Source organism: Stappia sp. MMSF_3263 (assembly GCF_030733745.1).
In the GTDB taxonomy this organism is placed as follows: Bacteria; Pseudomonadota; Alphaproteobacteria; order Rhizobiales; family Stappiaceae; genus Stappia.
In genome coordinates, this window is record NZ_JASHIK010000005.1 from 219,014 (window position 1) to 267,441 (window position 48,428).

At 66.4% G+C, this 48,428-nt stretch carries 41 protein-coding genes (1 of these 41 cut by a window edge); 16 read left to right on the forward strand and 25 right to left on the reverse strand.

The window, feature by feature from the left end; all coding sequences use genetic code 11:
• Together RBB46_RS08390 and RBB46_RS08395 are read right to left on the reverse strand one after the other, a co-directional pair.
• Nucleotides 1-310 carry the 5' portion of an SET domain-containing protein-lysine N-methyltransferase gene (locus tag RBB46_RS08390; protein ID WP_306028497.1) on the reverse strand. 143 nt of this gene lie to the left of the window's left edge, so the window shows 310 of its 453 coding nt (coding positions 1-310); it begins with the start codon at nucleotides 308-310; its stop codon lies beyond the left edge, outside the window.
• A 141-nt stretch (nucleotides 311-451) separates the two neighbouring features.
• Nucleotides 452-1,141 (reverse strand): helix-turn-helix transcriptional regulator, encoded by a 690-nt coding sequence (locus tag RBB46_RS08395; RefSeq protein ID WP_306028499.1) that lies wholly within the window; start codon nucleotides 1,139-1,141, stop codon nucleotides 452-454.
• Nucleotides 1,142-1,220: 79 nt separating this feature from the next.
• On the opposite strand from RBB46_RS08395, the gene RBB46_RS08400 reads away from it, so the two are divergent.
• Together RBB46_RS08400 and RBB46_RS08405 are read left to right on the forward strand one after the other, a co-directional pair.
• Nucleotides 1,221-1,544, forward strand: coding sequence for an NIPSNAP family protein (locus tag RBB46_RS08400; RefSeq protein ID WP_306028500.1), 324 nt, complete (start codon nucleotides 1,221-1,223; stop codon nucleotides 1,542-1,544).
• Complete coding sequence (locus RBB46_RS08405; protein WP_306028502.1) at nucleotides 1,541-1,897, forward strand: antibiotic biosynthesis monooxygenase; 357 nt, start codon at nucleotides 1,541-1,543, stop codon at nucleotides 1,895-1,897. The genes RBB46_RS08400 and RBB46_RS08405 overlap by 4 nt, the downstream gene beginning before the upstream one ends.
• 18 nt (nucleotides 1,898-1,915) lie before the next feature.
• Here RBB46_RS08405 and uxaC read toward each other — a convergent pair whose 3' ends face one another.
• From uxaC to RBB46_RS08430, 5 genes are read right to left on the reverse strand one after another with little or no spacing between them, the layout of a single operon-like run.
• On the reverse strand, nucleotides 1,916-3,331 hold the full coding sequence (gene uxaC, locus RBB46_RS08410) for a glucuronate isomerase (protein ID WP_306028504.1): 1,416 nt from the start codon (nucleotides 3,329-3,331) through the stop codon (nucleotides 1,916-1,918).
• Nucleotides 3,328-4,818 (reverse strand): mannitol dehydrogenase family protein, encoded by a 1,491-nt coding sequence (locus tag RBB46_RS08415; protein WP_306028505.1) that lies wholly within the window; start codon nucleotides 4,816-4,818, stop codon nucleotides 3,328-3,330. Before RBB46_RS08415 ends, uxaC begins: the two co-directional genes overlap by 4 nt.
• A 14-nt stretch (nucleotides 4,819-4,832) precedes the next feature.
• The gene (locus RBB46_RS08420; RefSeq protein WP_306028506.1) at nucleotides 4,833-7,232 is read right to left on the reverse strand and encodes a glycoside hydrolase family 31 protein; all 2,400 of its coding nucleotides are present in this window, start codon (nucleotides 7,230-7,232) and stop codon (nucleotides 4,833-4,835) included.
• A 19-nt stretch (nucleotides 7,233-7,251) separates the two neighbouring features.
• Complete coding sequence (locus RBB46_RS08425; protein ID WP_306028507.1) at nucleotides 7,252-8,553, reverse strand: TRAP transporter large permease; 1,302 nt, start codon at nucleotides 8,551-8,553, stop codon at nucleotides 7,252-7,254.
• A 12-nt stretch (nucleotides 8,554-8,565) separates the two neighbouring features.
• Nucleotides 8,566-9,084, reverse strand: a complete 519-nt coding sequence (locus RBB46_RS08430) for a TRAP transporter small permease (protein WP_306028509.1) — start codon at nucleotides 9,082-9,084, stop codon at nucleotides 8,566-8,568.
• Between the two features lie 314 nt (nucleotides 9,085-9,398).
• Here RBB46_RS08430 and RBB46_RS08435 point away from each other — a divergent pair, with 314 nt between their 5' ends.
• The 5 genes from RBB46_RS08435 to RBB46_RS08455 all read left to right on the forward strand — a co-directional run bounded on the left by RBB46_RS08435 (nucleotide 9,399) and on the right by RBB46_RS08455 (nucleotide 14,947).
• On the forward strand, nucleotides 9,399-10,379 hold the full coding sequence (locus RBB46_RS08435) for a TRAP transporter substrate-binding protein (protein WP_306028511.1): 981 nt from the start codon (nucleotides 9,399-9,401) through the stop codon (nucleotides 10,377-10,379).
• Nucleotides 10,380-10,469: 90 nt separating this feature from the next.
• Nucleotides 10,470-12,299: a glycoside hydrolase family 2 protein gene (locus tag RBB46_RS08440; RefSeq protein WP_306028512.1), complete on the forward strand. Its 1,830-nt coding sequence runs from the start codon at nucleotides 10,470-10,472 to the stop codon at nucleotides 12,297-12,299.
• Nucleotides 12,296-13,045 (forward strand): FCD domain-containing protein, encoded by a 750-nt coding sequence (locus RBB46_RS08445; RefSeq protein ID WP_306028514.1) that lies wholly within the window; start codon nucleotides 12,296-12,298, stop codon nucleotides 13,043-13,045. The genes RBB46_RS08440 and RBB46_RS08445 overlap by 4 nt, the downstream gene beginning before the upstream one ends.
• A 54-nt stretch (nucleotides 13,046-13,099) precedes the next feature.
• A complete protein-coding gene (gene uxuA / locus RBB46_RS08450; RefSeq protein WP_306028515.1) occupies nucleotides 13,100-14,266 on the forward strand; it encodes a mannonate dehydratase in 1,167 nt (388 codons plus the stop codon).
• Between the two features lie 159 nt (nucleotides 14,267-14,425).
• Nucleotides 14,426-14,947 carry a DUF2478 domain-containing protein gene (locus RBB46_RS08455; protein WP_306028516.1) on the forward strand — a complete coding sequence of 174 codons (522 nt, stop codon included), beginning with the start codon at nucleotides 14,426-14,428 and terminating at the stop codon, nucleotides 14,945-14,947.
• Between the two features lie 20 nt (nucleotides 14,948-14,967).
• Here RBB46_RS08455 and RBB46_RS08460 read toward each other — a convergent pair whose 3' ends face one another.
• The 5 genes from RBB46_RS08460 to RBB46_RS08480 are packed head-to-tail and all read right to left on the reverse strand — an operon-like array spanning nucleotide 14,968 to nucleotide 17,894.
• A complete protein-coding gene (locus tag RBB46_RS08460) occupies nucleotides 14,968-15,507 on the reverse strand; it encodes a 2'-5' RNA ligase family protein (protein WP_306028517.1) in 540 nt (179 codons plus the stop codon).
• 40 nt (nucleotides 15,508-15,547) lie between these two features.
• Nucleotides 15,548-15,961 (reverse strand): MaoC/PaaZ C-terminal domain-containing protein, encoded by a 414-nt coding sequence (locus RBB46_RS08465; RefSeq protein WP_306028519.1) that lies wholly within the window; start codon nucleotides 15,959-15,961, stop codon nucleotides 15,548-15,550.
• A complete protein-coding gene (locus tag RBB46_RS08470) occupies nucleotides 15,958-16,371 on the reverse strand; it encodes a hypothetical protein (protein WP_306028521.1) in 414 nt (137 codons plus the stop codon). The genes RBB46_RS08465 and RBB46_RS08470 overlap by 4 nt, the downstream gene beginning before the upstream one ends.
• Nucleotides 16,372-16,404: 33 nt before the next feature.
• Nucleotides 16,405-17,625: a beta-ketoacyl synthase gene (locus RBB46_RS08475; RefSeq protein WP_306028523.1), complete on the reverse strand. Its 1,221-nt coding sequence runs from the start codon at nucleotides 17,623-17,625 to the stop codon at nucleotides 16,405-16,407.
• A complete protein-coding gene (locus RBB46_RS08480; protein ID WP_306028525.1) occupies nucleotides 17,622-17,894 on the reverse strand; it encodes an acyl carrier protein in 273 nt (90 codons plus the stop codon). Before RBB46_RS08480 ends, RBB46_RS08475 begins: the two co-directional genes overlap by 4 nt.
• Nucleotides 17,895-18,174: 280 nt before the next feature.
• Here RBB46_RS08480 and RBB46_RS08485 point away from each other — a divergent pair, with 280 nt between their 5' ends.
• On the forward strand, nucleotides 18,175-18,975 hold the full coding sequence (locus tag RBB46_RS08485) for a hypothetical protein (RefSeq protein WP_306028527.1): 801 nt from the start codon (nucleotides 18,175-18,177) through the stop codon (nucleotides 18,973-18,975).
• 33 nt (nucleotides 18,976-19,008) lie between these two features.
• Here the strand turns inward: RBB46_RS08485 and RBB46_RS08490 are convergent, their stop codons facing one another.
• Nucleotides 19,009-19,827 carry a 1-acyl-sn-glycerol-3-phosphate acyltransferase gene (locus RBB46_RS08490; RefSeq protein ID WP_306028530.1) on the reverse strand — a complete coding sequence of 273 codons (819 nt, stop codon included), beginning with the start codon at nucleotides 19,825-19,827 and terminating at the stop codon, nucleotides 19,009-19,011.
• A 29-nt stretch (nucleotides 19,828-19,856) separates the two neighbouring features.
• A complete protein-coding gene (locus RBB46_RS08495; protein WP_306028531.1) occupies nucleotides 19,857-20,555 on the reverse strand; it encodes a fumarylacetoacetate hydrolase family protein in 699 nt (232 codons plus the stop codon).
• Between the two features lie 210 nt (nucleotides 20,556-20,765).
• Between RBB46_RS08495 and parA the strand changes: the two genes are divergently transcribed.
• Nucleotides 20,766-21,413: a ParA family partition ATPase gene (gene parA, locus RBB46_RS08500; RefSeq protein ID WP_306028533.1), complete on the forward strand. Its 648-nt coding sequence runs from the start codon at nucleotides 20,766-20,768 to the stop codon at nucleotides 21,411-21,413.
• A gap of 99 nt (nucleotides 21,414-21,512) precedes the next feature.
• Nucleotides 21,513-23,807: a heavy metal translocating P-type ATPase gene (locus tag RBB46_RS08505; RefSeq protein ID WP_306028534.1), complete on the forward strand. Its 2,295-nt coding sequence runs from the start codon at nucleotides 21,513-21,515 to the stop codon at nucleotides 23,805-23,807.
• A 34-nt stretch (nucleotides 23,808-23,841) separates the two neighbouring features.
• On the opposite strand, the gene aat is transcribed toward RBB46_RS08505, so the two are convergent.
• The 6 genes from aat to RBB46_RS08535 form a co-directional block, all read right to left on the reverse strand.
• Nucleotides 23,842-24,522 carry a leucyl/phenylalanyl-tRNA--protein transferase gene (gene aat / locus RBB46_RS08510; protein WP_306028536.1) on the reverse strand — a complete coding sequence of 227 codons (681 nt, stop codon included), beginning with the start codon at nucleotides 24,520-24,522 and terminating at the stop codon, nucleotides 23,842-23,844.
• 50 nt (nucleotides 24,523-24,572) lie between these two features.
• The gene (gene accC, locus RBB46_RS08515; protein WP_306028538.1) at nucleotides 24,573-25,922 is read right to left on the reverse strand and encodes an acetyl-CoA carboxylase biotin carboxylase subunit; all 1,350 of its coding nucleotides are present in this window, start codon (nucleotides 25,920-25,922) and stop codon (nucleotides 24,573-24,575) included.
• A 14-nt stretch (nucleotides 25,923-25,936) separates the two neighbouring features.
• Nucleotides 25,937-26,392, reverse strand: coding sequence for an acetyl-CoA carboxylase biotin carboxyl carrier protein (accB, locus tag RBB46_RS08520; protein WP_306028539.1), 456 nt, complete (start codon nucleotides 26,390-26,392; stop codon nucleotides 25,937-25,939).
• Between the two features lie 48 nt (nucleotides 26,393-26,440).
• Nucleotides 26,441-26,881, reverse strand: a complete 441-nt coding sequence (gene aroQ / locus RBB46_RS08525) for a type II 3-dehydroquinate dehydratase (RefSeq protein WP_306028540.1) — start codon at nucleotides 26,879-26,881, stop codon at nucleotides 26,441-26,443.
• Nucleotides 26,882-27,065: 184 nt separating this feature from the next.
• Entirely contained in the window at nucleotides 27,066-27,818 is a 753-nt protein-coding gene (locus tag RBB46_RS08530) for a DsbA family protein (protein WP_306028541.1), read from the reverse strand.
• A gap of 71 nt (nucleotides 27,819-27,889) precedes the next feature.
• Nucleotides 27,890-29,296, reverse strand: coding sequence for a M48 family metalloprotease (locus tag RBB46_RS08535; RefSeq protein WP_306028543.1), 1,407 nt, complete (start codon nucleotides 29,294-29,296; stop codon nucleotides 27,890-27,892).
• A gap of 305 nt (nucleotides 29,297-29,601) precedes the next feature.
• On the opposite strand from RBB46_RS08535, the gene RBB46_RS08540 reads away from it, so the two are divergent.
• The gene (locus RBB46_RS08540) at nucleotides 29,602-30,762 is read left to right on the forward strand and encodes a pyridoxal phosphate-dependent aminotransferase (RefSeq protein WP_306028545.1); all 1,161 of its coding nucleotides are present in this window, start codon (nucleotides 29,602-29,604) and stop codon (nucleotides 30,760-30,762) included.
• A gap of 197 nt (nucleotides 30,763-30,959) precedes the next feature.
• On the opposite strand, the gene RBB46_RS08545 is transcribed toward RBB46_RS08540, so the two are convergent.
• Entirely contained in the window at nucleotides 30,960-33,545 is a 2,586-nt protein-coding gene (locus RBB46_RS08545; RefSeq protein WP_306028547.1) for a ribonuclease E/G, read from the reverse strand.
• A gap of 853 nt (nucleotides 33,546-34,398) precedes the next feature.
• Here RBB46_RS08545 and RBB46_RS08550 point away from each other — a divergent pair.
• The 3 genes from RBB46_RS08550 to prfB all read left to right on the forward strand — a co-directional run bounded on the left by RBB46_RS08550 (nucleotide 34,399) and on the right by prfB (nucleotide 39,827).
• Nucleotides 34,399-35,712, forward strand: a complete 1,314-nt coding sequence (locus tag RBB46_RS08550) for an N-acetylmuramoyl-L-alanine amidase (RefSeq protein WP_306028548.1) — start codon at nucleotides 34,399-34,401, stop codon at nucleotides 35,710-35,712.
• A gap of 331 nt (nucleotides 35,713-36,043) precedes the next feature.
• A complete protein-coding gene (locus tag RBB46_RS08555; RefSeq protein WP_306028550.1) occupies nucleotides 36,044-38,503 on the forward strand; it encodes a penicillin-binding protein 1A in 2,460 nt (819 codons plus the stop codon).
• Between the two features lie 192 nt (nucleotides 38,504-38,695).
• Nucleotides 38,696-39,827, forward strand: a protein-coding gene (gene prfB, locus RBB46_RS08560; protein WP_306028553.1) for a peptide chain release factor 2 whose coding sequence is annotated in 2 segments (ribosomal slippage) — nucleotides 38,696-38,764 and nucleotides 38,766-39,827 — 1,131 coding nt in all. Because the reading frame shifts where the segments join, the coding sequence is not laid out codon by codon here.
• Nucleotides 39,828-39,914: 87 nt separating this feature from the next.
• Here the strand turns inward: prfB and RBB46_RS08565 are convergent.
• From RBB46_RS08565 to bcp, 3 genes are all read right to left on the reverse strand, one after another.
• Nucleotides 39,915-41,300: a M23 family metallopeptidase gene (locus RBB46_RS08565; RefSeq protein WP_306028555.1), complete on the reverse strand. Its 1,386-nt coding sequence runs from the start codon at nucleotides 41,298-41,300 to the stop codon at nucleotides 39,915-39,917.
• Between the two features lie 118 nt (nucleotides 41,301-41,418).
• Entirely contained in the window at nucleotides 41,419-42,270 is an 852-nt protein-coding gene (locus RBB46_RS08570) for a ferritin-like domain-containing protein (RefSeq protein WP_306028557.1), read from the reverse strand.
• A gap of 30 nt (nucleotides 42,271-42,300) precedes the next feature.
• Nucleotides 42,301-42,771: a thioredoxin-dependent thiol peroxidase gene (gene bcp, locus RBB46_RS08575; RefSeq protein WP_306028559.1), complete on the reverse strand. Its 471-nt coding sequence runs from the start codon at nucleotides 42,769-42,771 to the stop codon at nucleotides 42,301-42,303.
• Nucleotides 42,772-42,999: 228 nt separating this feature from the next.
• On the opposite strand from bcp, the gene RBB46_RS08580 reads away from it, so the two are divergent.
• Nucleotides 43,000-46,239 (forward strand): AsmA-like C-terminal domain-containing protein, encoded by a 3,240-nt coding sequence (locus RBB46_RS08580; protein ID WP_306028561.1) that lies wholly within the window; start codon nucleotides 43,000-43,002, stop codon nucleotides 46,237-46,239.
• A 110-nt stretch (nucleotides 46,240-46,349) separates the two neighbouring features.
• Here the strand turns inward: RBB46_RS08580 and tyrS are convergent, their stop codons facing one another.
• The gene (tyrS, locus tag RBB46_RS08585; protein ID WP_306028563.1) at nucleotides 46,350-47,606 is read right to left on the reverse strand and encodes a tyrosine--tRNA ligase; all 1,257 of its coding nucleotides are present in this window, start codon (nucleotides 47,604-47,606) and stop codon (nucleotides 46,350-46,352) included.
• Nucleotides 47,607-47,899: 293 nt separating this feature from the next.
• On the opposite strand from tyrS, the gene RBB46_RS08590 reads away from it, so the two are divergent.
• Nucleotides 47,900-48,403 carry a VOC family protein gene (locus tag RBB46_RS08590; RefSeq protein ID WP_306028566.1) on the forward strand — a complete coding sequence of 168 codons (504 nt, stop codon included), beginning with the start codon at nucleotides 47,900-47,902 and terminating at the stop codon, nucleotides 48,401-48,403.
• The last annotated feature ends 25 nt before the right edge of the window (nucleotides 48,404-48,428 follow it).

Genomic DNA, 48,428 nt, shown 5'->3' on the forward strand with positions numbered 1-48,428 from the left:
TGTTGTCCGCCGCATGGTTGCAGTAGGACATGGCGCCATTGATCAGCGCGTAGGTGTTGCCCGGATTGCCGGGGGCGTAGTCGGTGGGATTGGCGAGCAGGTGGTCGAATACAGCCGTCGGCTTGAGTTCTGCACTTCTTGATGCGTCGAAGAAGATCCCCGGAGCGCGCTCCAGAAGGTCTCCTGCGGCAAGATCCTTGAGTGCATAGACGCCGCGCCCCTTGCGGCCTGCAGCCCGAACCTCGATCTTGATTTCTGAAATCGAGGACTGTTCTTCCTGGAGCTCTGAAACGTCTTTGACGGACGGCATGATTTCTTCCTTGAAGGGGTGGTGTCCCGCTGTTCAAGGAGAGATTATTGTGCATGAACTCATGCGGATATGATCCGCACGGTTCATTTTGTGCCTACCAGTGCGTGTGATTTTGATTTCTGCGCGCCGAGAAGATGCAGGTCAGTCCGGTGCGGGACAGAAGCGTTCTAGGAATCGTGTCTCGCCGTCCGGCGTGAAGGCGACAATGCGGGTCTGGCGATCGCGGCGGGCCCAGCCAAGGTCCTCGATCCGCCCGAGGATGGCGCGGCCAAGGCTGCCGGCGAGATGCGAGCGGCGTTCGCTCCAGTCGAGGCATTCGCGGCAGAGCCGGGTCTTGCCGGCGTCGAGCGCGGAAAGGTCGATGCCGAAATCCGCGACGAAGGCGCGTCCCGCCGGGGTGAGGGCGAGGTCGTCGCCGCCGCGCCCGATGAGGCCGCGTGCCATGAGGCTGTCGAACATCCGCGTGCCCAGATCTCCGGCCAGGTGATTGTAGCAGACGCGGGCCTTGCGCAGGGCCGGATCGCGCGGGCCCGGGCGGCTGCGCAGGTGGCCGTGGCCGGCGGCAAGCCCCATCAACCCCTCCAGCACCCGGGCAACCTCGTCGCTGGCGAGGCTGAAATACTTGTGCCGGCCCTGCCTGCGGGGGCTTGCCAGACCGCCTTCGCACAGCTTCGCCAGATGAGAGCTGGCGGTGGGCAGGGTGACGCCGGCCTCGGCCGCCAGTTCGCTTGCGGTCAGCGCACGCCCGCCCATCAGCGCCGACAGCATGTTGGCGCGGGCTGGATCACCGATCAGCGCGGCGAGACGGGCGATGTCCGGACCTTCTTTCATGGTTCGATGGTAGTCGAAGCATGAGCATGCCGCAATCGGTTAGCGTGGCGACCTGTCCACATGAAGGAAGGGAGCAGACATGCTGACCTGCGTCATCCGCTATCACATCGACCCGACGAAGAAGGCGCAGTTCGCGCAATATGCCCGCAACTGGGGTACCGCGATCCCGCGTTGCGGGGCCGACCTGATCGGCTATTTCACCCCGCACGAGGGGTCGAGCACGCTCGCCTACGGCATCTACAACATTGCAAGCCTTGGCGACTACGAAGCTTACCGGGCCCGGCTTGCCGCCGACCCGCTCGGCCGCGAGAACTACGAATTCGCACAGGATGAGCGCTTCCTGCTGCGCGAGGATCGAACCTTCCTGAAGCTCGTCTCGGCGCCGCATGGAGCACGGTCGTGATCGCGGTGATCTTCGAGGTCGTGCCGGCGAAGGGCGGCGGCCGGGAGCGTTACCTGGAAATTGCCGCAAGCCTGCGGCCGGTGCTGGAGAGAATCGACGGCTTCATCTCGGTGGAGCGCTTCCAGAGCCTGTCCGATCCCGACAAGGTGCTGTCGCTCTCCTTCTTCCGCGACGAGGACGCGGTTCGGGCCTGGCGCAACCGTGAGAGCCACCGCGCGGCCCAGGGGCAGGGGCGCGGCGGGGTGTTCTCCGACTACCGGCTGCGCATTGCCGAGGTGTCGCGCGACTATGGCCTGCGCGACCGGGCGCAGGCGCCCGCCGACAGCCGGTCCGTTCACGACGACAGCGCGTAGCCGCAAGGACCTGGGGGATCAGGCGGGATCAAGGAACCAGCGTTTCGCGTTGCCGTGGCAGATGTCGCGGATGAGGCCGTCGGCAAGCTCCGTGTCCGGCGGCATCAAGCCGCGCTCCATCCAGCCGCCGACCATGTTGCAAAGCAGGCGGCGGAAATATTCGTGGCGCGGGAAGGAGAGGAAGGAGCGGCTGTCGGTGAGCATGCCGACAAAGGTGGAGAGGAGGCCCATCTGCGCCAGCTGCGCCATCTGCCGCTCCATGCCGTCAAGCTGGTCGTTGAACCACCAGCCGGAGCCGGCCTGAACCTTGCCCGGAACGCTGCCGTCCTGGAAGTTGCCGGCGGTGGTGACGACGACCTCGTTCCTGGTCGGATCGAGGCAGTAGAGGATGGTGCGGGGCAATTCGCCGGTGCGGTCGAGCCGGTCAAGCAGCGCGTTGAGGGGGCCTGCAAGCGGCAGATCGGCGATGGAATCGCCGCCGACATCGGGGCCGAGGCGCGAGAAGAGCGCGCTGCGGGCGTTGCGGATCGCGCCGATATGGAACTGCATGACGAGGTCGCGGGCCGCATAGGCGCGGCCGAGGGCGACCAGCACGGCGGTCTGGAAATCGGCGATCTCGTCCTCGTCCGGTGTCGCGCCCGAAAGCCGCTTCGACAGGATCGCGTCGAGCCGGGCCGCGCCGCAGTCGCGCCCCTGGCGCAGGATCTCGATGCCGTGGTCGGTGGCGCGGCAGCCGGCGGCGACGAAATGGTCGAGCCGGGCGGTCAGCGCGCCAATCAGGTCGTCGAACGTGGCAACCGGCTGGCCGCATGTCTCGGAGAGCCGTGCGACATAGTCGGCAAAGCCGTCGAGCTCGATCTTGAATGCCTTGTCCGGGCGGAAGCTCGGCACCATGCGGAAACCGAGCGTCGCGTCACCTTTCAGGGCGATGTGGTGTTCGAGCGTGTCGCAGGGGTCGTCCGTCGTGCCGACCAGTTCGACCTTCATGCCCCGCAGCAGGCCGCGCGCCGAATGATCAGGGCCGGCGAGCTGCCGGTTGGCCTCGTCCCAGATCTCGCCGGCGCTGCCCGCATTGAGCACCACGCCTTTCATGCCGAAATAGCGGGCCAGCTCCAGATGCGACCAGTGATAGAGCGGGTTGCCGACGAAGCGCGGCATGGCACCGGCGAAGGCCTCATATTTCTCGCGGAAATCCGCGTCCCCGGTGACCAGCCGTTCGTCGATACCGGCCCAGCGCATCGCCCGCCACTTGTAGTGATCGCCCTCCAGCCAGATGCGGCCGAGCGTATCCCAGCGCTTGTCGGAGGCGATCTCCGCCGGCGGCAGATGGTTGTGGTAGTCGACGATGGGAAGCGACGCCGCGACCTGGTGGAAGAGACGGGCGGCGTGGTCGGTTTCGAGCAGGAAGTCGTCGCCGAGAAAAGGCTTGGTCATGCGGGGCTCCTGGGGGCGTCGGCAAGGCGGGCGAGGGTGGCGCGCACGCCCTCGCGTCGCAGCTCCAGATAGGCGGCCTCCACAAGCGAAACGAAGTCCGCATTGGCGGCAAGGTCGGCCGGAAAGACCGCTTCGAGGCCAAGCATGGCGCGGACATAGGCCGGGCCGTCGGTATTGCCGGCGACGATCTCCGTTATGCGTCCGGCCAGCGGGTCGTTGAGGGCGAGCGCGTTGCCTGCCTCGTCCTTGCCGCGGCAGAAGGCGAGCCAGCCGGCGACGCCGAGCGCCAGACGTGGCCAGGGCGTACCGGCGGCAAGGTGCCTGCGGATCGGCGCCAGCAAGCGCTGCGGCAGCTTCTGGCTGGTGTCGGTGGCGATCTGGGAGGTGCGGTGCTTCAGCCGGGAGTTGGAGAAGCGGGCGAGCAAAGCATCGGCATAGGCATCAAGGTCGTGCTCGTCCGGCAGCGACAGGGTCGGGGCCTGCTCTTCCAGCATCAGGCCGCGCGCGGCGGCGCGCAGCAGCGGATCGCCCACGCACTCGGCAATGGTCGAAAGGCCGGCGAGCTGTCCGAGGCAGGCGAGGAAGGTGTGGCTGCCATTCAGCATGCGCAGCTTCATCTCCTCGAAGGGGCGCACATCGGAGACGAATTGCACCCCGGCAAGGGAGAAGTCCGGCCGGCCGGCGGCAAAATAGTCCTCCACCACCCATTGCCGGAAGGGCTCGCAGACGATCCCGGCATCGGCGGCGATACCGGCGCGCGCCAGCATGTCGCGTCCGTCCGCATCAAGCGCCGGCACGATCCGGTCGACCATGGTGCAGGGGAAGGAGACATTTGCCTCGATCCAGGCAGCGAGGCCTTCGTCGCGGGCACGGGCGAAATCGAGCACGGCGGCGCGGCAGACATGGCCGTTTTCCGGCAGGTTGTCGCAGGAAAGGACGGTCAGCCCGGCAAGCCCGGCGGCGCGGCGCAGGCGCAGGCCCTCGACGATGACGCCGATGGCCGTGCCGGGAGCCTGCGGCGTTGCAAGATCGCGGACGATGCCGGCATTGCCTGGATCGAGGCGTCCGTCGCGAGTGCAATAGCCCTTTTCGGTGATGGTCAGCGAGACGATGGCCAGTTCCGGCCGGGTGAAACGGCCGAGCAGCGCGGCAAGGCCGTCGCGGAGCGGATGGCAGGTGGCGACGACGGCATCGACCCGGCGGACCTCCGTGCTCTCGTCATCGGCGGCAAGCACCCAGTGCCGGCAGTCGTCCCGCTCCAGGGCGTCGAGATCCTCGACGCCGGAGTTGAGGCGCACGGCAACCATGCCCCAGTCGCGGTTTTCGGGCTCGCCGGTGCCGTCCAGCGTCTCGTCGAGGATCGTCGTCAGGAAGGCGCGGGCGAAGGCGCCGAAACCGATGTGAAGGATGCGCTCCCGCAACGTCGCACGCTCGTAGGTAGGGAGGGTGCGATCGAAGTCGTCGCCCTTTTTTTCCAGCTTTTGCATGGAACTATCCTTGATCATTCATCCGGGATTGAAACGCTGTCGCCGGAGGAAATGTCCACGCCATTGACGAGGAGACGGCGGCTTTCGCCGGCCGGCAGCTCGACGCGCGCGCTGGCATGGGCCGGCCGATAGGCGCCCTTGCGGTGCAGTGTCAGGCGGAGCGCGTCCGCCTCGCAGGTGAGCGTCATTTCGGTGATCGCGTGGTTGCCGGCAAGCGCGTTCGCCGAGACGCCGTCGTCGGCATATTCGGTGCAGGTGGCGGAGATGCCGGCGGGGGCGGGGAAGAGCGCCAGCACCCGCGTCGCATCGCGCGCGGCGTCGGCGCGGGCAAGCCCTTCGGCGAGCGGCAGCACGGCGCCGGCACGCACGAAGAGCGGCATGGAGGCGAGCGTGACGGGCACGACGATCTCCTGTCCGCCCGCATGCCAGGCGCCGGTCCAGAAGTCCCGCCAGCCGCTGCCATTGTCCGGCAGGTAGACGCGCCGCTCGCTCTGGCCCGGCTCGATGACATTGGCGACGAGCAGGTCGCGGCCGATCATGAAATCGTCCGGTTCCTCGAAGCAGCGCGCATCATGCTCGTGGTCGAGGAAGGTCGGGCGCAGCATCGGCTCGTGCGCCACGACGGCCTGTTGCAGCGCCGTGTAGAGATAGGGCAGCAGGCGGTAGCGCAGGCGGATCGCGTCGCGGACGAGCGGTGTTGCTTCCGGATACATCCAGGGTTCGTTGACGGTGCCGTCGTCGTTCCAGGAATGGATGGTGAAACGCGGATGGAAGATGCCGTTCTGCACCCAGCGGACGAAGAGTTCCGCGTCGGGCTTGGGCCCGGCGAAACCGCCGACATCGTGGCCGATATTGTAAAGGCCTGACAGCGACATGCCGAGGCCCATGCGGATGTTGTAGCGCAGCGTCTTCCATTCGGTGCGGTTGTCGCCCGACCAGGTCTGGGCGTAGCGCTGCATGCCGGGCGCGCCGGAACGCGAGATGAGATAGGGGCGACTGTCCGGCGCATGCGCCACCTGCGCCTCGCGGCTGGCGCGGTTCATCAAGAGCGGCATCAGGGGGCGGACGAGGCCGACATCGATTTCCTCGCCGAAGCCGTTGCAGCGGGCACCCGCGTCCCAGACCTCGAACTCGTTGTTGTCGTTCCAGGTCGAGCCGATGCCGTTGGCAAGCAGCTTCTCCGTGACGTTTGTCTGCCACCAGGCGACCGTCTCCGGATTGGTGAAGTCGAGATGCGAGCCCTCGTCGTCCCAGAAGGAGGAACGTTCCGGCGTATCGCTCTCGCTGTCGCGGATGAAGAGGCCGCGCGCCGCGACCTCGTCATACATGGGGTGGTCCTGCAAGAGGCAGGGCTTGATGTTGGCGGCAAGATGCAGGCCGGCCTTTGCAAAGGTCGCGGCCATGGCCTTCGGGTCGGGCACCTTGTTGTGGTTCCAGGTGAAGACGTAGCGCTTCGGCCCGATCGAGGAATAGCCGGAGGAGAGCTGAAAGCTGTCGCAGGGAATGTCGTGCTCGTCGACAAGGCGGGCGAAGCCCTCAAGCTGCTCCTGCGCGTTCTCCGCATCGGTGTAATGCATGGTCGAGCCGGAATAGCCGAGGCTCCAGAGCGGGGGGAAGGCGGTGCCGCCGGTCAGGCGGACATGCGCCTTGACCACGTCGAGCACCTTCGGCGCCCAGCTCATGTAGTAGTCGAGATCGCCATCGGCGGCGCGATAGGCCCGGTAGGGCCGGTGGTAGTTGTCGAGCTCGTTGCCGAGATCGAACCAGCAACCCGCGAGATTGTCGTAGAAGAGGCCGAAGGCGCCGGCATCCGCGGTGCGGGTGAGCGTGAAGGGGATGTGCTTGTAGAGCGGGTCGGTGGCGCTGGCGTCATAGCCCATGGCGTCGAGATTGCGCATCTCGAAGCGCCTGCCCGAGCGCTCCAGGTCGCCCGCCTTTTCGCCGAGACCGTAGACCCGCTCGCCGGGTTTCCTCAGGAGGAAATGGCCGTGGGCATTGTCGCGCACGCCGAGCATATAGGCGCCGGTCGGTCGCTCCTCGGCAAAGACGGCAAAGCTCCCGTCCGCCTGCCGAGCGCTCCAGGTGAAGGTGAGCGGCTCGGTGATTTCGAGGTGCAGGGTGTCCGTGGACAGGGTCAGGCCGGTGGCGGTCTCCTCCAGCGTGAAGGCCGGGCAGGGGAAGCCGGAAAGATCCATCCGGTCGCGGCCCTCCCAGGCGACATCGGCGCCGCCGGTTGCCAGTCCGGGCGCGATCGTCCAGGTGCGGGCGAGGCGGAAGACGCCGTCCTTGCGCAGCACGACGCGGAACAGGGTTTCGTCGAGGACATGGATCGTCAACAGGTGGCGACCATCGACGAGAAGATCGACGCCGGCCTCGCGACGCGCATCGAGGCGGAAGGACTTGAGCGGTTTCATGTGAGCAGGTGTCCGGTGATCAGTAGCCGAGAAGCAGGCGGGGCAGGGTCAGGCTGATCGCCGGCACGAAGGTGACGAGCAGCAGCATTGCCGCCAGCACCGCGTAGAAGGGCAGCAGCGGCTTCAGCACCTTGCCGATGGAGACATTGCCGACGGAGCAGCCGACGAAAAGGGCTGAGCCCACCGGCGGCGTGCAGATGCCGATGCACAGGTTGAAGGTCATCATCACGCCGAAATGGACCGGATCCATGCCGAGATCCTTCACGACGGGAAGGAAGATCGGCGTGAAGATCAGCAGCGCCGGGGTCATGTCCATGAAGGTGCCGACGACCAGCAGGGCGAGGTTGATCACCAGCAGCAGCACCAGCGGGTTTTCCGAAAGCCCGAGCAGGATGTCGGAGATGGTGTAGGGGATGTCGGCGAAGGCCATCACCTTGGACATGGCGATCGAGCAGCCGATCATCAGCAACACGATGGAGGTGGTGACGGCGGATTCCAGGATGATGCCGGGCAGGTCCTTCACGCCGATCTCGCGATAGACGACGAGGGCGAGGATGAGCGTGTAGACGACGGCTGCCGCCGAGGCTTCCGTCGCGGTGAAGACGCCGCCGATGATGCCGCCCATGACGATGACGATGAGGCCGAGCGGCAGCACCGCGTCCGCCGTCTTGCGGATGACTTCCCGCAGGCTCGGGCGCGGGGCGACCGGGTAGCCGCGCTTCTTGGCGATGATGCCGGCAACCAGCATCAGGCCAAGGCCCATCAGGATGCCGGGCACGTAGCCGGCGACGAAAAGGGCCGCGATCGAGGTGCCGTTGGTGATCAGCGAATAGACGATGAAGGTGGTCGAGGGCGGGATGAGCAGGCCGGTCGGGCAGGAGGCGATGTTGACGGCGGCCGAATAGGCCGGGTCGTAGCCTTCCTTCTTCTGCAAGGGTGCCATGACGCCGCCGACGGCCGCGGCGGAGGCGACGGCCGAACCGGAAATCGAGCCGAACATCATGTTGGCCAGCACGTTGCAGTGGGCAAGCGAGCCGGGCAGGCGACCGCCGAGCACCTTGGCGAACTCGATCAGGCGCAGGGCGATGCCGCCGCGATTCATGATGTTGCCGGCCAGGATGAAGAAGGGAATCGCCAGCAGCGTGAAACTGTCGAGGCCGGAAGCCATCTGCTGGGCGGTGATGTAGACCGACTGGTCGAAGGTCATGAACAGGGTGAAGGTCACGACCGAGGCGATGCCAATGGCGAAGGCGATCGGGACGCCGAGGACCATCAGCAGGCCGAACACGCCAAAGAGGGTGAGTGCGCTTTGCAGTTCCATGGGTCGCGATCCTCAGTCGAGCGGGCCGCCGGGCGCATCGCCGGCGGGAGTGTCGGGAGTTTCCCCGCGGGCGAGGCCGACCAGGAAGAAGCTGCAGTAGAAGACGATCATCGCGCCGGAGAAGGGGATGGCGCCGTAGACATAGCCCATGGGTATGCGCAGGGCCGGCGAGAGCTGGCCGGTGGCCAGCGTCTTCTCGACCAGCTGGTAGCCGCCATAGACCATGACGATCGCGGCGAAGCCGGCGATCAGCAACATCACCAGTGCGGCAAGGAGTTGCGCGTTGCGCCCGCTGAGCATCAGCGGAAGGACGTCGATGGCCAGATGCCGGCGCTGACCGAGCGTGTAGGCGGCGCCGACGAGACCCACCCACATGAAGAGGAAGCGGGCCATCTCGTCGGTGACCGTGCTCGGCGTGCCGAGCACGTAGCGGGACACCACCTGCCAGACGACGCAGGCGACGAGGACCGCGAAAACGGCGGCGATGAGCATCCCCAGAACGCGGTCGATGCGGATCTTCAGAGCGTGCATGGCGAAGCGCCTCCCGTGAGAGCCGTCGCCGGTTCGTGTCTCGCGACCATCCTGTCCTCCCGGTTCCGGATCGTGCCGGACCTTTGTCTCGCGCGCATTGTGCCGCGTCGCTTGAGGTCCTGACATTGCGCATTTAAAAAAATTGGTCAACCAATTTTCAAAATTGGTTGACATATCGGTGCCGTTGAAGAAGTCTCGCGGCAGTGTTGGTCAGAATTGGCCGGCCAATTTGCGCAAAGGCCGGCAGTGCCGATGCGTTGCGACGTCCGGGCCGGGTGTGCGGTCCGGATGGAGAAAACCCGGGAGGAATTCACATGCGCATGTCCTATCGCGCCGCCGCCATCGCCGGCGCGGCCCTTTTCGCCTTCGCTTCCGTCGCCGAGGCGCGGACCCTGAAGCTCAATCACAACAATCCGGAAGACCATCCGCTTCACAAGTCGATGGAGTTCATGGCCGAGCGGGTCAATGAACTGACCAATGGCGACGTCAAGATCCGGGTCTATGCCAATGCCCAGCTCGGCAACCAGCGCGAGTCCATGGAGCTGATGCAGAACGGCACGCTCGACATGGCCCGCTCGAATGCCAGCGAGCTGGAAGCCTTCGAGGAATCCTATTCGGCCCTCAACCTGCCCTTCATCTTCGCCGACGAGGAGCACTACTACAAGGTTCTGTCCGGCGAGATCGGCGACGATATCCTGACCTCCTCGCGCGACAAGGGCTTTATCGGCGTCGCCTACTATGTCGAGGGCGCGCGCTCCTTCTACGCCAACAAGGAAATCCGCACTCCGGCCGACCTTGAAGGCATGAAGATCCGCGTCCAGCCGAGCCCCTCGGCCATCCGCATGGTCGAACTGCTGGGCGGCAGCCCGACCCCGATCGCCTGGGGCGAGCTCTACAGCGCGCTGCAGCAGGGTGTCGTCGATGGTGCCGAGAACAACCCGCTGGCGCTGACCTCGGCCCGCCACGGCGAGGTCTCCAAGGTCTATTCCAACAACGAGCACACCATGATCCCCTCGGTGGTGATGATCTCGACCCAGACCTGGGACGCGCTGTCGGAAGACCAGCAGAAGGCGCTGAAGCAGGCCGCCCGCGAGTCCATGGACTTCCACCGCAAGAACTGGAACGAGCAGGTCGCCGAAGGCATCGAGCTCGCCAAGAAGGAACTCGGCGTGAAATTCGTCGAGGTCGAGAAGGGTCCGTTCGTGGAAAAGGTGCTGCCGATGCATGAGGAGGCCGCCGCCAAGTCCGAGCGCGTGGCCGACCTGATCAAGCGCATCAAGGCCGCTGCCGAATAAGTCCTCCCAAGGACTGTCCCGCGCCGCGCCTTCGCGTGCGGCGCGGACTTTCTCCCTGTTTCGCCCAATTGATTTTTCCGGAGTCCCGTCGTGCTCGAACGTTCCGCCCTTGCCGAGAATGCGCTTCAGGCGCTGCATGACGAGGACTACGACCGTCCCTTCAACACGCAGTCGCTCAACCACGAGACGATGATCTTCACCGGCGGGCGCCGTGGCATCAGTCTGGATGGCGACTGGAACTTCTGCGTCGACCTGCTCGACACGGGCCTCAGGCAGAAATGGTTCTCCATGCTGCCGATGCCGGCCGAGGAGCGGGCCGAACCCTGGGATTACGACCCTTACGAGGGCGAGACCGTCCCGGTTCCCTCCTGCTGGCAGATGCTGAAGGAGAAGTGGTACTTCTTCGAGGGCAGCGCCTGGTACACACGGCCGCTCGACATGGACGGGGAACTGGCCGGCGATCTGGCCGGCAAGCGCCGCTTCCTGCGCGTCGGTGCGGCGCAATACGACTGCAAGGTTTTCCTCAACGGGGAATTCCTCGGCAACCACTATGGCGGCTCGACGCCGTTCTTCTGCGAACTGACCGACCATCTGCGCCCGGGGCGCAACTGGCTGATGCTGATGGTCAACAATGCCCGCACGCTCGACCGCGTGCCGATGCGCAACACCGACTGGTTCAACTATGGCGGCGTCTACCGTGAGGTCGAGCTCTACGAGACGCCCGAAACGGTGATCCGCGACCTCTTCGTCCATCTGGTTCCCGATGGGAGCTATGCCCGCATCCGCGCCGAGGTGACCGTCGATGGCGATGCCTCCGAGGCCGTGCTGGAAATCCCGGAACTCGGCATCCGCCAGGCCGTTGCACTCGATGCGGACGGGCGCGGGGCGGTGACATTCGCGGCGCTCCCGGACCTGTGGTCGCCCGACAATCCGAAGCTTTACGACGTGGCCCTTACGGCGGGCGAAGACCGGGTCGAGGACCGGGTCGGTTTCCGCCAGGTGGAGCGGGCCGGGGACGAGATCCGGCTGAACGGCAAGGAATTGTTCCTGCGCGGCATCTCGGTGCACGAGGACGACCGCGACACCGGCAAGGTGACGAGCGAGGCGGACCTGCGCCGGCGCTTCGAGCATGCCAGGGCGCTCAACTGCAACTACCTGCGGCTAGCCCATTATCCGCATCACGAGATGGCGGCGCGGCTTGCCGACGAACTCGGCTTCCTGCTGTGGGAAGAGATCCCGGTCTACTGGGCCGTTGCCTTCGACAATCCGGCGACCTACCGGGATGCCCGCAACCAGCTGATCGAGCTGGTCAAGCGCGACCGCAACCGGGCCAGCGTCGTCATCTGGTCGGTCGGCAACGAGAACCCGGACACCGACGCGCGCCTCGCCTTCATGAAGGGCCTTGCCGATACGGCGAAAGAATTCGACCCGACCCGGCTGACCTCGGCCGCCTGCCTCGTCAACCACGCGCGCAACCGCATCGAGGACCGGCTGGCCGAGCATATCGATGTGATCGGCATCAACGAGTATTACGGCTGGTACGAGGAAAATTTCGAGGATCTCGTCGCCATCGGCCGCAATTCAGATCCCGGCAAGCCTGTGGTGATTTCCGAGACCGGCGCGGACGGCGCGATCGGCGAGGGCGCGCCGGCGCGCGGCCTGTTCAGCGAAACCTACATGACCGAGGTCTACCGGCGGCAGATCGCCACCCTGCGCGGCCTGTCCTATGTGAAGGGCATGTCGCCGTGGATCCTCTATGACTTCCGGGTTGAACGCCGGCAAAATATCTTTCAGCGTGGGTACAACAAGAAAGGCCTGATCGCGGCCGACAAAACCACCGTGAAAGAAGCCTTCGACGTGCTCGCATCCTATTATGCGGAGCGCCGCGAGGCGGAGGCCGCCGGGGAGGGGGACGCATGATCGAAGGCGGCGGCAAGCGGCGCTACGAGGAAGTGGCCGAGGCGCTCAAGCAGGAATTGCGTGCCGGCAATTACCGCATCGGCGACCGACTCAAGACCGAGCGCCAGATCTCCGAGGAAATGGCCGTCAGCCGCTCGCTCGTGCGAGAGGCGGTGATCATGCTGGAGATCGAGGGGTTCGTCGACGTCCGCAAGGGATCGGGCATCTATGTCGAGCGCCTTCCCTCGGGCGAGAGCGAGGAGCCGCGCGGCGATATCGGGCCGTTCGAGTTGCTGCAGGCGCGACAGGTGCTGGAAAGCAGCATCGCCGCCTTCGCCGCGACCATGGTGACCAAGTCGGACATCCTGCGCATGCGCGAGGCGCTCGAGCTGGAGCGCAAGGCAATCGAGGCCGGCTCCGGGGACTATTCCGGTGACGAGCTTTTCCATCACCTGATCGCCGAGGCGACGCAGAACAGCGTGCTTGTCGACATGATCGACGAACTCTGGCGCAAGCGCGAGCAGAGCCCGATGTGGGCGCGCCTGCACACGCGCATCTTCGACCGGGGGTATCGGGGAAAATGGCTCGAGGATCACCAGGCGATCCTGACGGCACTGCAGTGCCGGGACCCGGGCGCGGCCCGGCAGGCCATGTGGCGGCATCTGGAAAACGTCCGGCTTACGCTTCTTGAGCTGTCCGATGTCGATGACCCGCAGTTCGACGGCTACCTCTTCGACAGCGGTCCGGCCACGGCGGCGGGAACCTGAAACGGCCTCACCCAAAGCAATCGTATCCACCCCATCCCCAAGGGATTTTTCGAAATGCAACAGTCCTGGCGCTGGTTCGGCCCGACCGACCCGGTCACCCTTTCCGACATCCGCCAGGCGGGTGCGCGGGGTGTCGTGACGGCGCTTCATGATGTGCCCAACGGCACGGCGTGGCCGGTCGAGACGATTGCCGCGCGCAAGGCCGCCATCGAGGCCGCCGGGCTTGAATGGTCCGTGGTCGAGAGCATTCCCGTGCACGAGGACATCAAGACCGGCGCGCCGGGCTGGGAGCGGCACGCCGAGGCCTGGTGCGTGTCGCTCGCGAACCTTGCAGCCAATGGCATCCGCACCGTCTGTTACAATTTCATGCCGGTGCTCGACTGGACGCGAACCGAACTGGCGCACGAACTGCCCGACGGCGCCCGCTGCCTGCGTTTCGACCAGATCCGTTTCGCCGCGTTCGACCTCTTCGTGCTTGCTCGCGAGGGCGCGTCGACCGACTATACCGACGCGGAGATCGAGGCGGCGCGCGCCCTGCATGCCGGCATGTCGGCCGCGGACATCCGCGTTCTCACGGACACGATCATCGCCGGACTGCCGGGAGCGGAGGAGAGCTATTCGCTCGACACGTTCCGCGCCCGACTCGCGGCCTATGAGGGGATGGACGCGGACGATCTGCGCGAGCGGCTCGCGGCGTTCCTGGAGATCGTGCTGCCGGTGGCGGAAAAGGCCGGCATCGTCCTTGCCATTCATCCCGACGATCCGCCGCGGCCGCTGTTCGGCTTGCCGCGCATCGTCTCAACCCAGGACGACATGGCGGCGATCGCGGCAATGTCCCCCAGCCCGGCGCACGGATTCACCTTCTGCACCGGTTCCTACGGCGTGCGGGCCGACAACGACCTCGTCGCCATGCTGGAGCGGTTCGGTGCGCGGGTGCATTTCCTGCATCTGCGCACGACGAAGCGCGAGGGTGACGGCAAGAGCTTCCACGAGGCGGCGCATCTGGACGGCGATGTCGACATGGTCGCGGTGGTGCGCAAAGTGGTGGAGATCGAGCGCCGTCGGGGCGTATCGCTGCCGATGCGGCCCGATCACGGCCACCAGATCCTCGACGACCTGAGGCGCGTGTCGACGCCGGGCTATCCGGCCATCGGCCGCCTGCGCGGACTTGCCGAACTGCGCGGCATCGAGATGGCCGTCGCCGCGCTCGTGCCCGGCTGAGCATCCAACGCGCGAACAACAACGTCACCGACGAGCAGGCAAGGGCAGCCGGGCATGGCATGCAGGGCTTGCCCGGAACCTGCGCGCAAAGGCGGGCTTGCCCGCATGGCCACTGGTCTGCAATACCTGTCAGTCAAACCAGTCAGGTACGGAACGGACATGCATCTGGCCTATACGACGTCGCCCGGACGCGGCGACATGGATCTTGTGCTCGCGGGCGTGGCGGATGCCCTTGCCCGGCAGGGCATCCGTACCTGCGGCGTTGTCCAGATCAACTCGGACTGCGACAGCGGCCGGCACTGCGACATGGACGTCAAGGTCCTGCCGGCCGGGCCGATGTTCCGTATCTCCCAGTCGCTGGGCAAGGACGCGCGAGGCTGTCGCCTTGATCCGCACGGGCTGGAGATGGCTGTCGGGGCGACGGCCCGGCAGCTTGCCAGCGGGGCCGAGGTGCTGATCGTCAACAAGTTCGGCAAGCAGGAAGCCGAGGGGCGCGGGTTCCGCGACCTGATCGCCGAGGCACTGGCCGCCGACATGGCCGTGATCGTGGGCGTCAACGGTCTCAACCGCGAAGCGTTCCTGGAGTTCTGCGGGGGAGAGGCGACCGAGCTTTTGCCGCAGGTCGAGGCGATCACGGGGTGGATTGCAGATGCGGTATCCCCTGCGGAGGCTGTCGGCTGAGCCGCAGCCGCGATCCGCTCTCACCCCATTGCAAAGCCCGCGACCACCCGCGCGGGGTGAAACCGCACCAGTTCCAGCCGGGAGGCTCGCAGCCTGAGCGGCCAGGCGCTACCGGCCAGCACGGCCGGGATCGCCGCGGCGGGATCCTCGGTCGCTTCGCACAGCGTCACATGAGGCACGAAGGCGCCAGGCAGGTAGTGTCCGGCGCGGGCCAGCCCCGGATGCCGGGCCGCGAGCGTCGCGTCGAGATCCTGGTGGAGATCGAGGAGTTCGCGCCGGGGCACCGGAGCGAGATGGACCACGGCCGGCGGTCCGGGAAAGATGCCCGGCCCGCTCAGCGTCAGCGCGAGCGGGGCGCAGTGGCCGGCGACCCCGGCCAGGGTGTCCGCGATGGCGTCTTCCTCGTCTGGGGCGTCCGGAAGAATGGCGAGGGTCAGGTGGGGTGCATAGGCGAAGTTGCGCCGCGTCGCCTCCATGCCCCCGGCCAGCAGCGTCTCCCAGATCGTGGTGACGGAGGCCGCGTCCGGATCGTCGATGCGCAGGGTAATGGCGAGGGGCATGTCGTTCTCCCGCAAGCGCCCGGCCTGCCGTGGACGGATGTCAGATATTCCCGGCCCGCACCGTCGCATCGCCGATGCTGACAGACTGGCCGGCATCATCCTGCACGGTCAGTCGGACAATCATTTCCGGAACCTCGCCGGGAAGCAGCTTGGCAACCCGGCCGGAAATCGTCATCCGCGCGCCGACCGCGAGCGGCCTCAAAAAGCGTATCTGCAGGCTGCGGATGTCTGTGCCGGGCAGCCAGCCTCTCAATGCCCGCTCGAAGTGACCCATCATCAGCATGCCATGCACGATGGTGCCCGGCAGGCCGGCGGCGCGGGCGGCATCCTCGTCAAGATGAATGGGATTGCGATCGCCGGAAGCATCCGCATAGGCCGCGACGCGGGCGGCGTCGAGCAGCGCCGGCGCGGTATCGGCAAACTTGTGCCCGACGGGAAAGGCGGCTTCGCTCATGATCCGGCTCCGTCTGCCCGGCGGTTCTCGAACAGGACGATGTCCGCAAGAAACTCCTGGCAGTGGCGGCCGGCCGCGTCCCGCACGCGTCCGCGCACCACGATCCGGTCGCCCCGGTCGGGGTTGCGCCGCCAGTCCACGGCCACCTGGTAAGGCCGCCCGACCTCAAGCGCCTGCTCGTAGCGGAATTGCTGGGCCTGGTGAACGAGGACGGCCGAACGATCGGCGGCGACGCTTTCAAGCGCGCCCAGGATTTCCGGCCTGGAGAGCACGGTGAAGGCAAAGGTCGCGGGGACGCGATCATCAGCCTCCACGCCCGTCCCGCCGACCGCGGCCGCGAAGGCGGCGACCCGATCGGGGGCCGTGGCAAGTTCCACCTCCGCGATGAGGGTCCAGTCCGGCTCACTCATACCGCGCTCCAATCATGCGTGCCGATACGTCCGTTATCGGACGGCGCGTATCGCGAGTGTCGCGTTGATGCCGCCGAAGGCGAAGGAGTTGCTCAAAGCGGCGTCGATCTGATGGGGGCGGGCCGTATTGGGCACCGGATCGGGCAGGCATTTGGGATCCTGCTCCAGCCAGTTGATCGTCGGAGGAGCGATCTTCTCGCGCAGCGCGTTCACCGTGATGATGAGTTCGATCGCGCCGGCTGCGCCGAGGGCATGGCCATGGATCGGCTTGGTCGACGAAACGGGCAGGGTCTCGGCATAACCGCCGAAAACCCTGCGAACGGCTTCCGTTTCGGAAATGTCGTTGAGGATCGTGCCGGTGCCGTGCGCGTTGACATAGCCGATGTCTTCGGGCTGCAGGCCGGCATCGGCAAGGGCGTTGGCCATGGACGACGCGGGGCCCTCGACCGTCGGTCGCAGCAGGTCGCCGGCATCGCTCGTCGTGCCGTAGCCGGCGATCTCGGCCAGCGGCGTCGCGCCGCGTGCCAGCGCATGCTCGAGTTCCTCGATCATCAGCACGGCGGCGCCTTCGCCGAGCACCATGCCGTTTCTCTTGCCGGAGAACGGCCGGCAGGCCTCGGGGGCCATGACGCGCAGGATCTCCCAGGCGCGGAACGTCGCCGGTGTCAGCAGGGCCTCGCTGCCGCCGACAAGCGCCGCATCGATCATGCCGGAACGGATCATCTGGAAGCCGTAGCCGACCGCCTGGGTGCCGGAAGCACAGGCGCTCGACACTGCGAGCGAGGGGCCGCGAACACCGTAGCGCATGCTGATCTGCGACGCGGCGGCGTTCGGCATGACCTTGGCGATGGTCATCAGGTCGGGTCGGGTCTCGGTGACGTAGAAGCCGTAGTGACCGTCATCCGTGGTCCACGAGCCGCCGATGCCCGATCCGATGATCGCGCCGACGCGGGAGCCGAGCGGTTCGGAGGTATCGATACCCGCGTTGCGCAGCGCTTCTTCGGCGGCGACCAGCGCCAGTTGCGCGAAGCGGTCGGTCGTCTTGATCTCCTGCGGCGTCAGATGCGCCTGGGGGTCGAAGCCGGGGATATGCGCCGCCTTGGTGATGCGCTGGCGCGGATAGCGGTCGAGCTGAAAATGCGAAACGCCGGTGCGGCCGTCGCGTGCTGCTGTCCACAGCGCGTCGGCACCCATGCCGGCGGCGGTGATGGCGCCCATTCCAGTGACGACAATGCGCCTGTTTTTGCTCGTCACGCGGCATCTTCCTTCATGCGGGCCGCGAGAACCTTGAGGAAGTCTCCAACCGTGCGGGCCTCCGCGAGGTCGCCGTCGACGGGGATATAGACGCCGAATTCCTCTTCGATCGCCATCAGGATGACCACCATGTCGGCGGACTGGATGCCGAGGTCGTCGAAGGTTGCGTCGGCTGTGAGCATTTCACGTTCGACCATTCCTTCCTTCGCTACCAGATCGAGAAGTCTCTCGAGCGTCGCGGGATCAATCCCTTCGGCCATCTGTTCCATGATGAGTCTCTGTCCCTGTCATTTCCGCGTCTTTTGCGCTTGTCATAAGGGCTAAGCCGGTTCTGTTCCAGCTTGAAGTTATCGAAAAACGGCCGTGACCGGCAGTGGCGCCCGACGATGGACAGTCGAATAACCCTGCTGCCCTTGCGGCGGCATTGTGCGTCTACTATGCACAACAGTGTTCGCGAGGCTTGCGGGATGGGCCGGGACATCGCGAGCGGAGGTCTGGCTTGTGTGCCACTGTGCCAGGTAAAACTGCTGTGCAATGCGGGGCTTGAGCATGTCCAAGGAACGGGCGTCTAATTTCGCTGCGGCTGCGGGCCTGCTTCTTGCAGCTCCCGTCGTGATCGTGCCCGGATCGGCAATCATCATGATGATCTGGGCCCGTTGGGCCTTTTACCAGCGCCACCCCGACTACGTCCAGCATAGTGCGCCGACGGTTAGCCGTGCAATCAGCGATCCGTTCATCGGCGAGCCCTTCGCGGCCGCCATTCTCGCGGTCGCCTGCGTCATCGCGCTGGCGCTCGTGCCCCTGTCCAATGCCTATTTCGCCACCATCCGGCTGCGTACCGAGGGCAACCCGGTGGCGCGCGCCAGCCTGCGCCGGCTGATGTATGTCGTCCTGGCGGTGCAGGCCTGCGGAACGGTCGGCATGGTCGTGTGCACGCAGGTCACGTTCCGGCAAAGCCACGACATACACATGGTGGCGAGCTATTTCTTCTTTGTTTTTCAGGCGATAGCCATTCTTCTCAGCGGTATCTTGGCAACCCGCCTGGCGCGCTTGCCGAGCCGCGATGGCTGTCCTTACCTGCGTCTTGACTCGACCTATTCGCGTATTCGGCGCTATCTTGCCTTCGTGACCGCGGGGTTCGCCGTCTTTTATCTTTTCCTGTTCGTGATCAAGGGGTTCGACCTTCCGATCCCCGAATACGACGTCTACCATTTTTACACGATCCACGAGGTCGTGACGATCTCGGCCTACATCTTCCACTTCATGCTTTATGCGCCGGAAGTCTTCCGGATGACCCGCAGCCTGGTCTCGACCGGATCCTGGCGACTGGAAGCAGGGACGATGGCCTGAACGGGCTGGGGCCAGTCCGGGGCCAGTCCGGGGCTAGTCTGGCGCCAGGGCGGCGGTAACGAGTTCCGTGGTGCGGCTCTCGATCGCGCTTTCGAGCCGGGCCGAGAAGCCGACCGAATCGAGGCCGGCGGGGATCGCCGGCAGAATCTCGACGACAATCGTGCCCGGGAAACGCCAGAGGCTGTTGCGCGGCCAGAACACGCCGGAATTCAGCGCGATCGGCAGGCAGGGAACCTTCAGCGCGCGGTAGAGGGCGACGACGCCCGGCTTGTAGTCGGGGGCGGCGAAGGGGGCTGCGCGGGTGCCTTCGGGGAAAATCACCACCGGGCGGCCCTCCGCCAGACGCTGCCTGGCCTGGCGGACAAGGTCGACAAGCGCGGCCGCTCCCGCCTTGCGGTTGATGCCGATATGGCGCAGCCGCCACATGGTCCAGCCCGCCACGGGGATCCGGGTCAGTTCCCGCTTCAGCACGATCGCCGGATCGTCGAGGATGATCTGCAGGGCAAGGGTCTCGAAGGCGGACTGATGCTTCGACGCGATCAGGCAGGCGCCGGCCGCGGCGAGGTTCTCCCGGCCACGCACCTCGTAGCGCAGCCCGGTCACGGTAGCGAGAAGCCAGAGCCAGAAGCGGATGATCGCGTTGGCGCAGGCAAGCACGAAACCGCGTGGCATCACCAGCAGCGGCGTGAAGGGGGCCGCCAGAAGAAGGGTGACGAGGGCGAGCGCGAGGAACACCAGCGAGCGCAGGGCCGCGAGGAACGCGCGCCAGCCGCGCGGGCGCCGCAGACGCGGCCGGTCGCCGTCTCCGGAACCGGTCACGCGATCCACCGCGGCCGGCGGACGTTCACTCATCCGGGGCATGTCCTTTCGCACGCCTGCTGTCAGCGCCGTTCGGCGATCGTGACGGCAAGGGAGGCGACCCCCTCGATCGATCCCTCAAGCCGGTCCCCGGGCCGGGCCGCGCCAACCCCGGCGGGCGTTCCGGTGAAGATCAGGTCACCGGGGCGCAGGACGACCGAGCGACTGCAGATCGCGACAATATCGACGACAGGCCAGATCTGGTCTGCAAGATCGCCGTCCTGCCGGGTCTCGCCATTGAGGGCAAGGGTGATGCGCCCGGCGGTCGGATGGCCGCAGCGGCTCCACGGCACCAGGGGCGAGCAGGGGGCGGAGAAGTCGAAGCCCTTCGCCCAGTCCCAGGGGCGCCCCATTTCCTTCGCTTGCGCCTGCAGGTCGCGGCGGGTCAGGTCGATGCCCGCGCCATAGCCCCAGATGTGGCCGGTCGCGTCGGCCGGATCGATGTTGCTGCCGCCGATTCCGATGGCGACGACGAGTTCCATCTCGAAGTGAAGGTCCTCGGTCAGCGGCGGGTAGGGCACCGTGCCGCCGGCATCGCAGACCGCATCGGCCGGCTTGGTGAAGAAGAACGGCGGCTCCCGGTCCGGATCCTTGCCCATTTCCCTTGCATGGGCCGCATAGTTCCGGCCGACGCAGAAGACGCGCCGGACGGGAAAGCGTGCGTCGCTTCCCTCCACGGCGACACTGGGCACGGGCGGGGGGGCGAGGACGAACTCTGACAAGGCCTGTCTCCTGGTGAGGTGGCGATGATGGCTGGTACCTGTGCGGGCGGAACGGTGGCAGGCATGCTGCCCGTTCCGCCGCGGCCGGTCCGGGCCCTCCGGTTTACGTGTTGCCGCATTCGCGGTCCAGCACTCGCTGAGATCGTCATTGTCATTGATGTGCTGCAGTGCAACAGTAGCCGGCAACAGCAGCCTGGGCGAGAGTGAAGAATGGGCGGTCGCATCATCTCCGTTGCACAGCAGAAGGGCGGATCGGGCAAGACGACCCTTGCCGCCCATCTTGCCGTCGCCCTTGCCCTGAAAGGCGAGTTTCCGGTGGCGCTGGTCGATGTCGATCCGCAAGGATCGCTCGGCACCTGGTACGAGGCGCGCGAAGAGGCCTTCGGGGACGCCGGCACGGGACTGACCTTCCGCACCTCCAGCGGCTGGGGCGCGCGCCGCGAGGCCCGTTCGCTGGCGCGTGACCACGGGGTGGTGATCGTCGATACCCCGCCCAAGACCGATTCCGACGTTCGCCCGGCCATCGAGGCAGCCGACATGGTTGTCATTCCCGTCCAGCCGACGCTCGTCGATCTGTGGGCGACCGGCCAGACGGTCGAGCTTGCGCGCAGGGAAGGCACGCGTTCGCTGGTGGTGCTCAACCGGGTGCCGCCGCGTGCCGCGCTGACGGAGGAAGTGATGGCGGCGATCGGCGAGAACGGGTTCAGCGTTGCGGCGGCCCGCCTTGGCAACCGCACGGCCTTCGCCGCGTCGATGGGAAGCGGGCGCACGATCCTGGAGACCGATCCGCGCGGCAAGGGGGCGGAGGAGGCGCGTCAGCTCGCCGAGGAAATCGGACGCCTGATCGGCCCCGGCTGATTTTATCAATTTTGCCCTTGAAGCTATAGTGGCTAGAGGGATTATGCCTCATGTCAGATTCCAAAACGCCCCCGGCGAGACCGGGGAGGAAGGACTGACATGAGCGAGAAGACAGTTGGCGGCGCGGCCGCCGGCATCCGGTATGAATGGACCGTCAAGGGCATGGACTGCGCCTCCTGCGTCGCCAAGGCGCGTGGCGCCGTCGAGCGCGTCACTGGCGTCAGCGAGGTCGAGGTGTCGCTGATGAAGGAGCGGCTCCGGCTTTCTCTCGACGAGGCCCATGACCGGCCCGAGGCCGTGGAGCGCGCGATCAGCGCGATCGGCTACACGGCCGGCGCGCGGCGGCGGCTCGATGGCGAGGAGGACGACGGACGCGGCGGCGAAGCCGAGGATCACGGCGCCTGCGGTTGCGACGGCCATGACCATGGCCACAAGCACGACCATGCCTCCGGCAGTGCCTCCGGCCATGCCCATGGGCATGATGATCCCGCCGAGCGCAACCTGTCCTGGTGGCAGACGGGCAAGGGGCGTCTGGTCGTCCTGACCGGCGCGCTGCTAGTCGCCGCGTGGGGAACGGAGTTCCTTGTTTCCCCCGCGATCTCGCGCTGGGCCTTCATTGCCGCCTGTCTCATCGGCCTCTTTCCCGTGGCCCGGCGTGCTGTCGCCCTGCTTCGCGCCGGCATGCCTTTCACCATCGAGATGCTGATGACCATCGCCGCGACCGGCGCCTTGTTCATCGATGCCTCGGAGGAGGCGGCGCTGGTGGTCTTCCTGTTTGCCGTGGGCGAGCTGCTGGAGGGGGTCGCAACCGACCAGGCCCGCAGCGGCATCCGCTCGCTGGTGAAGCTCCTGCCCAAGACGGCCCTGCTTGTGGATGGCGGGCGCTCGCGCGAGGTGCCGGCGGACAGTCTTGCGGTTGGCAACGAGGTGCTGGTGCGCCCCGGAGACCGGGTGCCCGCGGACGGAACGGTCGTTGCGGGGAGCTCCGGCGTCGACGAGAGCCCGGTCACGGGCGAGAGCATGCCGCAGACGCGCTCGCCCGGCGACGACGTCTTCGCCGGCTCGATCAATGCGGAGGCGGCGCTTACCGTGCGCGTCACCCGCGAACCGTCCGACAACACGATCGCGCGGATCATCCGTCTGGTGGAGGAGGCAGAGGAGGCACGCGCGCCGACCGAGCGGTTCATCGACCGGCTGAGCCGGGTCTACATGCCCTTCATCGTCGGCATTGCCGTTCTCGTTGCGCTGGTTCCGCCGCTTGCCCTCGGCCTGCCTTGGGACGTGTGGATCTACCGGGCGCTGGCCCTGCTTCTGATCGGCTGCCCCTGCGCGCTGGTGATCTCCGTGCCGGCGGCCATTGCCTCCGGGCTTTCGTCCGGCGCACGGCGCGGGCTTCTCATGAAGGGCGGCTCCGTCGTCGAGGCGGCGGCGGCCACGCGGCTCGTGGCTTTCGACAAGACCGGCACGCTGACGCAAGGACGGCCCGTCGTCACCGACATCGTGCCCTTCGCCGATGCGCAGGAGGCCGAGGTGCTGACCCTGGCGGCAGCGGTGGAGAACGGCTCGAGCCATCCGCTCGCCAAGGCGATCCTGATCCGGGCGGAGAGTGACGGACTTGCGCTTCCCGCCGCCAGTGCGGCGCGGGCGCTCCCCGGGCGCGGCGTCGTGGCCGAGCTTGCCGGGCGGGGCGAGGTCCACGTGACGAGCCCGGCCCAGGCGCTGGAGGCGGGCCGCTTGCCCGTCGATCTGGAGCGGCAGGCGAGCGCACTGGAAAACGCGGGCAAGACCGTGGTGGTCGTCCATGGCGCGGATGGTCCCGTCGGCCTCATTGCCATGCGCGACGAGCCGCGAGAGGACGCAGCCCGCGCCATCCGCGAACTGGCGCGTCTCGATGTCTCGGCCGTGATGCTGACGGGTGACAACGCCCGTACGGCTGCCGCGATCGGTGAGGTCATCGGCATCGAGCAGCGTGCCCGCCTTCTGCCCGAAGACAAACTCGCGGCGATCCGCGAGCTGTCGCAGGGCGGACCGGTGATGATGGTGGGCGACGGCATCAACGATGCGCCGGCCCTGAAGCAGGCGAGCCTCGGCGTTGCCATGGGCTCGGGAACGGATGTGGCGCTGGAGACGGCGGATGCGGCGATCCTGCGCGACCGGGTGGGCGATGTCGCCGCCATGATCCGGCTGGCGAGGGCGACCATGTCGAACATCCATCAGAACGTTGCCATCGCACTCGGACTGAAGGGCGTGTTCCTCGTCACCTCGGTCCTTGGGATCACCGGGCTGTGGATCGCGATCCTGGCCGATACCGGCGCGACGGTGCTGGTCACGGCCAATGCGCTCCGGCTGCTTGCCTATGATCCGGCGCGTGCCGGCGGGCAGTCGGGGACGTAGCCTCTTGCACATGACCGTCGTTGACGGCCGCGGCTCACTCGCCCGGCGCGCGCATGTCGAGCGTGTCGAGCACCGTGCGGCCGTCGACGGCGGCAGGCAGGACGGAAAAATCCCCGAACCGGTTCAGTGCCGCCTCGAGCATCTTGTCATAGCGGGCCTTGGGAAGCTCGAGGGTGCCGAACTGCGAGAGGTGACCGGTGACGAACTGGGTGTCGAGCAAGGCATAATTGCCGGCGATCAGCCGCGCGATCAGATGGCTCAGCGCGACCTTCGATGCATCGCGCTCGAAGGCGAACATGCTCTCTCCGAAAAACGCCGCCCCGAGCGAGACGCCGTAGAGGCCGCCGACCAGTCTGCCCTCGCGCCAGGTCTCGACGGTGTGGCAATAGCCCATGTCGAACAGGGCGCCGTAGAGCCGCCTGATCTCCGCGTTGATCCAGGTCTTGCGGCGCCCCTCCGCGGGTGCGGCGCAGCCGTCGATGACCCCCTGGAAATCGCTGTCCACCCGGACCTCGAACTGGTCCTGGCGGATGGTTCGTCGCAGACGTCTTGGAATGTGGAACGCATCGAGCGGCAGAATCCCGCGATGCTCGGGCTCGATCCAGAAAAGGTTGGCGTCGTCCGCCGATTCCGCCATGGGAAAGATGCCGCAGGCATAGGCCTTGAGCAGGACGTGCGGCGTGATGACCAGCGGATCGTTCTTGTTCCCGGCCATGGAAACCTTTCGGGCGGGAGACGTGGCCGCAAAGCCCGTCTCCCGCGGTCTCAGTCGTCCGACTTGGCGGCGAGATACTTCTCGAGCCAGTGAATGTCGTACATGCCGTTGGCGATGTCCTGATTGTCGACAAGATCACGAAACAGCGGAATCGTCGACTCGATGCCGTCCACCACGAACTCGTCGAGGCAGCGGCGCAGGCGCATCATGCACTCGACGCGGTTGCGGCCGTGGACGATCAGCTTGCCGATCAGGCTGTCGTAGTGCGGCGGGATCCGGTAGCCCTGATAGACGCCGGAATCGACACGCACGCCCAGACCGCCCGGCGGGTGGTAATAGGTGATCCGGCCCGGCGAGGGCGCGAAGGTGCGCGGGTTTTCGGCATTGATGCGGCATTCGATGGCGTGGCCCTCGAACAGGACATCCTCCTGGCGAAGCGTCAGTTCGGCGCCCGAGGCGATGCGGATCTGCTCATTGACGAGGTCGATGCCGGTGATCATCTCGGTCACCGGATGCTCCACCTGCAGGCGGGTGTTCATCTCGATGAAATAGAACCTGCCGTCCTCGTAGAGGAATTCGATCGTGCCGACGCCGCGGTATTTCAGCTTGCGCATGGCATCGGCGACGATCTCGCCGATTTCCTTGCGCTGGGCCGCGTTGAGGGCGGGCGAGGGCGCCTCCTCCAGAACCTTCTGGTGGCGGCGCTGCAGCGAACAGTCGCGCTCGCCCAGGTGGATCGCGTTGCCGCGTCCGTCGCCCAGCACCTGGATCTCGATATGGCGCGGCTTGCCGAGATACTTCTCCATGTAGAGAGCATCGTCGCCGAAGGCGTTCTTGGCTTCCGTACGGGCCGTCGACAGAGCCGTGTCGAGCTCCTTTTCGCTCAAGGCGACCTTCATGCCGCGTCCGCCGCCGCCGGCGGCGGCCTTGACGAGCACGGGGTAACCGATCTCGCGCGCGATCGCATGGGCATCGTCGCCCGGCTTCACCGCGCCGTCGGAGCCCGGCACGACGGGAATGCCGAGGCGCTTCGCCGTTTGCTTGGCCGCGATCTTGTCACCCATGATGTGGATGTGTTCCGCGGTCGGGCCGATGAAGGTGATCTTGTGCGCTTCGAGAATCTCGGCGAACCGGGCGTTCTCCGACAGGAAGCCATAACCGGGATGCACGGCATCGGCGCCGGTGATCTCGCAGGCCGCCAGAAGCTGGGGAATGTTCAGGTAGCTGTCGCGCGCCGGCGGCGGGCCGATGCACACGCTTTCGTCGGCGAGGCGCACATGCATGGCGTCGGCATCGGCGGTCGAATGCACCGCGACGGTCTGGATGCCGAGTTCCTTGCAGGCGCGCAGCACGCGCAGCGCGATCTCGCCGCGATTGGCGATGAGGATCTTCGAGAACATGGGTTCGGCCCCCGTCACTCGAGGACGACGAGCGGTTCGCCGTATTCCACCGGCTGCCCGTCCTCGACCAGGATTGCGGTGACGCGACCGGAGCGGGGAGACGGGATCTGGTTCATGGTCTTCATCGCCTCGACGATGACCAGCGTGTCACCGGCATTGACGGTGTCGCCGACCTCGACGAAGTTGCGCGCGCCAGGCTCGGCCGCGCGATAGGCGGTGCCGACCATCGGCGAGGGCACGGCGCCGGGATGTCCGGCCGGGTCGGCGGGGGCGGGGGCCGACGCGGGCGCGGCCGGGGCTGCGGGCGCCGCGCGGGCGACCGATACCGGCGCCTCGACCGTGATCTGGCGGGCGACGCGGACGCGGAAATCGTCGCGCTCGAGCTCGATCTCCGTCAGATTGGTCTCGTCAAGCAGAGCCGCGAGCTGGCGAATCAAGTCCTGATCGAATTGGTCTTTCTTTTCCGACATTTGCCTGTCTTGATCTTTTCGTGGTTGAACGGGCCGCGTGGGCCGTGGTCAGGGCCTGATGACGGTCGACAGCGCTTCGAGCGCAAGCCGGTAGCCAGTCGGACCAAAGCCGCAGATCACGCCGAGCGCGACCGGCGACACGTAGGAATGATGCCGAAAGGCCTCCCGCGCGAAGACGTTCGAAAGGTGAACCTCGACGGTGGGTATCTCGGCGGCGCGGATGGCATCGTGCAGCGCCACGGACGTGTGCGTGAAGGCGGCGGGATTGATCACCAGCCCTTGCGCGAGATCGCCCGCCTCCTGGATCCAGTCGACCAGCATGCCCTCGTGGTTGGACTGCCGGAACTCGATCTCCAGGTCGAGATCCTCCCCGACATCGCGGCACAGGCTTTCGATATCGCCAAGGGTCGCCGTTCCGTATGTGGAAGGCTCCCGTGTGCCGAGCCGGTTGAGGTTCGGACCGTTGAGGACATAGATCGAGGCGGACATTCATTCCCCGCAAGGGCGACGCGACACGGGTGCGCGTCACGTGGCATCACTGAGCCCCTTATAGGGACTCGGGAAGCGCAGGAAAAGACCTGTTGTCACCTCCCGCGGTCTCCCGCAGGCCGTTGCGGGCGGCGCGCATGCGCATCGCCGACCGACGGGACCGGGATGGAGAACCGCTACGCCCTCAGCAGGTCGCCTGGCCGCAATTGCGCATCGAGTCGATCTTGCCCTTGAGCTGATCGTAGCCGACGGCGCCCATCACCACGTCGTCGCCGATGACATAGGAGGGTGTCCCGGTCAGGCCGAGCCGGTTCGCCAGCATGTAGACTTCCTGGATCGAGGTCTTGACCTCCGGATCGTCGAGGGAGGCCTCGACCTTGTCCGTGTCGAGCCCGGCTTCCCTGGCGGCGGCCAGCGCGCTTGCCTTGTTGGCCTGGCTGCGGGCGCCCATTAGGTTGCGGTGGAAGTCGTGATACTTGTCCGGCGCGATCATGTTGACCGCGACCGCGACCTGCGCCGCCTCGACCGACCCCTGGCCGAGAACCGGGAATTCCTTCAGCACGACGCGGAGCTTGTTGTCTTCCTGGAGCAGCTTTTCCATGTCGGCCATGGCGCGCTTGCAGTAGCCGCAATTGTAGTCGAAGAACTCGACCAAGGTGACGTCGCCGTCCGGGTTGCCGAGCTCGACCTGGCGGGTGGAGTCGAAGAGGATGTCGGCCACGCCCGACAGGGCCTCCGTGCGCGCCTTGCTGGCAGCCGCCATTTCGCGTCGCTCCAGTTCCTGAAGCGCCTCGCGGATGATTTCCGGGTTCCCGATCAGGTACTCGCGGACGATCTTCTCCACGTCGCCGCGCGCCAGGGGCGTGTCCTGGGCCTGCGCCACGGGCGAAAAGACAAAGGCCATTGCGGCGATGGTGGCCAGAAGCAGCTTCTTCATTCGGGTCTCCAGAGACCGGGGGAACGCCCTCAATCCGGTCCGTTAGGTGTCGTTCGCAACGCGTCCCGCCGTCAAGAGCGGCCGGGAAGCTTCGGAGGCTTATAGGACACGATATCATCAGCCTGTAGCCAGGATGGCGTTCCGCGCTTCAATTTTTTTTGTGCTCGGGCCGCGTAGCGTTTCGCCGCGCTGAAATCGCCTCGCGCCATCAGGCCGCGGGCGGTGGCAAGGTCCGCCTCGGCCGTCTTGCCCTGGCGGCCGAGGGCGATGGCCAGCTGCGAATATCCGATATGGGAGTTGGGATCCATCTGCAGGCCGAGCTTGAGGACCCGTTCCGCCTCCGCCAGCGCGGACGTCTCGTTCGCGGCGACGAGTGCGAAGCCCAGCCAGATCTGGAACTGGGGCTCCCTGGGACGCAGGGCGACGGCCTGGCGGAACGGGCCGATCGCGGCCTTCGGACTGCCCGATTCGAGCAGGGCCTGCCCCTTGAGCTCATGAAAATACGGGTTGTCCGGCTGCCGGCGCAGCAGCTTGTCGATGACCTCGACCGCCTGGCGGCGGCTCTGGGTGCGCATGGTCACGACGGCGCGCGCATATTCGGCGGGCAGGGAGCTGTCGGATCTCGGATAGGCCCGGGCGACCACGTTCGGGTGGCTGGTGTAGGCGATCAGCTTGGCCCGCACCATGTCGTGACGGAACTGCAGCTCGGGGCTGGCGGGCGTGTCCCAGTAGCGGCTCTTGCGGGCCAGCGTTTCCAGCGCGTTGAGGCGCTCGCGCGGCATCGGATGGCTCTGCGCGTAAGGATCGGTGTACTGGGCGGAGAACAGCAACTGGTCGGCGAAACGGCTGAAGGTCTTCAGCATGCCCTTTGCCGACTGGCCGGTTTTTTCCAGGAAGGTGATCGCGGCGCGGTCGGCAATGGATTCCTCGCCGCGCCGATAGGCAAGCAGGCTGCGCTGCGCGATCCCGGTGCCGGCCGTCAGGGCTCCGGCGCCGCCCTGGGCGATGCCCGACTGTCCGGACGAGGCGCCGGCGGCCATGGCGCCGACGCCCAGGATGGTGCCGAGAACCGCCATGATCTGGGCGTTGGCGAGGGCCTGGCGCAGGCGAACGAGATGGTTGCCGGTGATGTGTCCGGTCTCGTGCGCAAGGACGCCGATCACCTCGCCCGGCGTCTCGGCCTCGGTGATCACTCCGACATTGATGAAAATGCGTCGAGCATCCGCAACGAAGGCGTTGAAGTCGTTGCGGTTTACGAGAATGATCTCGACCTGCTGACGGGCAATGCCGGCGGCGTCGAAAATCGGTCCCGCATAGTCGCGCATGAGGGCCTCGGTTTCCGCGTCCCGCACCAGCGGTATTCCCCCTTGCGCGCGTGCCGGCGCGCTCATCGGGCCGAGCGCCACCACGCCGGCCATGGCCGCAGCCGCCAGGTTCTTCACAAGCGCGCGTCCGGGCCTGCCGCGGCCTGTCGCCATTTCCGTTCGGGGAGTGGAAGAAAGGGACGGGAGCATGGGCAGGCCTTTGTTCACGGTCTTGCTGGTCTCGTTCGCGCCGGTTGCAGGTTACGGGCCCGGGCAAGGGCCCGGCATCGGGCAACACCCCCTCGACAGGTGCGCAAGCGGAGGGTAGGTGACCGGGACGAGGCCGGTCAACTGCCCGCAACGGTATGTGCTCCGCCCCTCTAAACGCTGCAAATGCGGCACCAGATTGGCGTGCTTGCCGTTGGCCGGCCTGCCGGCTGCGAAAACGCCCTGACAGCTCTTGAAACAGGAAGCCATCCATGCCCGACGTGTCCCGCCGATCCGAGGTCGAACCGTTCCTTGCAATGGACGTGCTTGCCCGGGCCAACGCTCTGGAGGCGGCCGGCGCGCGCGTCCTGCACATGGAGGTCGGCCAGCCGGGCGCACCGGCGCCGCGTGCTGTTCTGGACGCGGCCCGGGCAGCACTGGACGGGGGGCGCATCGGTTATACCGAGGCGCGCGGCCTGCCGTTGCTGCGCCGCGCCATTGCCGACCACTATCGCATCGCCCATGGCATCGAGGTTCCCGACCACCGCATCGTCGCGACGACAGGCTCGTCGGCGGGGTTCAACCTGGCGTTTCTGGCCGCATTCGATCCGGGCGACCGGGTGGCGATCACCGCGCCGGGCTATCCAGCCTACCGCAACATCCTGCGGGCCCTGGGGCTTGTTCCGGTCGAGATCGAGGTCGGCGCCGAGACACGCTGGGCGCTGACGCCGGAACTGCTGGAGGCCGCCCACCGGGAGGCGCCGCTGAAGGGCGTCCTTGTCGCCTCGCCCGCCAATCCGACGGGCACGATGATGACACCGGAGGCGCTCAAGGCCCTCAACGCGGCCTGTGAGGCGCTCGACCTGTGGTTCATCTCCGACGAGATCTACCATGGCCTCGTCTTCGAGGGGCGCCAGGAAACAGCGCTCGCCTTCACGGACAAGGCCATCGTCATCAACAGCTTCTCGAAATACTACTGCATGACGGGCTGGCGGATCGGCTGGATGGTCCTGCCCGAACAACTGGTCCGTCCGGTCGAGCGGATCGCGCAGAGCCTGTACATCTCGCCGCCCGAGCTTTCCCAGCGCGCGGCGGCGGCGGCCTTTGGCGCGACCCGTGACCTGGAAGCGGTCAAGGCGGGTTACGCGCGCAACCGGGCGGTGCTGCTGGAACGGATGCCGGGTCTCGGTTTCACCGAGATGCTTCCCGTCGACGGTGCCTTCTACCTCTATGCGAGCGTTCGCCCGTTCTCCAACGACAGCGTCGCCTTCGCGGCACGCATGCTGGAGGAAACCGGTATCGCGGCGACGCCGGGACCGGATTTCGATCCCGTCAACGGACGCGCCTACCTGCGCTTTTCCTTTGCCGGCGATACCGCCGTCATCGAGGAGGCGATGGAGCGGCTTGGCGAGTGGCTGCCGCGGATTGGGTGAACCGCACGCGATACGCAGGAGAGGTCAGCGTGCGGTGCAGGCCGCGTTTCAATCCTGCGGGGAGGCGAGACCGAAACAAAAAACCGGCGGATCGTGTGATCCGCCGGTTCCTGTCTAGATGACCTGCCGGGAGTGCTCTTGGGCAGTACTGCCTTGGACGACGAGGGTTTTCAGCGCGCCCACAACCGAATTGCCTTTCAGAAGAAGGAGCGCCGCTGCCACCAGCCCGAACGCTTGGGCTCGGGATCGTCGCTTTCCTCGGTCGAGCCGTCGCCGCTGACCTTCTCGCGCACGACGACCGGCTCGGCCGGTGCCGACGGTTTGGCGGGTTCGGCTGCCACGGGCTCCGCTTCGACCGGCTCTGCGGCCACCGGCTCGACTTCGGCCGGTTCCGCGATCGCGGGTTCCCCGGCCTCGGCCGGTGCTTCCGCGGCGGGCTCGGCTTCCACGGTCTCGTCAACAGAGGTCTCTTCGGCCGCGGCCGTCGGGGTCTCTTCGCTCACGGCCGCTTCGGCCGGCTCTTCCGCAAGTGTCTCCCCGGTCGCCGGGACGTCAGCCTCGGTCGGGCCGTCGACCTGGGCGTCACCGTCGCCGTCCGTTGCCTCGGCCGTGCTCTCGCCGGTCGCGGCGCCGTCGGCATCGGCCGCAACTGCAGGTGCCTCGGATGTCTGCTCGGTGTCGTCTCCGCCCTCGCCATCGCGGCGGCTGCGGCGACCGCCCCGGCGGCCCCTGCGACGCTTGCGGCGGGCGCGCTCGTCGTCATCGCCATCCGTTTCGGCATCGGCATCGACTTCGTCGGCAGCGTTCTCGCTGTCGGAGCCGTCATCGGACGCTCCGGCCTCGTTGCTGTCGGCCTCCGCGGCCTGCTGCTCGTCGCCGTTCGCGGGCTTGCGGCGGCGGCGGCGGCGGCGGCGCTTGCGGTTGTTGCCGTCTTCGTCCGCGTCGTCACGTGCGCGCGGCGCACGTGCTTCGGTCTCTTCCTCTTCCTCGTCCTCGACCGGCTCCTCGATGTCGTCGTCCTCGTCGATGGTGATCGGCATGACGGTGGAGGGCTGGATCAGCCGGGGCGTGTCGTCCGGACGCGGCTCGACCGGATCGCCGCGCTCCAGCACGTAATGCTGGCCGCTTTCCATGGCGCCGGCCTGCACGGCGATCTCAAGGCCGAAGCGGGCCTCCAGATCGGCCAGATGGGCGCGCTTCTGGTTGAGGATATAGAGGGCCGCCTCGGTGGTGGTGCGCACGATCAGGTTGTGCGTCGCCCCCTTCAGCAGGTTGTCCTCGAGCGAACGCAGCACATGGAGTGCGACCGACTCGACCGAGCGGATCATGCCCGTGCCGTGGCAATGCGGGCAGGGGGTCATCGAGCTTTCGAGAACGCCCGTGCGAATGCGCTGGCGCGACATCTCCAGCAGACCGAAATGCGAGATCCGGCCGACCTGGATGCGGGCCCGGTCGTTCTTGAGGCAGTCCTTGAGCTTGCGTTCGACGGACCTGTTGTTCTTGTTCTCCTCCATATCGATGAAGTCGATGACAATCAGGCCGGCGAGGTCGCGCAGGCGCAGCTGGCGGGCCACCTCCTCGGCGGCCTCCAGGTTGGTCTGGACGGCGGTGTCCTCGATATTGTGCTCGCGGGTGGACTTGCCCGAGTTCACGTCGATGGCAACCAGCGCTTCCGTCTGGTTAATGACGATGTAGCCGCCCGACTTCAGCGTCACCTGGGGCGAGAACATCGCGTCGAGCTGCGATTCGACCATGAAGCGCGAGAAGACCGGGGTCGCGTCCTTGTAGGGCTGGACGTTCTTGGCATGGCTCGGCATGAGCATGCGCATGAAGTCCTTGGCCTCGCGGTAGCCCTCGTCGCCGGCGACAAGGACCTGGTCGATATCCTTGTTGTAGAGGTCGCGGATCGAGCGCTTGATCAGCGATCCCTCCTCGTAGACCAGATAGGGCGCGGAGGATTGCAGCGTCAGGTCGCGCACATTCTCCCACAGCCGCATCAGGTATTCGAAGTCGCGCTTGATCTCCGCCTTGGTGCGGCTGGCACCGGCCGTGCGCAGGATCACGCCCATGCCCTGCGGCACCTCGAGCTCCGAGGCAATCTTCTTCAGCCGCTTGCGGTCGGTCGGAGTGGTGATCTTGCGGGAGATGCCGCCGCCACGCGCGGTGTTCGGCATCAGCACCGAATAGCGGCCGGCGAGCGACAGATAGGTGGTGAGCGCCGCGCCCTTGTTGCCGCGCTCTTCCTTGACGACCTGCACCAACAGAACCTGCCGGCGCTTGATCACTTCCTGGATCTTGTACTGCTTGCGATGCTTGCGGGCCCGCTGCGGCACTTCCTCGAGCGCATCCTCGGCTCCGACGGACTCGACATCGTCCTCGCCGCCTTCGCCGTTCTCCGCCTCATCGCCGGAACCGACCTTGGCCTCGCCGTCGTCTTCCGTCTTGGCTGCGCGGGAGCGCCGGCGCGCCGGGCGTTCCTCGTCGTCGTGGCGGGCTTCCGCCTCCTCCTCGTCGAGCAGGGCCTGCCGGTCGGCGACCGGGATCTGGTAGTAGTCGGGATGGATCTCGCCGAAAGCGAGGAAGCCGTGCCGGTTGCCGCCATAGTCGACAAAGGCCGCCTGAAGCGACGGCTCGACACGTGTTACCTTGGCCAGGTAGATGTTGCCACGAAGCTGCTTGCGATTGGCAGCCTCGAAATCAAATTCCTCGACCCTGTTGCCACGCACGACGACAACCCGGGTTTCCTCCGGGTGCGCGGCATCGATGAGCATTTTGTTCGCCATAGATGGGGATCTCCACGACCGGCGCTTCCAGGCGGCTTGGTGCGCTCGCCCGGAATTGCGCAATTGCGGTCGTTCTGTTCTTCAGTGTGAAAGGGGACGTCGGGGCGCGCCGCGCGGCGGTCCGAGCGGAACCGGCGATGCCAGAAACGGCCGCCTTGTGTCCCTGTCGGATCGTCTTCGCGCAAAGGTTCATTGCAGCGCCTAATGGACCATATCTGTAGGGCACCGGCCAAAAGGGCGGGCCGTGATTGCATCAAGCCAGTTGCCGGGTTGGCGCGCGGGCGGCCGTGGAGCCGGCAAACTGATAAACGGGTCCTGCTCTGGCCCGTCCCTGTTGCCATCATGCGCTCCGGAACCGGCTTGCGCCGCCAGGGAGCTTTCGTACGGATCGATCCTGTTTCCGTCCCGGCGCGATACCGCGTTCGCGAGTCCGGGACATTGCAGGCCGCCGGCCGCAGCGCACCGCGCTTTCGGCCGGACCCCCGGATTTCCGGCGAGAGCCGGAGGCCGAGGGACGCACAATTTTGATGGTCACCCTGACGGGTTCCGACGCCAATTTATCGATCGCGGGTGACGCAAGGACAGTTGGCTGGGCCGGACGCCGTTTCGGGGCACCAGGACGTCCCGACCTGAATCATCTTCAAAGTCGGGACCCGTTCGGTTTCTTTTACGGTCGCGGGCGTCATAAGGCAAGTACGCATACGAGCTTCCCTCGACTTGTGCTTGCGGCTCGCGTCAGGACATGAAGGGGCGTATTGTCAATGAAAGGTTAACTTGCCTAAGGGTATTCCTTGAAATGGCTGGCCCTTGCCACAAGGGCGGGGCGAACAGGATCGGCAAGAGGCGAAATCCGGTGACGAGCTACGGATGCATGGCGCGGCTTCTGGCTTGCGCAATCACGTTGGCATTGCCCGCGGCAACCTGGTCCGTGCTGGCGGTGGCGACGGCGACGCCCGTGCGCGCCGAGACGCCGGACGTGCCGGTGGCGCGCGAGGCGCGGGTGGCCGGGGACGAGGCCCGCACCCGCTTCATCATGGACCTGTCCTCGCCGGTGGAGTTCGCCGTCTCGACACTGTCCGACCCCTACCGCATCGTCATCGACCTGCCGCGTGTCGCCTTCGATCTGCCGGAGACCGCCGGGCAGGAAGGACGCGGGCTTCTCACCGCCTGGCGCTTCGGCATGTTCGCCGCGGGAAAATCCCGGGTTGTGCTTGACGCCAAGGGGCCGGTCGCCGTCGACAAGGCCTTTGTGCTGCCGCCGGTTTCCGACCAGCCGGCCCGCTTCGTTCTCGACCTGGTCAGCACCAGCCGCGAAGCCTTCCTGGAAACGGCCCGCGAAAGCGCTCCGGCACCCGCCGTGGCACGCAAGGGCGACCGGCTGACACCTCCGCCGGAAGGCAAGAAGGGCTTGCCGGTCATCGTGCTCGATCCCGGCCATGGCGGCATTGACACCGGCGCCACCGGCAATGGCGGCACGCTGGAGAAGGCCGTGGTTCTCGATTTCGCGCTGATGCTGCGCGACAAGCTGATCGCCACCGGACGCTATGATGTGCGCATGACGCGCGACACGGACGTGTTCATCCCCCTGCGCGAGCGGGTGAAGATCGCCCGTTCCCTGGAGGCGGACCTGCTTTTGTCCGTTCACGCCGACTCGGTGCGAATCGGTCGCGACCAGGTGCGCGGCGCCGGCGTCTACACCCTGTCGGAGAATGCCAGCGACGAAGTCGCCGCCGCACTGGCCGAACGGGAGAACCGCTCGGACATCATCGCCGGCATCGACCTTGCCGACGAGCCCGACGATGTGACGGACATCCTGATCGACCTGGCCCGCCAGGAAACCAAGAAGTTTTCCTACCTGTTCGCACGCACCCTGGTCGGGGAGTTGCGCGGCACCGCGCAACTGGTCAAGAATCCGCAGAGATCGGCCGGATTTCGCGTTCTGACCGCGCATGACGTGCCCTCGGCGCTGGTCGAACTCGGCTATCTGTCGAACAAGCTCGACGAGAAGCTGATGACCACGGACGAATGGCGCGGCCGAATGTCGGCGGCTCTGGTGGCCGCGATCGACAACTATTTCGGACGCCGTTTCGGCAAGCCCGGCGTGAAGCTGTCGCAGAGCGCGGCCGGCACGCAGGACGGGGAAGAGGATGCCAAGGTCGAGCAATAGCGGCGAACGCCTCAGCATCGCCATATTGGTCGAGGATTGAGAGGGGCGGCGAGGGGTTGTTTGCAAGCTGTTCCGATCCGGTCTCCGGCTGGAGCGTTTCCGCAGGCAAAGACAGGGCGACGAAGGTCGGCGAATCCTGTACCCGCTTGGCACCGGAACCGGGCATGGCGCGACAGCCGCCGTTTTTCCGGTCCGCCGCAACGCGCTGCCAGGGACGCTGACGTCCCGGCCGCGCAAACTGACAGGGGCCTCCCCGGCCGCGCCCTCCCGCGCGGTCCAAGGGGCAAGGCCAACGGAACAACCGACTTTTCGGGATAGACGAGCCGGATATATGAAGGTCTTGATCAAACTCTTCGGCTACCTGTTCGGCATCGGCGCCGTTCTGGGGCTTCTGGTCGCCGCCGGCGTCTGGATCTACCTGCAGGACATGTCGCAGGATCTGCCGGACTACACCGCGCTGAAGAACTACGAGCCGCCGGTGATGACCCGCGTGCATGCGGCGGACGGCCAGCTGATGGCCGAATACGCCAAGGAGCGCCGGCTGTTCCTGCCGATCCAGGCCATTCCCGAGATGCTGAAGCAGGCGTATCTGTCGGCCGAGGACAAGAATTTCTACTCGCATCTGGGCATCGATCCGGAGGGCATCGCCCGCGCGGCGCTGGCCTATGCGCGCAATTACGGCTCCGGCCGCCGTCCGCAGGGCGCCTCGACGATCACCCAGCAGGTCGCCAAGAACTTCCTGCTGACCAACGAGGTGTCCGTCGAGCGCAAGGTGAAGGAGGCGATCCTGTCGCTCAGGATCGAGCAGGCCTACACCAAGGAAGAGATCCTCGAGCTCTACCTCAACGAGATCTATCTGGGGCTGGGCGCCTATGGCGTCGCCGCCGCATCGCTGCTTTACTTCGACAAGTCGGTGCACGAACTGACGCTCGAGGAGGCGGCCTATCTCGCGGCCCTGCCGAAGGGCCCCAACAACTACCATCCCTTCCGCGAGCGCGAAGCGGCCATCGTCCGGCGCAACTGGGTCATCGACCGCATGGTCGAGAACGGCTATGTCGACAGCGTTGCCGGCGAGGAGGCGAAGGCCAAGCCGCTCGACGTGACGCCGCGCACCCGTGGCTCGCAGCTCTTCGCCTCGGAGTATTTTTCCGAGGAAGTGCGGCGCAAGATCGGTTCGCTCTATGGCGAGGAACGTCTCTACGAGGGCGGCCTTTCGGTCCGGTCGACACTCGATCCCAAGCTCCAGGTAAAGGCCCGCAAGGCGCTGATGGACGGGCTGATCGCCTTCGACCAGCGCCGTGGCGGCTGGCGCGGACCCATCACGCGCATCGAGCCGGGCGCGGGCGATTGGGGCGGCGAACTGGCCAAGGTCGAGGGCATGTCCGACGTGCCCGAATGGCTTCCGGCGGTGGTGCTGTCGGTTTCCGACGAAACCGCCGAGGTCGGCCTGCGCCCCAAGCGGCTGGTGGGCGGCGACCTCTCGACGGAGCGCGAGCGGGTGACCCTGTCGCTGTCGGCGATGAAATGGGCCCGCGTCAGCGGCCGCGCGCCGAACAGCGTCGATGACGTTCTCAATGTCGGCGACGTCGTCTATGTCGAAGGCGTCGACGGTCCGGCCGGTCTCGTCTACGAACTGCGCCAGTTTCCGAGCGTCTCCGGCGCACTGGTCGCGATGGATCCCTATACGGGCCGGGTGCTGGCCATGGTCGGCGGGTTCTCCTTCGCGCAGAGCGAATTCAACCGCGCGACGCAGGCCTATCGCCAGCCCGGCTCGGCGTTCAAGCCGTTCCTTTACGCCGCTGCGCTCGACAATGGCTACACGCCCTCCAGCGTGGTGCTCGACGCACCGGTGGAGATCGCGCAAGGGCCTGGTCTGCCGGTCTGGCGCCCGCAGAACTATGGCGGCAAGTTCTATGGTCCCTCGACCCTGCGCCTTGGCATCGAGCTGTCGCGAAACGTGATGACGGTGCGCCTGGCGCAGGACATGGGCATGCCGCTCGTGGCTGAGTATTCCAAGCGGTTCGGCATCTATGACGAGATGACGCCGGTGCTGTCGATGTCGCTCGGCGCGGGCGAGACCACCGTCATGCGCATGGTCACCGCCTATGCGATGATCGCCAATGGCGGGCGCAAGGTCACGCCGACGCTGATCGACCGCATCCAGGACCGCTACGGCAAGACCGTCTATCGCCACGAGGAGCGGGTCTGCGAGACCTGCGCCGCCGACCACTGGGCCGGGCAGGGCGAGCCGGAGCTGATCGACAATCGCGAGCAGGTGCTCGATCCGATGACCGCCTACCAGATCACCTCGATGATGGAAGGCGTCGTGCAGCGCGGCACGGCGACCAGCGTCAAGGCGGTCGGTCGTCCGGTCGCTGGCAAGACCGGCACGACCAACGACGAGAAGGACGCCTGGTTCGTCGGCTTCACGCCGGACCTGACCGTCGGCGTCTTCGTCGGCTACGACAATCCCAAGCCGATGGGACGCGGGGCGACGGGCGGCCAGGTGGCCGCGCCGATCTTCACCGAGTTTGTCAAGACGGCGCTGGAGGACACGACCCCGGTCGAGTTCCGCGTGCCCAAGGGACTGCAACTGATCCCGATCAACCGGCGCACGGGCCTCAGGGCCGCGGCCGGCACGCCGGGCACCATCCTGGAGGCGTTCAAGCCGGGCACCGCTCCGCCGGACGAATACTCGATCATTGGCTTCCAGGACGATATCGGCATCCCGCGCACGGTCTCGCCGGAGGCGGGCCAGGCGGTGATGAGCGGCACCGGCGGTCTCTACTGATTCTCCGACATGGCGGCCGGGCGCGCGTTTGCGAAAGCCCGGCCTATCCATTATTGTCCGGCGCCGAAACGGGTGTCCCGGCTTCGCCAGCGACTGCGGGCGACTTGCCGGAGCAGGCGTCCGAACCCACCTGCCGGACACCGTTCCCTTTTTCCGAACATCGACTGCAACACGAGAACAGAAGGACGAGCGATGCGCGCCGAAACCGAGGCCGTCGTTGACGAAATCAAGCAGGCCATAAGCCTGCTGAGGAGGCATCTTTGACTGGGACAACGCGATTGTCCGACTTGATGAACTGAACGCGGCTTCCGAGGACCCCTCCTTCTGGGATGACCCGGCCAAGGCGCAGAAGCTGATGCGCGAGCGCCAGCAGCTCGACGACGGGCTGAACGGCGTGCGCAAGCTGGAGGCCGACCTCCGCGACAATCTCGAACTGATCGAGCTTGGCGAAATGGAGGACGACAAGGAGGTCGTGCGCGAGGCCGAGGCGGCGCTGAAGGCGTTGCGCGGCGAGGTGCAGTCGCGGCAGATCGCCTCGCTCCTGTCGGGAGAGGCGGACGGCAACGATGCCTATATGGAGATCAACTCCGGCGCCGGCGGCACGGAGAGCCAGGACTGGGCGAGCATGCTGTTGCGCATGTATACCCGCTGGGCCGAGCAGCACGGCCACAAGGTCGAGGTGCTCGAGTTCCACGATGGCGAGGAGGCCGGCATCAAGTCGGTGACCCTCAAGATCAAGGGCGAGAACGCCTATGGCTGGCTGAAGACGGAGTCCGGCGTGCACCGTCTGGTGCGCATCTCTCCCTATGACAGCCAGGCGCGCCGGCACACCAGCTTCGCCTCCGCCTGGGTCTATCCGGTCATCGACGATTCGATCGAGATCGAGATCAACGAGAGCGACTGCCGCATCGACACCTACCGGGCGTCGGGGGCGGGCGGGCAGCACGTCAATACGACCGATTCGGCGGTGCGCATCACCCACCAGCCGACCGGCATCGTCGTGCAGTGCCAGTCGGAGCGCTCGCAGCACAAGAACCGGGCGACTGCCTGGTCGATGCTGAAGGCGCGGCTCTACGAGCTGGAGCTGCAGAAGCGCGAGGAGAAGGCCAATGCCGACGCCTCGTCAAAGACGTCGATCGGCTGGGGTCACCAGATCCGCTCCTACGTGCTGCAGCCCTACCAGCTGGTCAAGGACCTGCGCACGGGCGTCGAAAGCACCAGCCCGGGCGACGTGCTGGACGGCGATCTCGACGCGTTCATGGAGGCGACGCTGGCGCAGCGCGCCTTCGGCGGCGTGCCCGAGGCCGTCGAGGACGTGGAGTAGACGGCCCCTGCGGAGATTGTGTTTCGACCGGAAAACGGAAACGGCGCCTTCGGGCGCCGTTTTTGTTTGAGGCCTTGCCGGCCAGCGTCAGTTCCCGATCAGCGGGGCGATCTTGTCGCCGGCGCGCAGGAAGCGGGCCGGGTTGAGCGGGCGGTCGTCGATGCGGATTTCGTAATGAAGGTGCGGACCCGTGGAGCGGCCCGTCGTGCCGACACGTCCCACCACATCGCGGGTCGTGACCTTCTGTCCCTTTGAGACCGAAATGCGGCTCATATGGGCGAACCGGGTGGTGACACCGCTGGGGTGCAGAATCTCCACGGATTTCCCGTAACCGCCGTTGCGACCGGCAAAGACGACGGTTCCCGGTCCGGGAGCGAGGATGCTGGTGCCGCTGACGGCCTTGAAATCCATGCCCGTATGCATGGCCATGCGGCCGAGGAACGGGTCGAGCCGCGGTCCGAAGGACGAGGAGACCGGGGCGCCGCTGACCGGGCGGGCCATGGGAATGCCGCGTGCGGCATCCTTGACGCTGGCAAGCGTCGCCAGGGCCTGTTCGGCGCGTTCCAGGCGGGCGTCGAAATCGGCGGTCTCAAGCGCGACGAACGGACCACCCTGGCCGCTGGCGGCGGCCTTGCCAATCCCGGCGAGCCGTAGCCCGAGTTCGTCGGCGGCGTCGGTGATGACGGCGACGTCGCGCTCCGCCGTCACGGCGATAACGTCGAGGGCGAGATGCGCTTCCTTGTCCATGCGCTCCAGCGAGGCATTGACGTCATCGATCAACTCGGCGCGCTTGTCCGGGGCCTGTTCGGCGGCCTGCCCCGGGAGCGGGGCGATGTTCTTGAGCGGAACGCCGGGAGAGCCGGCGCCCTGGCGTGCGGCCGCCTCGGCCGCCGGGCTGCTCTCGCCTTGCGATCCGCGCAGGCTGAGCACGGGAGATATCTCGATGGGCTCGGGCGTGCCGCCGATGCCGGTCGGCGCGGTGGCCGAGCCGAGTGCGATCTGCGGCAGGGCGATGTCGGGCTTCGCCGGCGGCACCGGCCCGCCAAGGGCAACGCGGATGCCGCTTTGGGCCGCGCGGGCGAGGAGGTTCGCAACCCGCGCCTGGCGGGTATCGAGATCCCGCTGGCGTACGACCACGTCCTCGAGCTGTTCGTCGATGCTGCGGCGTTCCAGAACGCGGCGGCTCGTCAGCTGGTCGATGCGGGAGCGCAGCGAGGCAATGCGGTCCTCGTAGGAGAGTTGCATCTGGGCCTGGCGTTCGGCCGATGACTGGATGATGTCGTCGCGCAGGACAAGATAGGCGGTCGCGCCGATATAGCCGACGGCCAGCATCGTTCCGAGCGCGGTTCCGAGCCCGGCTATCCAGGGAGAGATCGTGAAACTGCGCACGTTGTCGCCGCGGGCGATGATGACCCGATGCGGCTCCTTGCGTTTGCCGAATACCCTGTGGGCGTTGCCAGCGTGTCCTGTCATTACTCTCCGGACCCGTTCCCGACGACACCGCGCTTGCACGCTGCGCCAATGATCACGGTCCGATTGGACGCTATTAAGGTTAACAAATGCTAAGGAGCTGCAGGATTTTGCGCCGCCGTCACCCGATCAGGCGCGCCAGCGGCCGGTAGAATCCGGGCGTCAGTCCCGCTTCCGCGCGGGCGCGATCGTTGAAGGGCGGCTTCAATCCGCCGCGGAAATGGCGGCGCACGAGATCCTGGAAACGGCGCTCGGGATCGGTGCGGTCCCGGTCGCAGAGAAAACGGAACCATTTTGCCCCGAAGGCGACATGGCGCTTCTCGTCGCGATAGATGATCTCGAGTATGGCCGCGCTCGCCTCGTCGCCACGGGCGCGCGCCTTTTCGATCATCGGCGGCGTGATGTCGAGGCCGCGGGCCTCCAGAACGAGGGGAATGATGGCAAGCCGGCCGCCCAGATCGTCGCCGGTGCTTTCCGCCGCTTCCCACAGGCCGTGATGGGCGGGCAGGGCGCCATAGAACGAGCCGAGATCGTCAAGCCGCTTGCGCAGCAGGGAGAAATGCTTGGCTTCCTCCAGTCCGACACGCACCCAGTCGTCGAAGAACGAGCGCGGCAAGGCACGGTCGGCGAAACGGCCGACCATGTCCCAGGTCAGGTCGACGGCGTTCAGCTCGATATGGGCAAGGGAATGCAGCATCGCGATCCGGCCGGCCACGCCGCCGATCGCCCGTTTCGGCATGTCGCGCGGGGGCAGCAGCACGGGCCGGTCCGGGCGCCCGGGCTGGTCCGGCATCGGCTCGGCGCCGGTGCGCCGTCGCAGGGACAGCGTACGGGAAAACCAGGCGCGCGCCGTTGCATGGGCAACGTTCACCTTCTCGTCGAGGCAGGTGGCGGCGACGACGCGCCGCGCGCCGCAGGCAAGCGAGCGCGGCTGGTAGGCGGCGGCGTCCGCCCTGGCCGGAGAAACGCGCATGTGATGTCCGCCGCCTTTCCCTGATACGGCCTAGCCGTTGGCTCTCACAGCCTCGAGAACCGCCTCGGCATGGCCTGGAACCTTCACCTTGCGCCACGTTTCGGCGATCTTTCCAGACGCGTCAATGAGGAAGGTCGAGCGCTCCACGCCCATGTACTTGCGGCCGTACATGGATTTCTCCACCCACACGCCATAGGCCTCGGCAACGGCCGTGTCAGGGTCCGCCCCAAGGGTGACGGTCAGGGCGTGCTTGGCCTTGAACTTGTCGTGTTTTGTCGTCCCGTCGGGAGAGATGCCGATCACCACGGCTCCCGCGCCGTGGAACTCCGGCTGAAGGGCGGAAAAGTCTATGGCCTCCTTGGTGCAGCCGGGCGTATCGTCCTTGGGATAGAAATAAAGAACGACCTTCTTTCCGCGCAGGTCCGACAGGCGCACCGTGCCGCCGCCATCGGTCGCGAGTTCGAAATCGGGGGCCATGTCTCCGTTTGCGACTTCGCTCATGTCTTGCCTTCCTTTTGTCACTTCGACGGTGAAGAATCACCGCTTTCCTGTCAGATGCAGATACGGGCGCCCGAAGGGCACGGATCCCTCACTCGACATATTATGATGTGTGCGATTCGCCGATGCGATCAGCGCCATGCCCAGAGGACCAGGACACTGTTTAGACGACTGATCCATCGCGACAAACCGTTGCGGGACGTTTTGCGTCATCGCCGTCGGCGCTGGCCGATGGTTCTTGTCGTCATCGGTGCCGTTGTCCTGGCGATGTTCGGCGGGCTGCTTGTCACGCTTTATCACGGGCCGATCTCGCTTCCTTACCTGGCGCGCGCAATCGAGGACCGCGCCTCTACCGGCGATGCCAGGCTGACGGTCGGAGCCGCGACGATCGATCTGTCGGAAGGCCTGCCGCTGCGTATCGAGCTGGAAAACGTGGCGATGGACATTGGCGGAGGCACGCCGGTGTCCCTCAGCGTGCCACGCATCTCGGCGCCCGTAGACTTGTCGGCGGCCTTGCTCGGCAAGCTGCAGCTGGCCGAGATCGTGCTGGATCAGGCGCGACTGAAAGTGTCGACGCTGAGCGAATCCACGTCGCCGACCGAGATCCCGGACATGTCGGTCCTGGTCGAGGCGGCGGACCGCACCGCCGGGGCGGCATTGCACCAGCTTGCGGCGCGCGGGGTCGCCCGTATCGAGCTGCTCGCCGCCGAGATCGTTGCGGAAGGCGAGGAGACCTATCGCATCCGTGGCATCGATGCGGTCCTGACCCGGAGCGGGCAGGACGATCTCAATGTTTCCGCCGAGGTGGCAGGGCGGCTTGGCCAATGGCGCGCGGAGGTCAGCCGCGTCACGGACCCGACATCCAGGGAACGGCTCATGCGCGTCGACCTGCACGACGTGTCGCCCGGCGAGTTCATGCCGCTCGAGATGGCGATGGGCGCGGGGCGGGGCCTCGGTGTTCCGGTTCGGGCCCGGCTGGACGCGACGCTCGACGAGCGTGGGACGTTCAAGGAGACGCGTGTCGGGTTCATCGTGTCTCCGGGCTGGGTGAATACCGGCCGTTCGATCGTCAGCTTCGACAAGATCGACGTGCAGGCGCTGTGGGAGGCGGGTTCCCCCGGTTTCAAGATCGCACCGTCGAGCTATATCCGTGGCAACACCTATTTCCCTTTCGAGGGCGTGGTCGAGCCGCCGCGCGAATGGCAGGACCTGTGGTCCTATCGCATTGTGTCGCGCAATGCGGAAATCGGGCCGAGCGACGTTCCGGGTCCGCCCTTCGCCATGGAGGCCTTCGTCCTCGAGGGACGGGCCGACCCGGCGGCGCGCGAGATGCATTTCGACAAGATCCTGCTGCGCTCGGGCTCGGCCAATCTCGATGGCGCGGGTTCCGTACGCATCGGAGATGACGGCCCCTACCTGGCGCTGGCGATCGAAAGCGGCCCGATGGCGGTCGCGACGCTCAAGAGGTTGTGGCCGGTCACCATGATCCCGCCGGCGCGCGCCTGGATCATCGAGCATCTGGTCGATGGCCGGGTGAACAGCGGACGGGCGACGGTCGCGTTGCAGCCGCCGGCTTTCGATGTTTCGGATCCCGAGCCGGGCTGGTCGGGCAACGACGTCAATGTCGATATCAGCTTTTCCGACATGAGCTTGAAGACCGTGGGCACGGTGCCGGTCGCGCAATCGCTGTCGGGCCGTGTGCGGGTCGCCGACGAGGTCCTGACGGTGACGTCCGAAAACGGGATCATGGTGGCCCGTGCCGGCGAGCAGATCTCCTTGCCGGAGATCACTTTTTCGGTCCCTGACATCCGCAAGAGCGGCGACAAGACCGGCGTTCTGGAACTGACCGCGAGCGGTCCGGCGCCCTCGCTCGCGACGCTGCTGGACGCCGAGCCCTTCACCGTGCTGTCGCGCAACGACCTTGCTCCGGACGATGTCGCGGGAACCGGCGAGATGACGCTCAACGCGCGCTTCGCACTGGTGAAGGACGTGCGGGTCGACAATGTCGACTGGAGCCTGACCGGCGCCTTGCGCGGGTTCTCCAATTCCAAGCCGATCCGTGGCCACAAGCTGGGGGCGGGAAACCTGAGTTTCGATGTCGATGCGCGCAGCATCGCGCTGAAGGGCAAGGCACGACTGGACGGACTGCCGGCAAATCTCGACATCGTCGTGCCGTTCGGCGAGGGAGGCGAGGACGCGGTGGCCGCACGCCAGGGTGTCACCCTGGAAGTGACGGCAAGGCAGTTGGCCGACCGCGGCATCGACCTCAGGCAATTCGTCAACGGGCCGCTGCGCCTGTCGAGCGAGGAGACAGCCACCGGCCAGACCTACGACATCGACCTGACGCGGGCCCGCATCGACCTGGCCGAAGTCGGCTGGACGAAGAGCCCGGACGTTGCCGCCCGTGCCCGCTTCACGATGACCGAGAACAGCGGGCGGCGGGAAATCCGCGGCTTCACCCTGACCTCCGAAGGGGTGGAGATCACGGGCTCGATCAACCTGACCAAGTCCGGAGATCTCGACAGCGCGCAATTCTCGCGCTTCGCACTCAGGGCCAGTGACGAGGCGAGCATGCGGGTGTCCCGGGAGGGGCAGCAGATCGTCGTCGATTTCCGCGCCAAGCGGTTCGACGGGCGCGGCCTGATCTCCAGCCTGACGCGGGAGCGCGCCAACGGCGAGGGCGCGGGCAAGACCGCACTGCGGCTGACCGCCGACATCGAGCAACTCACCGGCTTCAACGGGGTCAACCTCGCAGGGGTCAAGTTGAACCTTTCCTCCGTCGGAGGGGAGACGCGCAGCCTGTCGGTGAGCGGCACATCCAGCGGACGCGCGGCGTTCAAGCTCGATCTGGCCGGAAAGGGCAGCGAGAGGATGCTGAGCGGCACGATACAGGACACAGGCGCCCTGCTGCGCTTTGCCAATCTCTACGAGCGGATGCGTGGAGGTGTGGGTTTCCTTTCCGTTTCAATGCCTTCGGCGAAAAACTGGACAGGAAGATTCAAGATCAAGCGGTTGGCGATTACTGAGGATCCGGCGATCCGCGCACTGGCCCGCAGTCGCGCCGTGACGGAAACCGGCGATCGGCGCCGGCAACAGCTGCTGGCCGGTGCGGAGCGCAGCGGCGAGGCCTCGTTCAGCGCACTTGACCTCGAGTTCCGCCGCAGCGGGGATATCCTGACGATCACCGACGGGACGCTTGCCGGGGCAACCATCGGCGGCACGGTGTCCGGCAATGTCGACCTGGCGACCCGCACGCTGGACATGACGGGAACCTTCGTGCCGATCTTCGCGCTCAACAACCTCTTCGCGAAGATCCCGATCCTCGGTTTCGCGCTTGGCGGGGGCTCCGACGAGGGGCTGATCGGGGTCACCTACAAGCTGACCGGGGCGATCGGCGACCCGGTTCTGAGCGTGAATCCGGCCTCGGCCATGGCACCGGGCATCTTCCGCAAGATCTTCGAGTATCGGTAAGACCGGGCGCGCGGCGTCCTGCGGATGGACCCTGTGGAAGAGACAACGCAAAGAGGGGCGGCCAATCGACCGCCCCTCGTGCTCTTTCAACCGGTCGCGCGCGCGCCTGTTCAGGCGGTTTTCAACAGCACGTGCTTCTTCTTGCCGAGCGAGAGCTTGATCACTCCGTCCTCGACGAGGTCGGCGGTGCCCAGAACGCGCTTCTCGTCCTGCACCACGACATCGTTGACCCGAAGGCCGCCGCCCTTGACCTGGCGCCGCGCCTCGCCGTTGGAGGCACAGAGCCCGGCCGTGACGAAGGCGGCAAGCAGGCCGAGGCCCGCTTCCAACTCGCCCGCCGGCACGTTGACGGTCGGCAGGCCTTGCGCCAGCGCCCCTTCCTCGAAGGCGCGCCGGGCGGTCTCGGCCGCGTCCTCGGCGGCCTTGCGGCCATGCAGGATGGCGGTGACCTCGGTGGCGAGCACCTTCTTCGCCTCGTTGATCTCCGATCCGCCAAGGGCTGAAAGGCGGGCGACCTCGTCAAGGGGCAGCGTGGTGAAGAGCTTGAGGAAGCGCTCTACGTCGGCATCCTCGGTGTTGCGCCAGTACTGCCAGAAGTCATAGACCGACAGCAGGTCGGCATCGAGCCAGACCGCGCCCGAGGCGGTCTTGCCCATCTTGGCGCCCGAGGCGGTGGTCAGCAACGGCGAGGTCAGGGCGTAGAGCTGCGGCGTGTCCATGCGATGGCCGAGATCGATGCCGTTGATGATGTTGCCCCACTGGTCGGAGCCACCCATCTGGAGGCGGCAGTCGTAGCGCCGCGCCAGCTCGACGAAGTCGTAGGCCTGCAGGATCATGTAGTTGAATTCGAGGAAGGACAGCGACTGCTCGCGGTCGAGGCGCGTCTTGACGCTGTCGAAGGACAGCATGCGGTTGACCGAGAAGTGGCGGCCGACATCGCGCAGGAATTCGAGATAGTTGAGCGGGCGCAGCCACTCGGCGTTGTTGATCATCAGGCCGCCGCCGAGCGGGCCCTTGTCATAGTCGATGTAGTTGGCGAAGGAGCGCTTGATCGAGGCGATGTTGTCCTCGATCATCTCGACGGTCATCAGCTTGCGGGCCTCCTCCTTGAAGGAGGGATCACCAACCATGCCGGTGCCGCCGCCCATCAACGAGATCGGCCGGTGGCCGGTCGCCTGGAACCAGTGCAGCATCATGATCTGCATCAGATGGCCGACATGCAGGCTGGACGCCGTCGGATCGTAGCCGATATAGGCGGTGACCGTCTCTGTCCGCAGGAGATCGTCGAGACCGGTCTCATCCGACATCTGGTGGATGAAACCGCGCTCGCTAAGGGTCCTCAGGAAATCCGACTTGAATCCGGTCATCTTGCCAATCTGCATCTTGTTGTGACGTGAAACGCCCGCAAGGGCCCGCACGTCTTAGCCGAACTGGCCGTCGAGATCACGGGGAAATCCGCCGGATGCGGCCGTCATGGGGAAACCGGGAGAGTGCTTGCGGAGCCACGCAAAAAAAACGGCCGGGAAAACCGGCCGCTGACAAGTTTTGCGGGTCGAGGTCGGCGAGGGTATCGCGCCGACGCCGGATGTCTCTTATCAAGGCCGGATGACGCGGCGGTGACAGGGGTGGGGAGAGGGCCGTTTCGTTCCGGCGGGACGACATGGCATCGCCTGTCCTTGCCGATACGGCCACCCGGGACCCGCTGGCTGTGTCGTTCGCAGCCCGGGGCAGATGGCGGCCTGCGATCAACCCTATCCGCTGCAAGACGGGTCGCGACAAGACAGGACGTTTCCGCACCATGAACCTGATTGCTCACGTTGAAATTCCTGTCTCGGATCTCGAGCGGGCCATGTGCTTTTACGGCGCGGTGTTTTCCGTCGCGTTTGGCGAGATTGTCACCATTCACGAGAACCGGATGGCATTCTTCCCGTTCCAGGCAGGCGAGGACGGTGCGAGTGGAGCGCTCGCCGAAGGGCCGGTTTATGTGCCGAGCCTTGAAGGAGCGATCCCATACCTGAATGTTGACGACATCGACGCGGCCCTGGCGAGAGCCGTCGAGGCCGGCGGGAAAGTGCTCTTTGCCAAGACGCCGATCGGCACGGGCGGATTTGTCGCCGAGATCGGCGACAGTGAAGGCAACCGCATCGCGGTGCAGGCCATCTGAGGCCGGTCGTTTGCGCCGGAAGGCC

Excerpts from the sequence above, each read along its gene's own strand:
- aroQ (WP_306028540.1), bottom strand. The coding sequence starts at position 26,881 with ATGTCCGCCTCGATCTATGTCCTCAACGGTCCGAACCTCAACCGGCTC.
- RBB46_RS08470 (WP_306028521.1), bottom strand. The coding sequence starts at position 16,371 with ATGAGTGAGCCGGACTGGACCCTCATCGCGGAGGTGGAACTTGCCACG.
- RBB46_RS08400 (WP_306028500.1), top strand. The coding sequence starts at position 1,221 with ATGCTGACCTGCGTCATCCGCTATCACATCGACCCGACGAAGAAGGCG.
- RBB46_RS08535 (WP_306028543.1), bottom strand. The coding sequence starts at position 29,296 with ATGGCGACAGGCCGCGGCAGGCCCGGACGCGCGCTTGTGAAGAACCTG.
- RBB46_RS08545 (WP_306028547.1), bottom strand. The coding sequence starts at position 33,545 with ATGGCGAACAAAATGCTCATCGATGCCGCGCACCCGGAGGAAACCCGG.
- RBB46_RS08565 (WP_306028555.1), bottom strand. The coding sequence starts at position 41,300 with ATGACAGGACACGCTGGCAACGCCCACAGGGTATTCGGCAAACGCAAG.
- RBB46_RS08395 (WP_306028499.1), bottom strand. The coding sequence starts at position 1,141 with ATGAAAGAAGGTCCGGACATCGCCCGTCTCGCCGCGCTGATCGGTGAT.
- uxaC (WP_306028504.1), bottom strand. The coding sequence starts at position 3,331 with ATGACCAAGCCTTTTCTCGGCGACGACTTCCTGCTCGAAACCGACCAC.
- RBB46_RS08435 (WP_306028511.1), top strand. The coding sequence starts at position 9,399 with ATGCGCATGTCCTATCGCGCCGCCGCCATCGCCGGCGCGGCCCTTTTC.
- parA (WP_306028533.1), top strand. The coding sequence starts at position 20,766 with ATGGGCGGTCGCATCATCTCCGTTGCACAGCAGAAGGGCGGATCGGGC.
- RBB46_RS08465 (WP_306028519.1), bottom strand. The coding sequence starts at position 15,961 with ATGAGCGAAGCCGCCTTTCCCGTCGGGCACAAGTTTGCCGATACCGCG.
- RBB46_RS08505 (WP_306028534.1), top strand. The coding sequence starts at position 21,513 with ATGAGCGAGAAGACAGTTGGCGGCGCGGCCGCCGGCATCCGGTATGAA.
- RBB46_RS08540 (WP_306028545.1), top strand. The coding sequence starts at position 29,602 with ATGCCCGACGTGTCCCGCCGATCCGAGGTCGAACCGTTCCTTGCAATG.
- RBB46_RS08455 (WP_306028516.1), top strand. The coding sequence starts at position 14,426 with ATGCATCTGGCCTATACGACGTCGCCCGGACGCGGCGACATGGATCTT.
- RBB46_RS08460 (WP_306028517.1), bottom strand. The coding sequence starts at position 15,507 with ATGCCCCTCGCCATTACCCTGCGCATCGACGATCCGGACGCGGCCTCC.
- RBB46_RS08480 (WP_306028525.1), bottom strand. The coding sequence starts at position 17,894 with ATGGAACAGATGGCCGAAGGGATTGATCCCGCGACGCTCGAGAGACTT.
- uxuA (WP_306028515.1), top strand. The coding sequence starts at position 13,100 with ATGCAACAGTCCTGGCGCTGGTTCGGCCCGACCGACCCGGTCACCCTT.
- RBB46_RS08420 (WP_306028506.1), bottom strand. The coding sequence starts at position 7,232 with ATGAAACCGCTCAAGTCCTTCCGCCTCGATGCGCGTCGCGAGGCCGGC.
- RBB46_RS08485 (WP_306028527.1), top strand. The coding sequence starts at position 18,175 with ATGTCCAAGGAACGGGCGTCTAATTTCGCTGCGGCTGCGGGCCTGCTT.
- RBB46_RS08590 (WP_306028566.1), top strand. The coding sequence starts at position 47,900 with ATGGCATCGCCTGTCCTTGCCGATACGGCCACCCGGGACCCGCTGGCT.
- RBB46_RS08570 (WP_306028557.1), bottom strand. The coding sequence starts at position 42,270 with ATGCGCGTTTCTCCGGCCAGGGCGGACGCCGCCGCCTACCAGCCGCGC.
- bcp (WP_306028559.1), bottom strand. The coding sequence starts at position 42,771 with ATGAGCGAAGTCGCAAACGGAGACATGGCCCCCGATTTCGAACTCGCG.
- tyrS (WP_306028563.1), bottom strand. The coding sequence starts at position 47,606 with ATGACCGGATTCAAGTCGGATTTCCTGAGGACCCTTAGCGAGCGCGGT.
- RBB46_RS08430 (WP_306028509.1), bottom strand. The coding sequence starts at position 9,084 with ATGCACGCTCTGAAGATCCGCATCGACCGCGTTCTGGGGATGCTCATC.
- RBB46_RS08415 (WP_306028505.1), bottom strand. The coding sequence starts at position 4,818 with ATGCAAAAGCTGGAAAAAAAGGGCGACGACTTCGATCGCACCCTCCCT.
- RBB46_RS08580 (WP_306028561.1), top strand. The coding sequence starts at position 43,000 with ATGGTTCTTGTCGTCATCGGTGCCGTTGTCCTGGCGATGTTCGGCGGG.
- accC (WP_306028538.1), bottom strand. The coding sequence starts at position 25,922 with ATGTTCTCGAAGATCCTCATCGCCAATCGCGGCGAGATCGCGCTGCGC.
- RBB46_RS08445 (WP_306028514.1), top strand. The coding sequence starts at position 12,296 with ATGATCGAAGGCGGCGGCAAGCGGCGCTACGAGGAAGTGGCCGAGGCG.
- RBB46_RS08555 (WP_306028550.1), top strand. The coding sequence starts at position 36,044 with ATGAAGGTCTTGATCAAACTCTTCGGCTACCTGTTCGGCATCGGCGCC.
- aat (WP_306028536.1), bottom strand. The coding sequence starts at position 24,522 with ATGGCCGGGAACAAGAACGATCCGCTGGTCATCACGCCGCACGTCCTG.
- accB (WP_306028539.1), bottom strand. The coding sequence starts at position 26,392 with ATGTCGGAAAAGAAAGACCAATTCGATCAGGACTTGATTCGCCAGCTC.
- RBB46_RS08425 (WP_306028507.1), bottom strand. The coding sequence starts at position 8,553 with ATGGAACTGCAAAGCGCACTCACCCTCTTTGGCGTGTTCGGCCTGCTG.
- RBB46_RS08530 (WP_306028541.1), bottom strand. The coding sequence starts at position 27,818 with ATGAAGAAGCTGCTTCTGGCCACCATCGCCGCAATGGCCTTTGTCTTT.
- RBB46_RS08490 (WP_306028530.1), bottom strand. The coding sequence starts at position 19,827 with ATGAGTGAACGTCCGCCGGCCGCGGTGGATCGCGTGACCGGTTCCGGA.